The organism is Roseateles asaccharophilus, assembly GCF_004362405.1.
In the GTDB taxonomy this organism is placed as follows: Bacteria; Pseudomonadota; Gammaproteobacteria; order Burkholderiales; family Burkholderiaceae_C; genus Kinneretia; species Kinneretia asaccharophila.
Genome location: NZ_SNXE01000013.1, coordinates 1 through 55,365, shown reverse-complemented (window position 1 = coordinate 55,365; position 55,365 = coordinate 1). Strand labels below are relative to the sequence as shown.

48 protein-coding genes, 2 pseudogenes and 1 riboswitch (1 of these 51 only partly in view) are annotated in these 55,365 nt (G+C 69.4%); of the genes and pseudogenes, 29 read left to right on the top strand and 21 right to left on the bottom strand.

Going from position 1 to position 55,365, the window contains the following annotated elements; genetic code table 11:
• The 4 genes in view from nirB to cobA are tightly spaced (at most 11 nt apart) and all read left to right on the top strand, a layout consistent with a single transcriptional unit that may run on beyond the window.
• Window positions 1–2,234, top strand: partial view of a nitrite reductase large subunit NirB gene (nirB, locus tag DFR39_RS19130; RefSeq protein WP_133605469.1) — the 3' portion only. 232 nt of this gene lie to the left of the window's left edge; the window shows 2,234 of its 2,466 coding nt (coding positions 233–2,466); its start codon lies beyond the left edge, outside the window; the stop codon is at window positions 2,232–2,234.
• Window positions 2,235–2,245: 11 nt separating this feature from the next.
• The gene (gene nirD / locus DFR39_RS19125) at window positions 2,246–2,626 is read left to right on the top strand and encodes a nitrite reductase small subunit NirD (protein ID WP_133605443.1); all 381 of its coding nucleotides are present in this window, start codon (window positions 2,246–2,248) and stop codon (window positions 2,624–2,626) included.
• 10 nt (window positions 2,627–2,636) lie between these two features.
• Window positions 2,637–5,456, top strand: a complete 2,820-nt coding sequence (locus DFR39_RS19120) for a nitrate reductase (protein WP_133605442.1) — start codon at window positions 2,637–2,639, stop codon at window positions 5,454–5,456.
• Complete coding sequence (gene cobA, locus DFR39_RS19115; protein WP_133605441.1) at window positions 5,453–6,229, top strand: uroporphyrinogen-III C-methyltransferase; 777 nt, start codon at window positions 5,453–5,455, stop codon at window positions 6,227–6,229. The genes DFR39_RS19120 and cobA overlap by 4 nt, the downstream gene beginning before the upstream one ends.
• Here cobA and DFR39_RS20470 read toward each other — a convergent pair.
• From DFR39_RS20470 to DFR39_RS20435, 3 genes and pseudogenes are all read right to left on the bottom strand, one after another.
• A pseudogene (locus tag DFR39_RS20470) lies at window positions 6,188–6,748 on the bottom strand (methyl-accepting chemotaxis protein); the annotation flags it as partial. The gene cobA and the pseudogene DFR39_RS20470 overlap by 42 nt on opposite strands.
• 216 nt (window positions 6,749–6,964) lie before the next feature.
• A pseudogene (locus DFR39_RS20465) lies at window positions 6,965–7,678 on the bottom strand (MCP four helix bundle domain-containing protein); the annotation flags it as partial.
• A 116-nt stretch (window positions 7,679–7,794) separates the two neighbouring features.
• Complete coding sequence (locus tag DFR39_RS20435) at window positions 7,795–9,333, bottom strand: methyl-accepting chemotaxis protein (protein ID WP_133605439.1); 1,539 nt, start codon at window positions 9,331–9,333, stop codon at window positions 7,795–7,797.
• Window positions 9,334–9,487: 154 nt separating this feature from the next.
• Here DFR39_RS20435 and DFR39_RS19100 point away from each other — a divergent pair, with 154 nt between their 5' ends.
• The gene (locus DFR39_RS19100; protein WP_133605438.1) at window positions 9,488–10,258 is read left to right on the top strand and encodes a type III pantothenate kinase; all 771 of its coding nucleotides are present in this window, start codon (window positions 9,488–9,490) and stop codon (window positions 10,256–10,258) included.
• A gap of 47 nt (window positions 10,259–10,305) precedes the next feature.
• Here the strand turns inward: DFR39_RS19100 and hslU are convergent, their stop codons facing one another.
• From hslU to DFR39_RS19075, 5 genes are all read right to left on the bottom strand, one after another.
• Window positions 10,306–11,610 carry an ATP-dependent protease ATPase subunit HslU gene (gene hslU / locus DFR39_RS19095; protein ID WP_133605437.1) on the bottom strand — a complete coding sequence of 435 codons (1,305 nt, stop codon included), beginning with the start codon at window positions 11,608–11,610 and terminating at the stop codon, window positions 10,306–10,308.
• A 5-nt stretch (window positions 11,611–11,615) separates the two neighbouring features.
• Window positions 11,616–12,179 carry an ATP-dependent protease subunit HslV gene (hslV, locus tag DFR39_RS19090; protein WP_133605436.1) on the bottom strand — a complete coding sequence of 188 codons (564 nt, stop codon included), beginning with the start codon at window positions 12,177–12,179 and terminating at the stop codon, window positions 11,616–11,618.
• Between the two features lie 134 nt (window positions 12,180–12,313).
• Window positions 12,314–14,110: an STAS domain-containing protein gene (locus DFR39_RS19085; protein WP_133605435.1), complete on the bottom strand. Its 1,797-nt coding sequence runs from the start codon at window positions 14,108–14,110 to the stop codon at window positions 12,314–12,316.
• 146 nt (window positions 14,111–14,256) lie between these two features.
• Window positions 14,257–14,955, bottom strand: coding sequence for an RNA polymerase-binding protein DksA (dksA, locus tag DFR39_RS19080; RefSeq protein ID WP_211343915.1), 699 nt, complete (start codon window positions 14,953–14,955; stop codon window positions 14,257–14,259).
• A 146-nt stretch (window positions 14,956–15,101) separates the two neighbouring features.
• The gene (locus DFR39_RS19075) at window positions 15,102–16,160 is read right to left on the bottom strand and encodes a CobW family GTP-binding protein (protein WP_133605434.1); all 1,059 of its coding nucleotides are present in this window, start codon (window positions 16,158–16,160) and stop codon (window positions 15,102–15,104) included.
• A gap of 227 nt (window positions 16,161–16,387) precedes the next feature.
• Between DFR39_RS19075 and DFR39_RS19070 the strand changes: the two genes are divergently transcribed.
• Genes DFR39_RS19070 through DFR39_RS19040 form a run of 7 tightly spaced genes read left to right on the top strand, consistent with a single transcriptional unit; the run spans window position 16,388 to window position 23,969 of the window.
• Window positions 16,388–17,182, top strand: a complete 795-nt coding sequence (locus tag DFR39_RS19070) for a CorC family transporter (RefSeq protein ID WP_409848353.1) — start codon at window positions 16,388–16,390, stop codon at window positions 17,180–17,182.
• On the top strand, window positions 17,182–18,645 hold the full coding sequence (lnt, locus tag DFR39_RS19065; RefSeq protein WP_133605432.1) for an apolipoprotein N-acyltransferase: 1,464 nt from the start codon (window positions 17,182–17,184) through the stop codon (window positions 18,643–18,645). Before DFR39_RS19070 ends, lnt begins: the two co-directional genes overlap by 1 nt.
• A 54-nt stretch (window positions 18,646–18,699) precedes the next feature.
• Window positions 18,700–19,629 carry a glycine--tRNA ligase subunit alpha gene (gene glyQ / locus DFR39_RS19060; protein WP_133605431.1) on the top strand — a complete coding sequence of 310 codons (930 nt, stop codon included), beginning with the start codon at window positions 18,700–18,702 and terminating at the stop codon, window positions 19,627–19,629.
• A 3-nt stretch (window positions 19,630–19,632) separates the two neighbouring features.
• Window positions 19,633–21,744 carry a glycine--tRNA ligase subunit beta gene (glyS, locus tag DFR39_RS19055; protein ID WP_133605430.1) on the top strand — a complete coding sequence of 704 codons (2,112 nt, stop codon included), beginning with the start codon at window positions 19,633–19,635 and terminating at the stop codon, window positions 21,742–21,744.
• A 10-nt stretch (window positions 21,745–21,754) separates the two neighbouring features.
• The gene (gene gmhB, locus DFR39_RS19050) at window positions 21,755–22,408 is read left to right on the top strand and encodes a D-glycero-beta-D-manno-heptose 1,7-bisphosphate 7-phosphatase (RefSeq protein WP_246030901.1); all 654 of its coding nucleotides are present in this window, start codon (window positions 21,755–21,757) and stop codon (window positions 22,406–22,408) included.
• A gap of 32 nt (window positions 22,409–22,440) precedes the next feature.
• Complete coding sequence (locus tag DFR39_RS19045) at window positions 22,441–23,184, top strand: lysophospholipid acyltransferase family protein (protein WP_133605466.1); 744 nt, start codon at window positions 22,441–22,443, stop codon at window positions 23,182–23,184.
• Between the two features lie 14 nt (window positions 23,185–23,198).
• Window positions 23,199–23,969, top strand: coding sequence for a M48 family metallopeptidase (locus DFR39_RS19040; RefSeq protein WP_246030900.1), 771 nt, complete (start codon window positions 23,199–23,201; stop codon window positions 23,967–23,969).
• 263 nt (window positions 23,970–24,232) lie between these two features.
• On the opposite strand, the gene DFR39_RS19035 is transcribed toward DFR39_RS19040, so the two are convergent.
• Complete coding sequence (locus DFR39_RS19035) at window positions 24,233–25,393, bottom strand: MBL fold metallo-hydrolase (protein ID WP_133605429.1); 1,161 nt, start codon at window positions 25,391–25,393, stop codon at window positions 24,233–24,235.
• Window positions 25,394–25,450: 57 nt separating this feature from the next.
• Here DFR39_RS19035 and DFR39_RS19030 point away from each other — a divergent pair, with 57 nt between their 5' ends.
• A complete protein-coding gene (locus tag DFR39_RS19030; protein WP_133605428.1) occupies window positions 25,451–25,891 on the top strand; it encodes a MerR family transcriptional regulator in 441 nt (146 codons plus the stop codon).
• 15 nt (window positions 25,892–25,906) lie between these two features.
• On the opposite strand, the gene DFR39_RS19025 is transcribed toward DFR39_RS19030, so the two are convergent.
• On the bottom strand, window positions 25,907–26,581 hold the full coding sequence (locus DFR39_RS19025) for an alpha/beta hydrolase (RefSeq protein ID WP_133605427.1): 675 nt from the start codon (window positions 26,579–26,581) through the stop codon (window positions 25,907–25,909).
• A 47-nt stretch (window positions 26,582–26,628) separates the two neighbouring features.
• On the opposite strand from DFR39_RS19025, the gene DFR39_RS19020 reads away from it, so the two are divergent.
• A complete protein-coding gene (locus tag DFR39_RS19020) occupies window positions 26,629–26,937 on the top strand; it encodes a YciI family protein (RefSeq protein WP_133605426.1) in 309 nt (102 codons plus the stop codon).
• On the opposite strand, the gene DFR39_RS19015 is transcribed toward DFR39_RS19020, so the two are convergent.
• The 6 genes from DFR39_RS19015 to thiC form a co-directional block, all read right to left on the bottom strand.
• A complete protein-coding gene (locus tag DFR39_RS19015) occupies window positions 26,934–27,257 on the bottom strand; it encodes a YkgJ family cysteine cluster protein (protein WP_133605425.1) in 324 nt (107 codons plus the stop codon). The genes DFR39_RS19020 and DFR39_RS19015 overlap by 4 nt on opposite strands.
• 110 nt (window positions 27,258–27,367) lie before the next feature.
• On the bottom strand, window positions 27,368–29,047 hold the full coding sequence (locus DFR39_RS19010; protein ID WP_133605424.1) for a bifunctional hydroxymethylpyrimidine kinase/phosphomethylpyrimidine kinase: 1,680 nt from the start codon (window positions 29,045–29,047) through the stop codon (window positions 27,368–27,370).
• Window positions 29,048–29,050: 3 nt separating this feature from the next.
• Entirely contained in the window at window positions 29,051–29,848 is a 798-nt protein-coding gene (locus DFR39_RS19005; protein WP_133605423.1) for a thiazole synthase, read from the bottom strand.
• Window position 29,849: 1 nt separating this feature from the next.
• Window positions 29,850–30,068, bottom strand: coding sequence for a sulfur carrier protein ThiS (thiS, locus tag DFR39_RS19000; protein WP_133605422.1), 219 nt, complete (start codon window positions 30,066–30,068; stop codon window positions 29,850–29,852).
• A complete protein-coding gene (locus tag DFR39_RS18995; protein WP_133605421.1) occupies window positions 30,053–31,117 on the bottom strand; it encodes an FAD-dependent oxidoreductase in 1,065 nt (354 codons plus the stop codon). The genes thiS and DFR39_RS18995 overlap by 16 nt, the downstream gene beginning before the upstream one ends.
• A 1-nt stretch (window position 31,118) precedes the next feature.
• A complete protein-coding gene (gene thiC, locus DFR39_RS18990; RefSeq protein ID WP_133605420.1) occupies window positions 31,119–32,975 on the bottom strand; it encodes a phosphomethylpyrimidine synthase ThiC in 1,857 nt (618 codons plus the stop codon).
• 183 nt (window positions 32,976–33,158) lie between these two features.
• Window positions 33,159–33,279, bottom strand: a riboswitch (TPP riboswitch).
• Window positions 33,280–33,410: 131 nt separating this feature from the next.
• Between thiC and DFR39_RS18985 the strand changes: the two genes are divergently transcribed.
• On the top strand, window positions 33,411–34,196 hold the full coding sequence (locus tag DFR39_RS18985; protein ID WP_133605419.1) for a TonB family protein: 786 nt from the start codon (window positions 33,411–33,413) through the stop codon (window positions 34,194–34,196).
• 28 nt (window positions 34,197–34,224) lie between these two features.
• Here DFR39_RS18985 and DFR39_RS18980 read toward each other — a convergent pair whose 3' ends face one another.
• A complete protein-coding gene (locus DFR39_RS18980; protein WP_133605418.1) occupies window positions 34,225–35,142 on the bottom strand; it encodes a LysR family transcriptional regulator in 918 nt (305 codons plus the stop codon).
• Window positions 35,143–35,277: 135 nt separating this feature from the next.
• On the opposite strand from DFR39_RS18980, the gene DFR39_RS18975 reads away from it, so the two are divergent.
• Together DFR39_RS18975 and DFR39_RS18970 are read left to right on the top strand one after the other, a co-directional pair.
• The gene (locus DFR39_RS18975) at window positions 35,278–35,907 is read left to right on the top strand and encodes an FMN-dependent NADH-azoreductase (RefSeq protein WP_133605417.1); all 630 of its coding nucleotides are present in this window, start codon (window positions 35,278–35,280) and stop codon (window positions 35,905–35,907) included.
• A gap of 52 nt (window positions 35,908–35,959) precedes the next feature.
• Entirely contained in the window at window positions 35,960–36,847 is an 888-nt protein-coding gene (locus tag DFR39_RS18970; RefSeq protein ID WP_133605416.1) for a pirin family protein, read from the top strand.
• Between the two features lie 33 nt (window positions 36,848–36,880).
• Here DFR39_RS18970 and DFR39_RS18965 read toward each other — a convergent pair whose 3' ends face one another.
• From DFR39_RS18965 to DFR39_RS18955, 3 genes are all read right to left on the bottom strand, one after another.
• Window positions 36,881–37,789: a pirin family protein gene (locus DFR39_RS18965; protein WP_133605415.1), complete on the bottom strand. Its 909-nt coding sequence runs from the start codon at window positions 37,787–37,789 to the stop codon at window positions 36,881–36,883.
• Between the two features lie 255 nt (window positions 37,790–38,044).
• Window positions 38,045–38,506, bottom strand: a complete 462-nt coding sequence (cueR, locus tag DFR39_RS18960) for a Cu(I)-responsive transcriptional regulator (protein WP_133605414.1) — start codon at window positions 38,504–38,506, stop codon at window positions 38,045–38,047.
• Complete coding sequence (locus DFR39_RS18955) at window positions 38,503–40,881, bottom strand: heavy metal translocating P-type ATPase (protein ID WP_133605413.1); 2,379 nt, start codon at window positions 40,879–40,881, stop codon at window positions 38,503–38,505. The genes cueR and DFR39_RS18955 overlap by 4 nt, the downstream gene beginning before the upstream one ends.
• Before the next feature lie 142 nt (window positions 40,882–41,023).
• On the opposite strand from DFR39_RS18955, the gene DFR39_RS18950 reads away from it, so the two are divergent.
• Entirely contained in the window at window positions 41,024–41,248 is a 225-nt protein-coding gene (locus DFR39_RS18950; protein ID WP_133605412.1) for a heavy-metal-associated domain-containing protein, read from the top strand.
• 32 nt (window positions 41,249–41,280) lie between these two features.
• On the opposite strand, the gene DFR39_RS18945 is transcribed toward DFR39_RS18950, so the two are convergent.
• Window positions 41,281–42,018: a TetR/AcrR family transcriptional regulator gene (locus DFR39_RS18945; RefSeq protein WP_133605411.1), complete on the bottom strand. Its 738-nt coding sequence runs from the start codon at window positions 42,016–42,018 to the stop codon at window positions 41,281–41,283.
• A 164-nt stretch (window positions 42,019–42,182) separates the two neighbouring features.
• Here DFR39_RS18945 and DFR39_RS18940 point away from each other — a divergent pair, with 164 nt between their 5' ends.
• From DFR39_RS18940 to DFR39_RS19995, 11 genes are all read left to right on the top strand, one after another.
• Window positions 42,183–43,790, top strand: coding sequence for a carboxyl transferase domain-containing protein (locus DFR39_RS18940; protein WP_133605410.1), 1,608 nt, complete (start codon window positions 42,183–42,185; stop codon window positions 43,788–43,790).
• A 59-nt stretch (window positions 43,791–43,849) separates the two neighbouring features.
• Window positions 43,850–44,647: an enoyl-CoA hydratase/isomerase family protein gene (locus tag DFR39_RS18935; protein WP_133605409.1), complete on the top strand. Its 798-nt coding sequence runs from the start codon at window positions 43,850–43,852 to the stop codon at window positions 44,645–44,647.
• A gap of 8 nt (window positions 44,648–44,655) precedes the next feature.
• Window positions 44,656–45,966, top strand: coding sequence for an adenosylmethionine--8-amino-7-oxononanoate transaminase (locus DFR39_RS18930; RefSeq protein WP_281277277.1), 1,311 nt, complete (start codon window positions 44,656–44,658; stop codon window positions 45,964–45,966).
• On the top strand, window positions 45,956–47,185 hold the full coding sequence (gene bioF / locus DFR39_RS18925; RefSeq protein ID WP_133605407.1) for an 8-amino-7-oxononanoate synthase: 1,230 nt from the start codon (window positions 45,956–45,958) through the stop codon (window positions 47,183–47,185). The genes DFR39_RS18930 and bioF overlap by 11 nt, the downstream gene beginning before the upstream one ends.
• A complete protein-coding gene (gene bioD / locus DFR39_RS18920; protein WP_133605406.1) occupies window positions 47,182–47,874 on the top strand; it encodes a dethiobiotin synthase in 693 nt (230 codons plus the stop codon). The genes bioF and bioD overlap by 4 nt, the downstream gene beginning before the upstream one ends.
• Window positions 47,875–47,876: 2 nt before the next feature.
• Complete coding sequence (bioB, locus tag DFR39_RS18915) at window positions 47,877–48,929, top strand: biotin synthase BioB (RefSeq protein ID WP_133605405.1); 1,053 nt, start codon at window positions 47,877–47,879, stop codon at window positions 48,927–48,929.
• Window positions 48,930–48,955: 26 nt separating this feature from the next.
• On the top strand, window positions 48,956–50,953 hold the full coding sequence (locus tag DFR39_RS18910; protein ID WP_133605404.1) for an acetyl/propionyl/methylcrotonyl-CoA carboxylase subunit alpha: 1,998 nt from the start codon (window positions 48,956–48,958) through the stop codon (window positions 50,951–50,953).
• Window positions 50,954–51,120: 167 nt separating this feature from the next.
• Complete coding sequence (locus DFR39_RS18905; protein WP_211343914.1) at window positions 51,121–52,029, top strand: hydroxymethylglutaryl-CoA lyase; 909 nt, start codon at window positions 51,121–51,123, stop codon at window positions 52,027–52,029.
• 104 nt (window positions 52,030–52,133) lie between these two features.
• Window positions 52,134–53,156, top strand: a complete 1,023-nt coding sequence (adhP, locus tag DFR39_RS18900; RefSeq protein ID WP_133605402.1) for an alcohol dehydrogenase AdhP — start codon at window positions 52,134–52,136, stop codon at window positions 53,154–53,156.
• A 235-nt stretch (window positions 53,157–53,391) separates the two neighbouring features.
• On the top strand, window positions 53,392–54,867 hold the full coding sequence (locus tag DFR39_RS19920) for a hypothetical protein (protein WP_162849589.1): 1,476 nt from the start codon (window positions 53,392–53,394) through the stop codon (window positions 54,865–54,867).
• A gap of 272 nt (window positions 54,868–55,139) precedes the next feature.
• The coding region (locus tag DFR39_RS19995) for a hypothetical protein (protein ID WP_211343913.1) at window positions 55,140–55,365 on the top strand (226 nt) is incomplete at its 3' end.

Sequence of the window (55,365 nt, the reverse complement as noted above, 5' to 3'; positions counted from 1 at the left end):
ACGGCATCACCCTGCACCTGGGCAAGCAGGTCGCGAAGATCGACCGCGTGCGTCGTCAAGTGGTGGCCGAGGACGGCACGACGGCGGACTACGACCGACTGCTGATCGCCACCGGCTCGAACCCCTTCATCCTGCCGGTGCCCGGCAAGGAGCTGGACGGCGTGATCGCCTACCGCGATATCGCCGACACGCAGGAGATGATTGATGCGGCCGCCAAGTACCAGCACGCGGTGGTGATCGGCGGCGGCCTGCTGGGCCTGGAGGCGGCCAACGGCCTGATGTTGCGCGGCATGCAGGTGACCGTGGTGCACCTGGGCGACTGGCTGATGGAGCGCCAGCTCGATGACCAGGCGGGTGAATTGCTGCGCAAATCGCTGCAGGCGCGCGGCCTGAAGTTCCGCCTGGCCACGCAGACCGAGGCGCTGATCGGCGACAAGGACGGTCGTGTGATGGCGGTGCGCTTCAAAGATGGCAGCGAGATCCCCGCCGATCTGGTGGTGATGGCCGCCGGCATCCGCCCCAACACCACGCTGGCCGAGAGCGCCGGCCTGCACTGCAAGCGCGGCATCGTCGTCACCGACACGCTGCAGACCGTCACCGACCCGCGCATCTACGCGGTGGGCGAATGCGCCGCGCACCGCGGCATCGCCTACGGCCTGGTGGCCCCGCTCTTCGAGCAGGGCAAGGTCTGCGCCACGCACCTGGCCGAGTTCGGCATCGGCCGCTATCAGGGCAGCCAGACCAGCACCAAGCTCAAGGTCACCGGCATCGACCTGTTCTCCGCGGGTGACTTCATGGGGGCGGCGTCGGGCGGCCCCGACGCCGACAAGTTCGAGGAGATCGTGATGAGCGATCCCTTCGCCGGCGTCTACAAAAAGCTGGTGATCAAGAACGACCAGCTGGTCGGCGCCTGCCTCTACGGCGACACGGTGGACGGCAGCTGGTACTTCAAGCTGCTGCGCGACGGGCGCAAGATCGCCGATATCCGCGACAAGCTGATGTTCGGCGAAAGCAATATCGGCGACGGCGGCCACCAGGGCCAGAACAAGGCCGCCGCGATGGCCGACAGCGACGAGGTCTGCGGCTGCAACGGCGTCACCAAGGGCAGCATCTGCAAGGCGATCAAGGAAAAAGGCCTGTTCACGCTGGACGAGGTGCGCAAGCACACCAAGGCCAGCGCATCCTGCGGCTCCTGCACCGGCCTGGTCGAGCAGCTCCTGATGTTCACCGCCGGCGGCGACTACTCGGCCGCGCCCAAGAAGAAGGCCATCTGCGGCTGCACCGAGATGAGCCACCAGGAAGTGCGCGATGCGATCGTCGACCGCCACCTCACCGCGCTGGACCAGGTCTACACGGCCCTGGACTGGAAGAGCCCCAACGGCTGCGCCACCTGCCGCCCGGCGCTGAACTACTACCTGATCTCGTCCTGGCCCAAGGAGGCGCAGGACGATCCGCAAAGCCGTGCGATCAACGAGCGCAGCCACGCCAATATCCAGAAGGACGGCAGCTACTCGGTGATTCCGCGCATGTGGGGCGGGGAGACGAACTCGTCCGAGCTGCGCCGCATCGCCGACGTGGTGGACAAGTACCAGATCCCCACGGTCAAGGTCACCGGCGGCCAGCGCATCGACCTGCTGGGCGTGAAGAAGGAAGACCTGGTCAATGTCTGGAAGGACATCGGCATGCCCTCGGGCCACGCCTATGCCAAGGCGCTGCGCACCGTGAAAACCTGCGTGGGCAGCGAGTGGTGCCGCATGGGCACGCAGGACAGCACGCAGATGGGCAAGGACCTGGAGCGCGCGCTGTGGCGCATGTATGCGCCGCACAAGGTCAAGCTTGCGGTGTCGGGCTGCCCGCGCAACTGCGCCGAATCGGGCATCAAGGACGTGGGCGTGATCGGCGTGGACTCCGGCTGGGAGCTCTATGTCGGCGGCAACGGCGGCATCAAGACCGAGGTCGCGCACTTCTTCTGCAAGGTGAAGACGCCGCAGGAGGTGCTGGAGTACTCGGGCGCCTTCCTGCAGCTCTACCGCAAGGAAGGCTGGTACCTGGAGCGGACCTGCCACTACATCAGCCGCGTGGGCCTGGATTATGTGAAGAAGAAGATCCTCGACGATCACGAGGGCCGCCAGGCCCTTTGGGCCGAGCTGCAGTACGCGCTGGACGGCGAGCCCGATCCCTGGTTCGACTTCGACAAGGCCAAGGTCGACCTGCGCCAGTTTGAAGCTTTGTGAGGAATGCGACGATGAGCGACTGGAAGACGATTTGCGCGGTCGAGGACATCCCGCTGCTGGGCTCGCGCCGCGTGCAGCGCGCCCAGGGGCCGCAGGTGGCGCTGTTTCGCACCGGCGCCAACGAGGTGTTCGCGCTGCTGGACCGCTGCCCGCACAAGGCCGGCCCGCTGAGTCAGGGCATCGTGTTCGGCGCGGCGGTGGCCTGCCCGCTGCACAACTGGACCATCGAGCTCGCCACCGGCTGTGCGCGTGAACCCGACGAGGGCAGCACGCCGCGCTTCTCGGTACGCATCGACAACGGTCAGGTGCAGCTGAACCAGCAGGAGCTGGACACCGTGGCCATTGATCTGGAGCCGGTCAAAGCCGGCCCCTGCACCCGGGCTGCTTGCTGAGGGCGACACCATGCGGGAGACGCGCTCCACCTGTCCCTACTGCGGTGTCGGCTGCGGCGTCATCATCGAGAGCGAGGGCGCGCAGATCACCGGGGTGCGCGGCGATCCGGAACATCCGGCCAACTTCGGCCGGCTGTGCAGCAAGGGTTCGACCCTGCACCTGAGCGCCACGCCGGTGGTGCTTCAGACCCGCCGCCTGCTGCAGCCCTTGCAGCGCCTGGAGCGCGGCGCCGCGCCGCAGCCGCTGGCCTGGGATGCCGCGGCCGAGCAGGTGGCCGAGCGCCTGGCGGCCGTGCGGGCCGCGCATGGGCCGGACGCGATTGGCTTCTACATCTCCGGCCAGCTGCTCACCGAGGACTATCACGCCTTCAACAAGCTGGCGCGGGCCCTGGTCGGCACCAACAATATCGACAGCAACTCGCGGCTGTGCATGAGCTCGGCGGTGTCGGGCTACAAGCAGGCGCTGGGTGCTGACGCGCCGCCGGCCAGTTATCAGGACATCGAGCAGGCCGACTGCCTGTTCATCGCCGGTGCCAACCCGGCCTGGGCGCATCCCATCCTGTTCCGCCGCATCGAGGCGGCGCGCGAGGCCCGGCCGCACAGCAAGATCATCGTCGTCGACCCGCGCCGCACCGAGACGGCCGAGCTCGCCGACCTGCATCTGCAGATCCTGCCCGGCACCGACATCGCGCTGTTCAACGGCATGCTGCACGCTTGCGTCTGGGAGGGCTGGATCGCCGCCGACTTCATCGCGCAGCACACCGAAGGCTTCGATGCGCTGAAGGCCCTGGTGCGCAGCAGCACGCCGGCCTGGGCCGCGAAGACCTGCGGCATCAAGGAAGAGCAGCTGCTCGAGGCGGCGCGGCTGTTCGCCGCCTCGCCGGCCACGCTGTCGCTGTACTGCATGGGCCTGAACCAGAGCAGCCGCGGCACCGCCAAGAACACCGCGCTGATCAATCTGCATCTGGCCACCGGCCAGATCGGCCGTGCCGGCGCCGGCCCCTTCTCGCTGACCGGCCAGCCCAATGCGATGGGCGGCCGCGAGGCCGGCGGCATGGCCACGTTGCTGCCCGGCCACCGCGACCCGGCCAGCGCCGCCGACCGCGCCGAGATCGCGCGCCTCTGGGGTGTCGAGGCCCTGCCCGAGACGCCGGGCAAGACCGCGGTGGAGCTGTTCGAGGCCGCCGCGCGCGGCGAGATCAAGGCGCTGTGGATTGCCTGCACCAACCCCGCACAGTCGATGCCCGAGCAGGCGCTGGTACGCGCGGCGCTGGCTGCTTGCGAGTTCGTCGTGCTGCAGGAGGCCTTTGCCGACACCGCCACCGCGGCCTATGCCGACCTGCTGCTGCCGGCCGCCACCTGGGGCGAGAAGGACGGCACGGTCACCAACAGCGAGCGCCGCATCAGCCGGGTGCGTGCGGCGGTGCCGCCGCCCGGCCAGGCGCGCGCAGATTGGGCGATCGTCAGCGACATCGCCCGCCGGCTGGAGCAGCGCCTGCGCCCCGGCGCGGCCACCTCGCTGTTTGCCTTTGACACGCCCGAGCAGCTCTGGCTCGAGCACCGCGAGGCGACGCGCGGCCGCGATCTGGACATCTCCGGCCTGAGCTGGGCGCTGCTCGACGCGCAGGGGCCGCAGCAATGGCCCTATCCCGAAGGCGCGGGCGCAGGTCGCCAGCGTCTCTATGAGGACGGCCGCTTTGCCACCGCCAACGGTCGCGCCCGCTTCGTCGCCAAGCCGCATGGCCCGGCGGCCGAGGGCTGCGATGCGCGCCATCCGCTGACGCTGTCCACCGGCCGCATGCGCGACCAGTGGCATGGCATGAGCCGCAGCGGCACCGTGGACCGCCTGTTCGAATCCGAGCCGCAGCCGGCGCTGCGCATGAACCCGCAGGACCTGCTGCGCCGCCATCTGAAGAGCGGCGAGCTGGTGCGCGTGCGTTCGCGCCGCGGCGAACTGCTGCTGCCGCTGCAGGCCGACGATGCGGTCGGCCCGGCCCAGGCCTGGCTGCCCATGCACTGGGGCGATGAGTTCATCGGTGGCCGTGATGCCAGGGGCGTGCCGCTGCGGGGCGTCAACGCGCTGACGCAGCCGCGCTTCTGCCCCGACTCGCGCCAGCCCGAGCTGAAGTACAGCGCGGTGAGGGTCGAGCCGGTGCAGCTGCCCTGGCGCATCGCAGCCGCCGCCTGGGTGCCTGCCGAAGAGGGCGCGGCGCTGCGTGCGCGCTTGCGCGTGCTGATGGGCGAGTTCGACTACACGCAGTGCACGCCGCTGGCGGGCCAGGGTGAGTTCTCCGGCCAGCAGGGCTGGCTCTTCGTCGCGGCGGCCGCCACGCAGCCTAGCGCCGAGCTGCAGCAGCGCATGGCCGCAGCGCTGGGCCTGGCCGGACCGGCCAAGGCCGGCACCGCGCCGGTGCTGCGCTATGCGGACATCCGTCGCGGCCGCTGCCGCCTGCTGCGCCTGGCGGGCGAGGGCGAGAACGCGCGCCTGCAGGCCGTGCTGCGCATCGGCGAAGGCGACGAAGGCGCCTGGCTGACCCAGCTCTGGCGCGAGGCCGCGCCGGTGGCGCCTTTCGGCCGCTGGCTGCTCAGCCCCGAGGCACCGCCGGCCGACCTCGCCGCCCGCGCGCCGACGGCGCGCAGCCCGCAGGTTTGCAACTGCTTCGATGTCTCGGCGGCGCGCATCCGCTCCGAGCTTCTTCACTGCCACGGTGCGCCGGCGGAGCGGCTGCGATCCCTGCAGGCGGCGCTGAAGTGCGGCACGCAGTGTGGCTCTTGCCTGCCGGCGCTGCGGCGCCTGGTGGAAACCACGTCCGCGGAGGTGACGGTATGACCCCTGTGCTCCATCCCGTGGCCCTGGTGGGCGCCGGTCCCGGCGACCCCGAGCTGCTGACCCTGCGCGCACTCCGGCGCCTGCAAGCCGCCGATGTGGTGCTCAGCGACGATCTGGTGGATGCGCGGGTGCTGGCGCTGATCGGCCCGCAGACGCGGCTGCTGCGCGTGGGCAAGCGTGGTGGCTGCATCTCCACGGACCAGCGCTTCATCGAGGAGCTGATGGTGCGCGAGGCCCGGGCCGGGCGCCGCGTCGTGCGGCTCAAGGGGGGCGATCCCTTTGTGTTCGGCCGTGGGGGCGAGGAGGCCGATGCGTTGCGTGCCGCCGGACTGGCCGTGGAGGTCGTCAGCGGCCTGACGGCCGGCATTGCCGGCCCGGCGGCGGCGGGCATTCCGGTAACGGATAGACGCTGCACGCCCGGCGTGGCCCTGGTGACGGGGCATAGCGGGGAGGGCGGGCGTGCGCCCGACTGGGCGGCCCTGGCGCGCAGCGGCCTGACCCTGGTGGTCTATATGGGCGTGGCGCGCTGCGAGCAGATCGTGGCTGCTCTGCGTGAGGGGGGCATGTGCGGCGATATGCCGGTGGCCGTGGTCGCGGCCGCCCATACCGAGCGGCAGCAGCAGGCCCTGAGCACCCTGGACGGTCTGTGCGCGCTGCTGGCGCGTGAGCCGGGCCTGGGCAGCCCGGCGGTGCTGGTGATCGGCGAGGTGGGGGCCCTGGGGGCCTGGGCCTCAGCTCAGGCGGAAGCGGCTCATCAGCTCCGACAGGCGTAGGGCCTGATCCTTGAGCGAGGCGGCCGCGGCCGCGCTCTGCTCCACCAGGGCCGCGTTCTGCTGCGTCATCTGATCCAGCTCGCCCACCGTGCCGTTGACCCGCTGGATGCCGCCGCTCTGCTCGCTGGCCGCGGCGCTGATCTCGCCAATGATGTCGGAGACGCGCTGCACGCTGGCCACGATCTCGTCCATGGTGCTGCCGGCGTTCTGCACCAGACGCGCGCCGGCCTCCACCCGCTCCACGCTGCTGCCGATCAGGGTCTTGATCTCGCGGGCGGCCTCAGCGCTGCGCTGGGCCAGGCTGCGCACCTCGCCCGCCACCACGGCAAAGCCGCGGCCCTGCTCGCCGGCCCGTGCGGCCTCCACGGCCGCGTTCAGCGCCAGGATATTGGTCTGGAAGGCGATGCCGTCGATGGTGCCGATGATGTCGGCAATCTTCTTGGAGCTGGTGTTGATCTCGTCCATGGTGCTGACCACCTGACCCACCACGGCGCCGCCGCGTTGCGCGACCTCGGCGGCGCTGCCGGCCAGCTGCTTGGCATTGCCCGCGGCGTCAGCGCTGTGGCTCACGCCCTCGGTCAGCTCGCCCATGGCGCTGGCGGCCTGTTGCAGATTGCTGGCGGTCTGCTCGGTGCGCTGGCTCAGGTCCAGATTGCCGCTAGCCACCTCGGCACTGGCGGTCTGAATGCTTTCCGAGGCCTCACGCACCTGGCCCACGATCTGGGCCAGCGAATGCTGCATCTCGCCCAGGGAGTGCAGCATTTGCGCCGCCTCATCCTGGCCCTGCACCGGGCGTGCCGGGCTGAGATCACCCTTGGCCATGCGGGCGGCGAAACCGCGGGCCTCCATCAGCGGGGCGACCACGGAGTGCGAGATGCGCCAGGCGAGCACGGCACCCAGGGCGCAGCAGACCAGAAAAGCCAGGACCAGGCCGCCGAACAGGCGGCTGACTAGGCTGTCGACTTGCGAAAAGACTTCGCTGGAGCTCTTGCTCAGCGTGGCCTCAATGCCCATCAGCATGGTCAGGGCCGGCTCGAAGGCGGCGTCCGCCTGCTTCATCTCGGCCATGGCCTCCTTGGCCTCGGGGTAGCCGTTGTCCAGCAGTGTCTTGGCGACCGGGGCCACGGCCTTGCGATAGGTCTCGATATGGCCGCGGAATTTGCGCAGATTGGCCTGCTGTTCCTCGCTTCTGGCCAGCGCGCCGAACTCGTCCATGGCCTTGTCGAGGCCTTGCTGGGCGTCGAGCCAGGCTTTCTGGTAGCGCGCCATTTCCTCGTTGTTGAAGATGGAGGCGACCAGGCCATTGCTGGCCGCGCGGCTCTCGATCAGCCGGGTGCGGGCGGCCACTGTCACATTGTTGGCCGGGATCAGCTGCTGGGTGATGCCCTGCAAGGCCTGGTGCGCCACGCGCAGGCCGAAACCGCCCAGCCCCGCCAGCAGCGCGGCCATCAGCAGGAGGATGCTGAAACCCAGCAGCAGCCGGGGGCGTATGTTCAGATCGCGCAGGCGCAGGGGCATGGAAGTTCCTCTATCTCGTTCAAGCTTTTGGTTGGTGAGCGGCGCACTCAGCCCAGCCTGAAGGTGGCGACCACCTCGGACAGGCGCTGAGCCTGATCCTTCAGAGACTCTGCCGCGGCGGCACTCTCTTCCACCAGGGCCGCATTTTGCTGGGTCATTTGGTCAAGCTGGTTAACCGCCGTGTTGATCGTGCTGATGCCCTGGCTTTGCTCGCCCGCCCCGGCGCCGATCTCGGCAATGATGTCGGCCACGCGCTGCACGCTGGCCACGATCTCGTTCATGGTGCTGCCGGCGTCCTGCACCAGACGGGTGCCGGCCTCCACCCGTTCCACGCTGTTGCCGATCAGCGCTTTGATCTCGCGCGCCGCCGAGGCCGAGCGCTGGGCCAGGCTGCGAACCTCGCCGGCCACCACGGCAAAGCCGCGACCCTGCTCGCCCGCGCGGGCGGCTTCCACGGCCGCGTTCAGGGCCAGGATATTGGTCTGGAAGGCGATGCCGTCGATGGTGCCGATGATGTCGGAGATCTTGCGCGAGCTGTCATTGATCTCGCCCATGGTGCTGACCACCTGCCCCACCACGGCGCCGCCCCGTTGCGCCACCTCGGCCGCGCTCGTGGCCAGCTGATTGGCCGTGCCGGCGGCGTCGGCGCTCTGGCGCACGGCGCCGGTGAGCTGGCTCATGGAGCTGGCGGTCTGCTGCAGATTGGAGGCGGTCTGCTCGGTGCGGGTAGAGAGGTCGGCATTGCCGCTGGCGATCTCGGCACTGGCGGTCTGTATGCTGTCGGCGCTGTGGCGCACTTGGGACAGGGCCCGGGCCAGGGCCTCGCGCATGGCGGCCAGGGCACGCTGCACCTCGCCGATCTCGTCACTGCGCTGGCTCAGGGGCGCGGCGGCCAGATCGCCCGAGCCGATGCGCTCGGCCTCACGCACCAGTTCGCGCAGCGGCATGGCAATCGACCGCACCTGATAGGCCGTCGCGACAGCCAGGGCCAGTGTGATGAGACTCATCGCGCCGGCAACCATCCACACCGTGCGCATGCGCTGTGCACCGGCCTGCTCGCGCAGTTCCCCGGAGCGCTGTTGCTGCAGTTTCACAAAGTCGGCCTGGGCTTCCAGATAGGTGGCGATGGCCGGCTGCATCTTGCTTTGCAGCAATTGCACAGAGGCCTCGGCCTGGCCCTCGCTCTTGAGCTTGCTGGCTTCGTTGCGTATGGCGATGTAGCTCTTGCGAGTCTCGGCGATGCGGGCCATGACTGCCTTCTCCGGCGCCGAGTTGGCCAGCCCTTCCAGCTCTTTTTGCATCTCCGAGATGGTGGCCGTGGTGGCTTCGATCTGCGGCTTGAGCGTCGAAGCGACGGCGGGATCGCTGCTGAGCAGCCCGGCGGTGGCTCGGGTGGCGTTCGACTCGGTCAGTCCGCGCCAGCGCAAGGCGAGCTCGAATTTGCGCTGTTGCTCGGCCTGGGTGAGCTGTGCTTCGGCTTGCAGCTTGGCGGTACGACTCGCGGAGACCGCCGTCATCAGCAAAACCATCAGGGCCAGACCAGCGATGGGCAACCAGAGCTTGGTGGTGATCGAGAGCGACTTCATGGCATGTCTCCGTTGTACTTGCTGTTGGCGGACATCGCGGACGCAGGTCGGCCGAACGTAGAGCGTCCTATCGCTCGATATCGGCGCGAAGTCTCGCTAGCTTGAGCCTCTGTTAGGCTTTGGGCAACGCTCTCGCCCCTCAATATTTCACGCCATGAGCTTTCTGGCCATCGATATCGGCAATACGCGCCTGAAGTGGGCGCTTTACGCGACCCCGCAGCCCGGTGCGGCTCTGCTTGCGCATGGGGCTGAATTTCTTGAGAACATCGAACGCTTGGCCGAGCGCGGCTGGCAGAACCTGCCTCAGCCGCCCCGCACCATGCTGGGCTGCAATGTGGCCGGAGACGCGGTGCGCCGCCGCGTGGAAGAACAGATGGAGCTCTGGGATGTGGAGCCGCGCTGGGTGGTCTCCAGCGCGCAGGCGGGTGGGGTGATCAATGGCTATGACCATCCGGGTCGGCTGGGCGCCGATCGCTTTGTGGCCCAGATCGGGGCGCGGCACCATGTGCTGGCGCGTGGCCCGGCCCGCGCCTGTCTGGTGGTGATGATTGGAACGGCCGTGACCGTGGACGCCCTAGACGCCCAGGGCCGCTTTCTCGGCGGGCTGATCCTGCCAGGGCACGGCATCATGCTGCGAGCCCTGGAGGGGGGGACGGCTGGCCTGCGGGTGCCTACGGGCGAGGTGCGCGAATTCCCGACCAATACCTCGGACGCGCTGACCAGCGGCGGCAACTACGCCATCACCGGCGCCATCGAGCGCATGCACCGCCATCTGGCCAAGCGGGCCGGACATGAGCCCCTGACCCTGATGACCGGCGGTGCCGGCTGGAAAGTCTCGCCCGCCCTGGACATTCCCCATGAGCTGATCGAGAGCCTGATCTTCGACGGCATCCTGACCCTGCAGTCGCACCGGCTGGCGCTCTGAGCGGCCTGCCCGGCACCCCCAAGCGTGGTGCCGAATGCGGCAAGCCGTCAGAGGATGAAGCGGCTCAAATCTTCGTTCTTCGCGAGCTCGCCCAGCTTGGCGTCCACGGCGGCGGCGTCCAGGGTCAGGGTCTGACCGGCATGCTTGTGGGCGTCGAAGCTGATCTCGTCCAGCAGGCGTTCCATCACCGTGGCCAGTCGGCGCGCGCCGATGTTCTCGGTACGCTCGTTCACCTCAAAGGCGATCTGGGCCAGGCGGCGTATGGCGTCGCTGCTGAGCTGCAGATCCAGGCCTTCGGTGGCCAGCAGGGCCTGGTACTGCTTGACCAGGCTGGCGTGGGTGCTGGTGAGAATGGCCTCGAAGTCTTCCACCGACAGGGAGCCGAGTTCGACACGAATCGGGAAGCGGCCCTGCAACTCGGGGATCAGATCGCTGGGCTTGCTCAGGTGGAAGGCGCCGGAGGCGATGAAGAGCATGTGATCGGTCTTGACCATGCCGTACTTGGTGTTGACCGTCGTGCCCTCCACCAGGGGCAGCAGATCGCGCTGCACGCCCTGGCGCGAGACATCGGCCGTGCTGCCGCCGTGGTCGGAGCGGCTAGCCACCTTGTCGATCTCGTCGATGAAGACGATGCCGTTCTCCTGGGCGTTGTGCAGGGCGGCGGTCTTGATCTCGTCCTCGTTGACCAGCTTGCCGGCTTCCTCGTCCACCAGCAGCTTCATCGCCTCGCCGATCTTGAGCTTGCGGCTCTTGCGCTTGGCGCCGCCCATCTGGGCGAACATGCTCTTGAGCTGCTCGGCCATTTCCTCCATGCCCTGGGGCCCCAGAATTTCCATGCTGGGCTTGGCCTCCAGCACGTCGATCTCGATCTCCTTGTCGTTCATGGTGCCCTCGCGCAGGCGCTTGCGCATGAGCTGGCGGGTGCTGTTGTCCGGCTCGCTGCCGGGCACCAGGGCGTCAAGCACGCGTTCCTCGGCGGCATCCTCGGCGCGGGTGCGCTGCAGGCGCATCTGGCGCTCGCGCTCCTGCTTGATGGCCACATCCATCAGATCGCGCACGATGGAGTCCACGTCCTTGCCCACATAGCCCACCTCGGTGAACTTGGTGGCCTCCACCTTGATGAAGGGCGCATCGGCCAGCTTGGCCAGGCGACGCGCGATCTCGGTCTTGCCCACGCCGGTGGGGCCGATCATCAGGATGTTCTTGGGCGTGATCTCGGCACGCAGCTTCTCGTCCACCTGCTGGCGGCGCCAGCGGTTGCGCAGGGCAATGGCCACGGCGCGCTTGGCGGCGTTCTGGCCGACGATATGGCGGTCGAGTTCGGAGACGATCTCCTGCGGGGTCATGCTCATAAGCCTCAGTCCAGCGTCTCGATGGTGTGGTTCAGATTGGTGTAGATGCAGATCTCGCCGGCAATGGTGAGGGACTGCTTCACGATATCGGCCGCGCCGAGCTCGCTGTGGTTGAGCAAGGCCTTGGCGGCGGCCTGGGCGTAGGCGCCGCCGGAGCCTATGGCCACGATGCCCTGCTCGGGTTCCAGCACATCGCCGTTGCCGGTGATGATGAGGGAGGCCGAGCGGTCGGCCACGGCCAGCATGGCTTCCAGACGCCGCAACACGCGGTCGGTACGCCAGTCGCGGGTCAGCTCCACGGCGGCCCGCACCAGATGGCCCTGGTGCTTCTCCAGCTTGGCCTCGAAGCGTTCGAACAGGGTGAAGGCATCGGCCGTGGCGCCGGCAAAGCCGGCCAGCACCTGCTCGCGGTAGAGCTTGCGCACCTTGCGCGCGCTGGACTTGACGACGATATGGCCCAGGGTCACCTGACCATCGCCACCGATGGCCACCTGGCCATTGCGCCGCACCGAGACGATGGTGGTGCCGTGATACACCGGCGCCTGCTGTTGGGAGGGAGAGGAATCCATAGCGACTCCATATAGGGGCCCCGCCCGCAGTTTCAACCACCGCGATTGACTTGACCGCGCGGAGCCCAAGGATCCGGCTCTGCCGGGCCTATGGGCTCGCCCCTAGAGGGGCGCGCGCAGCGCGTAGGGGTGGGTCAATTGATGCGGACTTTGATCCGCGCATGCTCATCAATGCCCATGGCACCGAAGAACAGGGAGACCAGGCGGTGCGTGTCGGTGAAGGTCACGCTGCGGTTCTCGCTGCGGCGCGCCAGCACCCAGTTGAGCAGATCGCCGGCCGCCATGAAGTCCAGGCGAATCAGGCGCGAGCAGGCAATCGTGATCTGGGTGGCCGCGCGCAACTCGCCGCTCATCAGGCGCAGGGTTTCGCTGATGTCTCCGCTGAGCTGGCCGCTGAGCTCCAGCTGCACGCTGCTGGGCAGGCCGCCGGGGTCGGTGATGCTGGACTCCAGGAAGCTGGTGGAGTGTTCGCTGCCTTGGGTCACCGTGGGCGCGGGTGGGGAACTGGTGGACAGGGTCAGGCCGCTGACGCGCACCCGGCAGCTGGTCTTTTCCCAGGAGGGGGGCGACACCTCATAGGTCACGCAGTAGTCGATGGCGGCTTCGTCGAACTGATCGGGGCGGTTCACCAGGCGCAAGGCCTCCAGGCGCAGCATCCACAGCGCCGGATCCACATCGCGGTTGCCCACCGGGGCCAGTTCCTTGAGCAGCTGCAGCAGGTGGTCGCCCGCCAGCCAGCGCATATCGACCTGCTGGCTTGCCCAGGCACGGAAGAGCTCGCGCAGCTTGGCGCCGCCTTCGGTGTCCAGCTGCTTGAGCGGCGCCCAGTCCAGGACCCAGGGCATGGGATGGTTCTGGGCGCGCTTGGCCAGCAAGGCCACGGCCTCGGCATCCAGATACTCGGGCGCGGCCCAGGCCACGCCGCCGGCGCTGCCCATGGGCGCGCGCTCCTTGCTCAGGCTCTCGGCGACGAGCTTGGGCAGGGAGAACCACTGCGGCGCCGAAAGGCCGAACAGCTGGGCGTAATCCACGGCCAGGGCCTCGAACTTGGACTGCTGGGCCGTGGCCCGGTACAAGTCGAAGAGCACCAGCCAGGTTTCCGGGTGCAGGTGGCGCGGACCGGCCTTGTCCACCAGACTCAGCAGGCCGCGCTCGCAGGACTCGTAGTCGGCATTCGCGAAGGCGATGACCATCTCGTCCAGCTCGGAGTCATGAATCAGCTCGGCCACCTCCACGGCCGCATCCTCGGCGACGCGGAAGCTCAGTGGCGCAGGGGCAGGCACTGGGACGGGTGCCGGCACCGGCGCCGGTGTGGGGCTTGGCACATGCACCGCCGTCAGCGTCGGCACGCTGGGCAGACGGCTGGGCTTGGCATCCGAGAGCGGGGGCAGACCGCCGCCCATGACCGCGGCCGCCGGGGCGGGGGGCGTATCCCGCCATTCCAGGGTGGCTCCGGGGCGCTCGGAGGCCCGCGGCTCGTCCGGCACGGTGGGTTCGAAATGCACCGGCCGGGTGCTGGTCTCGAAAAAGCCGGGGGGGTGTGAGGCGCCGGACATCTGCGTGGGCGCGAAACTCTCGCCCACCATCTGCTGCTCGATCTGATCGATCTTGGCCTTGACCCCGTGGTCGATCTTGGAATTGAGCCCGCTGTTGGCGCGCTCCATCTCGTCGATGCGCGAAGAGCTCCCCAGGGCCGCCAGCTGCTCCGGGCTCAGGCCTTCCTGGCGTATGCGGCGCAGCATGTCCAGCTCGCGCTTGCGCACGAAGTCATTGCGGCGCTTGCGCTCGACCATGGCGCGCAACTCGGCTTTGGCGAGATCCCCCTCGGGATCATCCTGGCGCGAATTGATCTCGGCCCAGTCCGTGGTCGGATTCGCGACAAAGCGCGCGACCTTGCGCAGAAAACTCTCGCCGTCTTTCGGTTCTGACATGCGCGCTGGACCTGATTAGTAAACAAGGGTCGACTAGCGACCGCCCCCCGCCGAAGTCCGCCGAGCGACGCCCCAGGATCCGGCTCTGCCGGTCCTAGGGGCGTGCCCCCTTGAGGGGGCGCGCGCAGCGCGTAGGGGCGGAGTCATCAGTCCCCGAACATTTTCTGCTTGAGTTCGCGACGCTGCTGGGCTTCGAGCGAGAGGGTGGCCGTAGGACGGGCGATCAGACGGCCCAGACCGATGGGTTCGCCGGTCTCATCGCAGTAGCCGTACTCGCCGTTGTCCAGGCGGGCCAGGGACTGCATGATCTTCTTGAGCAGCTTGCGCTCGCGGTCGCGGGTGCGCAACTCCAGGGCGTGCTCTTCCTCGATGGTGGCGCGGTCGGCCGGGTCGGGCACGATGGAGGTGTCTTCGCGCAGATGCTCGGTGGTTTCTCCGGCGTTGGACAGCAAGCCGTCCTTCAGCTCATTGAGCTTGGCGCGGAAGAACTCGATCTGCTTGTCATTCATGTACTCCGACTCGGGCATAGCCAGCACTTCGGCATCGGTCAGCTCGTGGCCGGACTTGGTTTTCCAAGCATTGGCGAGTTTCGGGTCGGCCTTGACGGCGCTTTTGGACGTTTCAATCACGGGCGTACTCATGGATCGCGTGGGCGGCTTGGGAGGGGCAAAACGGTCGGTAAAGCGGCTGCCGCCAGTGTGTGAGGACGAGGTAGCTGCCGCCTCCAGGGTGGCGACGCCGGCGCTTTCCGCCTCCGGGGCCGGGGCCTCGGACTTGGCAGCGCCCTTGGCCGCCTTGAGGGCCGTCTTGGCCGGGGCGGGTTTGGGGGCCGGTGTCTTGCTCACGTCGGAGTCTCCTCGCGTTACCTCGAAAGAGGTCTTATACCTGCGTCGGACGGGCCGGATGCCGGGGCATGCCGACCCTCGGGGTGGCTTGGGCGGGGCGGATTGTAGCCATGCTCACCTCTCACGGTGCTGACGCCGCCCCGGACTCAGGCCAGGCAGCCTTCCAGCCCCTGCAGCAGGATGTCCTTGGGCAGGTCGATCCCGATGAAAACCATTTTGCTCTGCTTTTTCTCGTTTGGCAGCCACTTCGGCCCCAGGTCGGAGCCCATCAGCTGGTGCACGCCCTGGAAGATCACCTTTTTGTCCGTGCCCTTCATGTGCAGCACGCCCTTGTAGCGCAGCATCTTGGGGCCGTAGACCTGCACGATGGCGCCCAGGAAGTCTTCCAGCTTGGCCGGGTTGAAGGGCTTGTCGGAGCGGAAGACGAAGGACTTCACATCATCGTCATGGTGGTGATGGTGCGGGTGGTCGCAGTGCTCGCCATGCTCATGGTCGTGATCATGGTCATGGTGGTGATGGTCGTGCGCGTCCGCATTCAGGAAATCGGGGTCGATCTCCAGCTTGGCGTTGAGGTTGAAGCCGCGCAGGTCGAAGACGCTGGCAATGTCCACATTCCCGAAGTGGACGCGCTGCTGGGGCGCGCGCGGGTTCATGTGCTTGATGCGGTGGGCCAGTTCGTCCGCCGCCGCGGCGTCCACCAGATCGGTCTTGCTGATGAAGATCTGGTCAGCAAAGCCGATCTGACGGCGCGCTTCCTGGCGGGTGTTGAGCTGCTCCTCGGCATGCTTGGCGTCCACCAGGGTCAGGATGGAGTCCAGCAGATAGCTCTCGGCGATCTCGTCATCCATGAAAAAGGTCTGGGCCACGGGGCCGGGGTCGGCCAGGCCGGTGGTCTCGATCACCACGCGCTCGAAATCCAGCTCGCCGCGGCGGCGCTTGGCGGCCAGCTCGCTGAGCGTGGTGCGCAGGTCTTCGCGGATGGTGCAGCAGACGCAGCCATTGCTCATCTGGATGATCTGCTCATTGGTATCGGCCACCAGGATGTCGTTGTCGATGTTCTCCTCGCCGAACTCGTTCTCGATCACGGCGATCTTCTGGCCATGGGCTTCGGAGAGCACGCGCTTGAGCAGGGTGGTCTTGCCCGAGCCCAGGAAGCCGGTGAGGATGGTGGCGGGAATCAGGCCCGGGGAGTTGGTCGATGACATGGTGATCTAGAGGCTTACTGCTGTGACGAATCCGCCGCCCGAGACCCGGCTCAGGGGGCGGCTGACTGTGGTGCAACAGGGTCGCACTGTCAATGGGTTATTCTGTGGGGCTACCCAACTACGACACCCATTCCGTGTCCGAACCTCAGCCTAGTAGGCCCCGCGGGGGCCACAAAAGTGCCGCCGCCGAAGGCCGCGGCCCAGCGCCGCGCAAACTCCTGGACCGCATGCTGGACTTCCTGCATCCGGGTCCGGACTCCACCAGCGAGCTGATCGAAACCCTGGCCGAGGCCGAGCAGCGCGAGCTGATCGCGCCCGAGTCGCGGCAGATGCTGGAAGGCGTGCTCCACATGGCCGGGCTCTCGGCCGGCGATGTGATGGTGGCCGCGCCGCGCATGGATTTGCTGGACATCGAGTCGCCCTACGAGGAGCTGCTCGCCCAGGTCATACGCGCCGGCCATTCGCGTTTCCCGGTTTTCGAGGGCCAGCGCGAGAACATCATCGGCATTCTGCTGGCCAAGGACCTGCTCAAGCTGCAGCGCGCGCCCGAGCTCAATCTGCGTGCGCTGCTGCGGCCCATCGTCTTTGTGCCGGAAAGCAAGAACCTTAACGAGCTGCTGCGCGACTTCCGCTCCAACCGCAATCACCTGGCCATCGTGATCGACGAGTTCGGCAATACCGCCGGCCTGGTCACCATCGAGGATGTGCTGGAAGAGATCGTCGGTGAGATCGAGGATGAGTTCGACGACAAGGACGGCGTGTCCGGCATCTACACCCTGGCCGATGGCAGCCAGCGCGTGGCCGGCGATGCGCAGATCGCCGCCGTCAACCTGTCTTTTGGCACCAGCCTGCCCGAGGACGAGTTCGACACCATCGGCGGTCTGGTGGCCCATGAGCATGGTCGGGTGCCGCGCCGCGGCGAGACCCTGGAGGTGGGCGGCCTGCAGTTCTCGGTGATGCTCACGCGTGGTGGCGCGGTGCGCTGGTTCAAGGTCACGCGCGCGGTGCAAGAAGAGAATTGATGCTGCGTTTTCCCCATGCTCTGCTGGCGGCCCTGGTCGCCGGCGTGTTGCACACCGCCTCCTTTGCGCCGCTGGAATACTGGTGGCTTCAGATCCTGGCCCTGGCCTGGCTGGCCCATCTGAGCTGGAATGCCGGCCCGCGCCGGGCTGCCTGGCTGGGCGGTGCCTTCGGCTTCGGCTGGCTGGCCTCGGGCCTGTGGTGGCTGCACATCAGCATGCACCAGTTCGGCGGCCTGCCCTGGCCGGTGGCAGCCCTGGCCGTGGCCTTGCTGGCGGCATTTCTCAGCCTGTACTACGCCGGGGCCTTGGCCCTGGCGGCGCGCCTGCGCCAGCGCAACCCCGCCTGGCATGCCCTGACCTGGTCCGCCTGCTGGCTCTTGGCCGAGCTGGCGCGTGCCACCTTGCTGACAGGCTTCCCCTGGCTGGCCAGCGGCTATGCCCATACCGAAGGTCTGCTGGCGCCCTGGGCGCCCTGGATCGGCGTCTATGGCATCAGCGCCCTGGCGGCCGGTTGCGCCGCGGCCTTTGCGGCCCTGGGGCGCCATGCCTGGCAGCCAGCGGCGGTGGCCATCGGCCTGCTGGCCCTGGGCCAGCTGCTGCCGCAGAACTTCACCCGCGAGACCGGTGTTCTGCGCGTCTCCCTGGTGCAGCCGGCCGTTGCCCAGGACCAGAAGTTCGACCCGGAGCGCATGCACAGCCATCTGGAGCAGCTGACCCGCCAGGTCGAGCGCGCCCAGGGGCAGGTGGTGGTGACGCCGGAGTCCGTGGTGCCCATTCCCGCGGCCTTCCTGGACCCTGGCTATGTGCAGCGCCTGGAGGCTGTGGGGGCGCAGCGGCCGGTGCTGCTGGGCACCTTTCTGGGCAACAGCCAGGACGGCTATGTGAACTCCCTGCTGGCCTTTGGCGGTGCGGCACCCTACGCCTACGGCAAGCGCCACCTGCTGCCCTTCGGCGAGTTCATTCCGCCGGGTTTTGGCTGGTTTGTGCGCGCCATGGCCATTCCCATGGACGACCAGGCCCGTGGTCAGCACCAGCAGTCCTTTGCCGTGGCGGGGCAGCGCCTGCGCCCCCTGATCTGCTACGAGGACTTGTTTGGCGAGGATTTCGTGGACAGCGTGCGCGGGCCCGATGCCGCCACGGTGCTGGTGAATGTGAGCAATCTCGCCTGGTTCGGCACCGTGATGGTGCTGGACCAGCATCTGCAGTTCTCCCGCATGCGGGCCCTGGAGTTCCAGCGCCCGGTGGTGCGCGCCACCAACACCGGGGCGACCGCCGTGGTGGATCATCGGGGCCGTACCCTGGCGCTGCTGCCGCCGGCCCAAGCCGCCACGCTGGAGGCTCCGGTGCAGGGCCGCCTGGGCGAGACGCCCTATGCCCGCTGGCTGGGCATGCTGGGACTGCTGCCACTCTTCATCGCCGCCCTGGCCCCCCTGGGGCTGGCGGCCTGGATGCGCCGACGGTAAGTGCGCGTCCCATAAAATAAAAACTGTAAACCTCTCACCAAACGGCCTTTATCCATGCTGAGCTTCCAGCAAATCATCCTGACCCTGCAGGACTATTGGTCCAAGCAGGGCTGCGCGCTCCTCCAACCCTATGACATGGAGGTGGGGGCCGGTACCAGCCACACCGCCACCTTCCTGCGCGCCCTGGGTCCGGAGCCCTGGAAGGCCGCCTATGTGCAGCCCAGCCGCCGCCCCAAGGACGGCCGCTATGGCGAGAACCCCAACCGCCTGCAGCACTACTACCAGTTCCAGGTGGTGCTCAAGCCCGCACCGGCCAATATCCTCGAGCTGTATCTGGGCTCGCTGGAGGCCCTGGGCTTCGACCTCAAGAAGAACGATGTGCGCTTCGTCGAGGACGACTGGGAGAACCCGACCCTGGGCTGCTGGGGTCTGGGCTGGGAGGTCTGGCTCAATGGCATGGAAGTGACCCAGTTCACCTACTTCCAGCAGGTGGGCGGCATCGACTGCAAGCCCATCACCGGCGAGATCACCTATGGCCTGGAACGCCTGGCCATGTATCTGCAGGGCAAGGAATCGGTCTACGACCTGGTCTATACCGACGGCCTCACTTATGGCGACGTGTTCCACCAGAACGAGGTGGAGCAGAGCACCTACAACTTCGAGCACAGCGATGTGGACTTCCTGCTGCAGGCCTTTGCCGCGCACGAGAAGCAGAGCCAGCTCCTGATGGGCGAGCAGCTCGCCCTGCCGGCCTATGAGCAGCTGCTCAAGGCCGGCCACACCTTCAATCTGCTGGACGCCCGCGGCGCCATCTCGGTGACCGAGCGCGCCGCCTATATCGGCCGCATCCGCAATCTGGCCCGCGCCGTGGCCCAGAGCTATGTGGACAGCCGCGCGCGCCTGGGCTTCCCCATGGCGCCCAAGGCCTGGGCCGATGAAGTCACCGCCCAGATTGCAAAGAAGAACGAGAAGAAGGCCGCCTGAGTCATGACCAGCGACACCCACAACCTGCTCGTCGAACTCTTCGTCGAGGAACTGCCCCCCAAGGCCCTGAAGAAGCTGGGCGACAGCTTTGCCGGCGTGCTGGCCGAGAGCCTGCGCGCCCAGGGCCTGGCCACGGCCGAGTCCCAGGCCACGGCCTATGCCTCGCCGCGCCGCCTGGCCCTGCATCTGAGCGGGGTGGCCGCCAAGGCCGCCGACCGCAGCGAGACCAAGAAGCTGGTGCCCGTGAGCGTGGGCCTGGACGCCAGCGGCCAGCCCACCCAGGCCCTGATCAAGAAGCTGGCCTCCCTGGGCCTGGGTGCCGAGCAGGCCGCCCAGGCTTACCGCGAGATGGACGGCAAGGCCGAGGCCCTGTTCATCCAGACCACGGTGGCCGGCGCCACCCTGGCCGAGGGCCTGCAGAAGGCCCTGGAGGAGAGCCTGGCCAAGCTGCCCATTCCCAAGGTCATGAGCTACCAGCTGGCCGACGGCTGGAGCGATGTGAAGTTCGTGCGCCCGGCCCATGGCCTGGTGGCCCTGCATGGCCGCGAAATCGTGCCCGTGGGCGTGCTGGGCCTGAGCGCCGGCCGCGAGACCCGCGGCCACCGCTTCGAGGCCGCCGTGGAGCGCCTGGTGATCGAGTCGGCCGACAGCTACGCCGCCCAGCTGCGTGAGCAGGGCGCCGTCATCGCCAGCTTTGCCGAGCGCCGCGCCGAGATCGTGGCCCAGCTCAACGCGGCCGCGGCCCAGCAAGGCCTCAGGCCCATCGAGGACGAGGCCCTGCTGGAGGAGGTCTGCGCCCTGGTGGAGCGGCCCAATGTGCTGAGCTGCCAGTTCGAGCCCGAGTTCCTGGCCGTGCCGCAGGAATGCCTCATCCTCACGATGAAGGCTAACCAGAAGTACTTCCCCCTGCTGGACGCGGCCGGCAAGCTCACCAACCAGTTCCTGGTGGTCTCCAACATCCGCCCGGCCGACGCCAGCGCGGTGACCGGCGGCAATGAGCGCGTGGTGCGCCCGCGCCTGTCGGATGCCAAGTTCTTCTTCGACCAGGACCGCAAGAAGGGCCTGGCCGATCGCGTGGGCGGTCTGGCCAAGGTGGTCTACCACGGCAAGCTGGGCAGCCAGGGGGAGCGGGTGGAGCGCGTGCGCGCCATCGCCACCGCCATCGTGGCGCAGCTGGGTGGTTCGGCCACCCTGGCGGCCGAGGTGGACAGCGCGGCCCGCCTGGCCAAGGCCGATCTGCTCACCGATATGGTGGGCGAGTTCCCCGAGCTGCAGGGCATCATGGGGGGCTACTACGCCCGCCACGACGGCCTAAGCGAGGCCGTGGCCTTCGCCATCGAAGACCATTACAAGCCCCGCTTCGCCGGCGACGAGCTGCCGCGCAACGAGGCCGGCCTGGTCGTGGCCCTGGCCGACAAGCTGGAAACCCTGGTGGGTCTGTTTGGCATTGGCCAGCTGCCCACCGGCGATAAGGACCCCTTTGCCCTGCGCCGTCACGCCCTGGGCGTGGTGCGCATGCTCTCGGAGCGCGCCCCCGGCCTGGCCCTGGACGCCCTGATCCGCGCCGCCCTGCCGGCCTTCGGCCCCCTGATCCAGGATCCGAGCGCACCCCTGGCCGATTTCGTCTTCGACCGCCTGGCCGGTTCCCTGCGCGAGCAGGGCTACAGCGCCCAGGAGGTGGATGCCGTGCTGGCCCTGCGCCCGCAGCGCCTGGCCGAGGTGGGCCAGCGTCTGTCGGCGGTGCGCGCCTTCGCGGCCCTGCCCGAGGCGGCCTCCCTGGCGGCCGCCAACAAGCGCATCGGCAATATCCTCAAGAAGGTCGAAACCCCGGTCGAGGCCAAGGTGGACGAGGCCCTGTTGCAGGAAGCCGCCGAGCAGCATCTGGCCACGGCCCTGCGCAATGTGCAGCCCCTGGCGGACGGCCTCTTCCACACGGGGGAGTACGCCGCCTCGCTGCGCGAGCTGGCCGCGCTCAAGGGCCCGGTGGACGCCTTCTTCGACGGTGTGATGGTCAATGCCGAGGACCCGGCCCTGCGCGCCAATCGCCTGGGCCTGCTCAAAACCTTGCACGAGGCCATGAACCGGGTGGCCGATCTGGCCCGCCTGGCCGCCTGAGGACGCCACCATGCCCACTCGCGCCGAGCATCACGGTCACAGCATGAAGCTGGTCATCCTCGGCCGGGACGGCACCATCAACCAGTATCGCGACGACCATGTGAAGTCCACCGACGAGCTCCAGCCCCTGCCCGGGGCGCTGGAGGCGGTGGCCCGGCTCAACCATGCCGGCTGGCACACGGTGATGGCCACCAACCAGCCCGGCATCGGCCGCGGCCTGCTGGACATGGCCTCGCTCAACGCGGTGCATATGCGCCTGGCTCAGCTGCTGGCCGAGAAGGGCGGGCGGCTGGATGCCGTCTTCTTCTGCCCGCACACGCCCGAGGATGGCTGCACCTGCCGCAAGCCCCTGCCGGGTTTGATCGTTCAGATCGGTGAGCGCTTTGGCGTGGATCTGGCGGGCGTGCACATGGTGGGCGCGAGTCTTAGAGACTTGCAGACCGCCCAGGCCGCGGGCTGCATCCCGCATCTGGTGCGCAGCGATCGCCTGGGCAAGCTGGACGAAGAACAGCTGAAGGCCCTGGTGGCCCAGGTGCCCGGCTCTCGCGTGCATGCCAATCTGGCGGCCTTTGCCGAGCATCTGATCCAGGAGGAGCGCCGCGCCCGTGCCGAGGCCCGCGGTGAGGCGCTGACCCCCGACACCCGTCCCGGAGATCTGACTTGACCCTGGTCTACGCGCTGCGCTCGGCGCTGTTCATGCTCTGGATGCTGTTGACCGTGGTGCCGGTCGCGATCGCGGCGCTGCTGCTCTCGATCTTTGTGCGCGGCAATCCGGTCTACTGGACCTGCATCTTCTGGCTGCGGCTGGCCATCCATGGTGCTCGCATCCTCTGCGGCGTGCGTTGGCGTATCCAGGGCATGGAGAACCTGCCCACGGCCGCCGAACGGACCTCGGCGGTGATTCTTCTGTCCAAGCATCAGAGCACCTGGGAGACCTTTGCCTACCCGACCCTGATGACGCACCCGCTGGCCTATGTGTTCAAGCGCGAACTGCTCTACATCCCCTTTTTCGGCTGGGCCATGGCGCGCATGGACATGATCCATATCGATCGCAGCAAGCGCAGCGAGGCCTGGGCCAAGGTGGCTGCCCAGGGCAAGCGTCTGGCCGCCCAGGGGCATTGGGTCATCATGTTCCCCGAGGGCACACGCACCGCCCGCGGCCAGGTGGGTGAGTACAAGACCGGCGGCACCCGGCTGGCGGTGGAAACCGGCGTGCCCGTGGTGCCCATTGCGGCCACCTCGGCGCGCTGCTGGCCGCGCCGGAGCTTTCTGCTGCGCCCCGGGGTGGTGGACATCTCCATCGGCAAACCGATCTCGCCCGTGGGCCGGGAGCCGGGTGAGCTGATGCGTGAGGTCCAGGGCTGGATCGAGTCTGAGATGCAGCGGCTCGATCCCGAGGCCTATGGCCACACGCTCGAACCGAGTCCGCTGCGCGCCTGAGGCGGTCCTCGGCCATGTCCCTGACGCGCCGTCTGCGTTCCCTGCTCAGGCCCGAGGCCCCCGCGGCCGGCACACCGATGCGGCGCGAGTTGCTGCTGCCGGCGGGGCCGCTGCATTACGAGCTGAGGCATGCGCCGCGCCGCTCCATCGGTTTCACCATCAGCCCCTCAGGGCTCAAGGTCACAGCGCCGCGCTGGGTGGCGCAGGCCGAGATCGAGGCAGCTCTGCGAGGCAAGCAGGACTGGATACTGCGCAAGCTCGATGAACAGCGCGACCGCAGCCACCGCCAGCATGCGGCGCGTGTGCACTGGGGCGAAGGGGGGCAGATGCCCTATCTGGGCCAGCCCCTGAGTCTCAAGTTGGGCGGCCTGGCTCGCTATGAGCCGCAAGCCCGCGAGCTGCATCTGGGTTTGCCCCAAGATGCCGGCCCCGCCCAGGTGCGCGAGGCCGCCCTGGCCTGGTTGGCCGGTCGGGCCAGAGCGCTGTTCGAGCAGCGTTGTCGACACTACGCGGCGGCCTTGTCGGTGCGCTACACCCGGCTGTCCCTGAGCCAAGCCCAGACCCGCTGGGGTAGCGCCAGCGCCAATGGATCGATACGCCTGAGCTGGCGCTTGATTCACCTGGATCCCGACTTGATCGACTATGTGGTGGTGCATGAGCTGGCCCATCTGCACGAGATGAACCACAGCCCGCGCTTCTGGGCCGTGGTGGCCTCGGTCCTGCCGGACTACGAGTCCGCGCGCCGACGCCTGCGCGAGGCGGCCCTGCCGACGCTGGAGCTCTGAGCGCCCCTGGGTGGCGCGGCTTCCTACTTCTGGGGGGATTGCCCTGGATCCCTGGGGCAAGCACACTCCCGGCCACGTGCTGTCATCACGACGCATCTGAGGCAGGCGCTGAGAGCGCCACCTCCCGGTAGCCCGCCAGCCCTTGAGGCCAGCAACACGGCGCCGCAAAGCTGATGCGCGAAGGCTCAGCCCGCCGCTGCCGGTGTTGCCGGCGGCGGCGGTCGCTGACTTCTCAATCCCAGCCCTGATTTCCAGCCCGGCGCTCAGGCGACGCTGAAGCGGTAGATGCCGTCTTCGCCGCGCTCGCGCCGCAGCCTTCCCTCCAGCCACAGCGCGTTGAGATGCGCCACCGACTCGCCCATGGCGAAGGTGGTCTGGTGCAGATCCAGCTTGCGCTTGAACAGCAGCGCCAACAGCTCGGCCGCGTGGCAGGGCTTGGCGCGGCAGGCGGCCAGCACCTCCTCCAGACGCTCGGCATGGTGCTCGCGCAGCTGATCGATGCGGGCATGCAGTCCCCGGAAGGGCTTGCCATGGGCCGGCAGCACCAGGGTGCTGTCGGGCAGGGCCAGCAGGCGCTCCAGCGAGTCCAGGTACAGGCGCAGGGGATCGGCCTCGGGCTCCACATCCACCACCGAGACATTGGTGGAGATGCGCGGCAGCACCATATCGCCCGAGATCAGCACGCCCAGGCTCTCGCTGTACAGGCTGATGTGCTCCGGCGCATGGCCGTAGCCCACCAGGCAGCGCCACTCATGCGCGCCGATGCGCAGACGCATGCCGTCCATCAGGCGGCGGTAGGCGGCGGGCACCCGGGGCACCATGCTGGGGTAGTAGCTGGCGCGGCCACGGATCTTGGCCAGCGAGTCCGGGTCCGTCAGGCCATGGCTGCCGAAGAAGGCGGCCGCGGCCTCGCCGCCCATGCCCACGGTGGAGCCGCTGGCCACGCGGGCCAGGTTGTAGTCGGTGGCGCTGATCCACAAGCGGCACTCATGGTTGGCCCCCACGCTCGCGGCTGCGCCGCTGCGCTGCCCCCCGAGGGGGCTGGCCGCGCCTTGGGACGGCCCGGCGGCGCGTCCGCTCCACTTCTCGGTCAGCCAATGCGCCAGGCCCATGTGATCGGGGTGGAAGTGCGTGACGATCACGCGCAGCACCGGCAGGCCGTCCAGATGGTGGGCGAAGATCTGTTCCCACTGGGCCTGGCTGGCCTCGTTGTGGATGCCGCAGTCCACGATGGTCCAGCCCTGGACCTTGCCGTTCGGGCCCTCGATCTCGTCGCGCAGCAGCCAGAGGTTGATGTGGTCCAGGGCGAAGGGCAGGGCCATGCGCACCCAGCGCAGGCCCGGGGCCAGCTCCAGCACCTCGCCCGGCGCGGGCAGGGCCTCGCCCAGGGGATAGCTCAGTTCGGATTCGCGCGGATTGGCCATGGCGTCGGCTGCCTTAGACTTACGTTTACGTTAACGTCATATTACAAGCCTGCCGCCATGTCCCCTGACACCGATGCGACTGCCAGCACCACCCCGGCCGGCGAGGGGCGTCTCTACACCATCACCGAGCTGGCCGCGGAGTTCGACATCACGCCCCGCGCCATCCGCTTCTACGAGGACATGGGCCTGCTGGAGCCCGGGCGCGCCGGCCGCAACCGTGTCTACACCCAGCGCGACCGCACCCGGCTCAAGCTCACCCTGCGCGGCAAGCGCCTGGGCCTGAGCCTGCAGGAGGTCAAGCAGCTGATCGATATGTACGACTCGGCCTCCGACACCGTGCCCCAGCTCAAGGCCTTTCTGGAGGTGCTGGGCCAGCACCGCCGCCAGCTGGAGCAGCAGTTCGACGATCTGCAGATCACCCTGGCCGAGATCGCCCAGCACGAAGAGCGCTGCCAGCTCCTGCTGGCCGAGGCCCAGTCCGGACGCAAGCCGGCCTGAGCGCGGCGCCCGCCCTCAGCCCAGCACGCGCAGCAGCCAGGCCTGCAGGGCCTCGATCTCGTCCGGGTGCACCTCGTGCCCCATGGCGTAGTCCTGCCACTGCACCGTGTAGCCCAGGCGCAGCAGCTCATCATGGGCGGCCTGTGCCCGGGCCAGGGGCACGACGGCGTCGTTGCGGCCATGGGCCAGGAAGATGGGCGTGGCCTCATTGGCCAGGTGACGCTCGGCCTCGGTCGTGGCCAGCAGGGGCAGATAGCCCGACAGCCCGACCAGACCGGCCAGGCGCTTTCCGTAGCGCAGACCCGTGAGCAGGCTCATCGCGCAGCCCTGGGAAAAGCCCATCAGCACGATGCGCTCGGGCGCCACGCCGCGTTCGATCTCGCGCTCGATGAGCGCCTCCACCGCGGCCTGGGAGCGGCGCAGGCCCACGGGGTCTTCGCGCTGGTCCAGCGCGGCGTCGCGGATGTCGTACCAGGCCCGCATGGGGTAGCCGCCGTTGATGCTGACCGGGATTACCGGCGCATGCGGCAGCACAAAGCGCAGGCCGGCGCCGCCGGCGAGCAGGGGGCGCAGATCCAGGGCCTGGCAGACCGGCTCGAAGTCGTGGCCATCGGCCCCCAGGCCGTGCAGCACGATGATGCTGGCCGTCGGGTTTGCCTCGGTTTGCAATTCCAGGGTTTCGAGTGTCATGCTGGGGCCTTCGTGATGAAGCCCTCATCCTAGCGAGGCTGCCCGCCATGCCGCACTTCCTGCTCCGTCTTGATCCGGTCCGGCCCGATTTGCCGGCCACCGGACCCACCCAGGCCGAAGCCGAGGCCATTGTGGCCCATCTGGGCTATGTGCAGCGCCTGCTGGAGCAGGGCGCCCTGCTGATGGCCGGCCGCAGCCAGGTGCTGGAGCGCGAGGCCTTTGCCCTGATGCTTCTGCAGGCCGATACCGAAACGCAGGCCCGCGCCCTGATGCAGGCGGATCCCGCCGTGGCGCAGGGCGTGCTCAGCGGGGACTTGCACCCCTTCCAGATCACCCAGTGGCGGCCCCTGTCCTAGGGGCGGAGCTCCAGCGCTGGCAGACCATGCCGGGCGCGGGCGCGCTGGCATTGGGGCTGACCGGGCTTGAGCTCGTCGCAGGGGGGCGGGCGGTGGGCGTAGACACCGCAACTCACCGCGCGGCCGATCTCGCCTTGCAGCGCAACGCAGCGCGGCGCGCCGTAGGCGGTGCCGCTCATGCACAGCTGCTGCGGGCCCAGGCGCTGCAGCAGGGACTCGTCCAGGCCTGGGGGTGTCTCGGCCCAGTGAAAGCTGACGCGGTAGCTGGCGCAGCAGGCGCCGCAGCTGAGGCAGGGATTGCTGGATTCAGACTCGGACATGGCAGGCAGGCCGAGCGGGCCGGTGTGCCGCGGACCCGAGGCGGAGCGCTCGCCCGGCGGCCCTCGGCCGCGCTCGCGGCTGGAAGGACTGGAATTTGCGGGGGCGGACTTTAGCCCAGTCCGGTTTTCCCTGCCTCCAGCCGGCCTTGCGCGAAGGCCTGGGCATGCTGCCGCCAGGAGTCCGGCCCCTCGGCCAGGGCGCGCACCACGCAGCTGGCGCTGGCGCCCTGGGCGGCGGTGGCCTGCGTCTGGGCAGGGCTCAGCAGGCCGCCAATGGCCACCACCGGTCGCCCCGCCATGCGGCACCACCAGCCCAGCTGGGCCAGACCTTGCGGATGCCAGGGCATGTCCTTGGTCCGGGTCGGCCAGACCGGGCCGCAGGCGATGTAGCTCGGCGCCAGGGCCCGGGCACGCGCCAGCTCCCAGAGGCTGTGGCTGGACAGACCCAGCCCCAGCTCGCCGGTCGCCACCCCCGCCAGCAGCTGCTCGCGCTCCTGCGGCAGCAGGGCGGCCCAGTCTTCCTGGCCCAGATGCAGATGGCGAGCGCCCTCGGCCAGGGCGAGCCGCCAATGGTCATTGATCCAGAGTCGGCAAGCCCCCGCTTGACGCAGCGCCAGGCGCAGGGCGGCGGGCAGGGCCGCGTCATCGCTGCGGGTCTTGATGCGCAGCTGCAGATGGGCGAACTGCCCCGAGGCGGCCAGGGCCTGGATCTGCGAGGCCTCTTCGGTGATGCCGTACAGACCCGGCGCGAAGTCCGCGCCGGGCGCGGCCGAGCCGCGCAAGACCTGGACCCAGCGGCCGAGGCTGCTGCGCTCCAGCGCCTCCTCATCGCCCTGGCTCATCACAGGCATGGCTTGCGAGTTGGCGATGAAGTCGGCCGTGGCGCGCACCGGCCCGGCCCCGGCCCCGGCGGCATGGCCCGCGCGCACCGCCTGCCAGGTCAACATCTTGGCCAGGATCAGGGCGTCCGGCAGCACAAAGCCCCGCGCCAGGGCGGCGGCGGCGGCGCTGGCGAAGCTGCAGCCGCTGCCATGGTGGTGCAGGGAGGGCAGGCGCGGCAGGGCCAGCCAGCCGCACACCGGCTGGCCGCCCTGGGGCAGCCGCGTCTGCACCCAGTCCAGGGCCAGCTCGCCCGAGCCGGGCAGGGCCCGCTCGTCGCCCCCGGTGATGCACACGGCCTGGGCGCCCCGCTGCTGCAGGCCGCGCGCCAGGGCCGGGATGGACAGGCTGTCTGCCGGCACGCCCAGCAGGCGCTCGGCCTCGGCGCGGTTGGGGGTGAGCAGGGTGCAGCGGGGCAGCAGCCGCTCCCGGTAGGCCTGCAGCAGGGCCTCATCGGCAAAGGCTGCGCCGCCGGCCGTGGCGCCCAGCACGGGGTCCACCACCAGGGCCACCTCGGCCTGAGCCCGCAGTCGGTCCAGCACCTCGACCAGGGCCTCGATGGCCGCCACGCTGGCCAGCAGGCCCGTCTTGATGACGCGTGGCGGCATGTCGGCTTCCAGGGCCTGCAGCTGGGCCCGGATCTGCGCGGCAGGCAGGGGGTAGACGGCTTGCACGGCGCAGGAGTGCTGGGCCGTCACGGCGGCCACCACGGGGCACAGGTGCACGCCCAGGGCCGCGGCGGCGCGCGTGTCGGCGCTGAGCCCGGCGCCACCGCCGCTGTCGGTGCCCGCCAGGCTCCAGATCAGCGGCGGGCAGGGGTCCAGCGTCCAGTCGGGCAGCTGGGTCAGGCTTGCCTCGGGCGCCTGGGCCCAGGGCGTGGGCAGGCTGGGGTGGGGGGGGCTGAGTCTCATGGTTCAGCCCAGCACAAAAGCATGGCCCGAGACCGGGGTGGAGGCCACGGCAAAGTCCTGCGGCGCCATCAGGCCGGCGCGATATGCCTGGCGGCCGGCCTGCACCGCGTCGCGGAAGGCTGCGGCCATGGCCACGGGGTCGCGGGCCTGGGACACGGCGCTGTTGAGCAGCACGGCATCAAAACCCAGCTCCAGGGCCTGGGCGGCTTGCGAGGGCGCGCCCAGGCCGGCGTCGATGACCAGGGGCACATCGGGCAGGCGCTCGCGCAGGCGGCGCAGGCCGGCCAGATTCTGCAGGCCCTGGCCCGAGCCTATGGGCGCGCCCCAGGGCATCAGCAGGGGGCAGCCGGCGTCTTCCAGCAGGCGGCGGCACAGGATCAGATCCTCGGTGCAGTAGGGGAAGACGGTGAAGCCCTCCTTGACCAGGGTGCTGGCCGCGGCGAGCAGCTCGAAGGGGTCGGGCTGCAGGGTGTGATCGTCGCCGATCACCTCCAGCTTGATCCAGCGCGTGCCGTAGAGCTCGCGTGCCATCTGGGCCAGGGTGATGGCGTCGCGTGCGCTGCGGCAGCCGGCCGTGTTGGGCAGCAGGCGCGCGCCCTGGGCCTGGGCGGTGGCCAGGGCCTGGGCCACAAAGCCGTTGTCCCCGGCCTGCAGGGTGCGCTTGAGGCCCACGGTCAGCACCTGGGTGCCGGAGGCGCGGATCGCGTCCTGCAGCACTTGGGGGCTGGGGTAGCCGGCGCTGCCCAGGAAGAAGCGGCTGGACAGGGCCTGGCCATCGATGATGAGGGGATCCGGGCTCATCTCAGCCTCCGACAATGGGTTTGAAGAGCAGGACCTGGTCGCCATGACCCAGCACGGTGCCAGTTCTTGCCTCGCGCGGCACGAACAGGCCGTTCAGGGCCGTGGCCACGCTCTCGGGCGCGCGTTGTTGCAGCGCCAGCAGGGCGGCCAGGGTGGTGCCGGCCGGCAGCTCCAGGGGCCGCTCGTCCAGATGGATGGTGATGCTCAAAGGGCGCTGCATGAAGACTCCAGCGTGGCCAGGCCGCTGGCGGCCAGCAGGCCCTGCACCAGGGCGGGCGCCAGCAGCCAACCATGGCGGTACAGGCCGTTCAGGCGTATCAAACCGCCGTCTGGGCCGGACTCGTGGTGGGTAAAGGGCAGGTTGTCGGGCAAGGCAGGGCGCAGATTGCGGTCCAGCCGCGTGATGCGCGCCTCGGCCAGGGCCGGCAGCACACTGTGGGCCGCGGCCATCAGCTCCACGGCGGTCTGCAGGCTCACGGGGCTGCGGTCCTCGCTCTCGATCTCGCTGGCGCCCAGCAGCAGCTCGTGCTCGCTGCGCGGCACCAGGTAGACGCCGCGGTAGCGCGGGTGCAGCAGGCGCAGCGGCCGGCGCAGGCCGTGGCCGGCCAGCTGCAGCCAGACCGTCTCGCCGCGCACACCGCGCAGGGGCAGGGGCGGGCGGGAGCCCAGACCACGGGTGTCCAGGCACCAGTCGGCTTGCACGCGCGCGCCGTCGCGCAGATGCAGCAGGCCCGGCAGCACCTGGTCCACCTTCTGCTCCCAGTGCCAGCGCACGCCGGCGGCGCCCGTGTGCAGGGCGGCCATGGCCTGCACGGGGTTGATCAGGCCCTCGCCCGGCAGCAGCCAGGCCAGCAGGCCGGCGGGCGCCAGGGCGGGCTCCAGCGCGCGCAGCTGCTCGGGGGCCAGGGCTTGCGCCCCGGGCATGCGGGCCAGGGCGCGGGCGGCGGCGCCGCGGTCCGCACCATGGGCCAGCAGCAGGCTGCCCTCCACGCACAGGCGCGGTGGCTGCGGGCCCAGGCGGGCCACGATCTGCGGCCACAGGGCCAGGCTTTGCCAGCCCAGGGCCGCCACCTCGGGGCCGCCGCATTCCTGCTCGGCCAGGGGGCTGAGCATGCCGGCGGCGGTGAAGGCGGCCGCGCCCTGGCCGTCGAACAGCGGCGCGGGGCCGGGCGCGGGGTCGAAGACCTCGACCTCATGCCCGGCCCGGGCCAGCGCCCAGGCGAACAGGCGCCCGGCCAAGCCGGCGCCGGCGATGGCGATGCGGGCCATCTCAGCTCTTGGCGATGGGGATGTAGAGCTCGCCGCCCTGGGCCTTGAACTCGGCGCTCTTGTCGGCCATGCCCTGCTGGGCGGCGGCGTAGTCGCGCACCTCCTGCGTGATCTTCATGGAGCAGAACTTGGGGCCGCACATGGAGCAGAAATGGGCGACCTTGGCGCTGTCCTTGGGCAGGGTCTCGTCGTGGAACTCGCGTGCGGTCTCGGGGTCCAGGCCGAGGTTGAACTGGTCGGTCCAGCGGAACTCGAAGCGGGCCTTGGACAGCGCGTCGTCGCGGGCACGGGCGCCCGGATGACCCTTGGCCACATCGGCCGCGTGGGCCGCGATCTTGTAGGCCATCAGGCCGGCCTTCACATCGTCGCGGTCGGGCAGGCCCAGATGCTCCTTGGGCGTCACATAGCAGAGCATGGCGCAGCCGGACCAGCCGATCATGGCCGCGCCGATGCCGCTGGTGATGTGGTCATAGCCCGGCGCGATATCGGTGGTGAGCGGGCCCAGGGTGTAGAAGGGCGCCTCGTCGCAGTGCTTGAGCTGCTCGTCCATATTGGCCTGGATCAGGTGCATGGGCACATGGCCGGGGCCTTCGATCATGGTCTGCACATCGTGCTTCCAGGCGATCTTGGTCAGCTCGCCCAGGGTGCGCAGCTCGGCGAACTGGGCCTCGTCATTGGCGTCGGCGAGCGACCCGGGGCGCAGGCCGTCGCCCAGGGAGAAGCTCACGTCATAGGCCTTCATGATTTCGCAGATCTCTTCGAAGTGCGTGTACAGGAAGTTCTCCTGGTGGTGGGCGATGCACCACTTGGCCAGGATGGAGCCGCCGCGCGAGACGATGCCGGTGCGGCGCTTGACCGTCAGGGGCACGAAGGGCAGACGCAGGCCGGCGTGGATGGTGAAGTAGTCCACGCCCTGCTCGGCCTGCTCGATCAGGGTGTCGCGGAACAGGGCCCATGTCAGGTCCTCGGCCACGCCGCCGACCTTTTCGAGCGCCTGGTAGATGGGCACGGTGCCGATGGGCACGGCGCTGTTGCGGATGATCCAGTCGCGGGTGGTGTGGATATTGCGGCCGGTGCTCAGGTCCATCACCGTGTCCGCGCCCCAGCGCGTGGCCCAGACCATCTTCTCCACCTCTTCCTCGATGCTGGAGGTGACGGCCGAGTTGCCGATATTGGCGTTCACCTTGACCAGGAAGTTGCGGCCTATGGCCATGGGTTCCAGCTCGGGGTGATTGATATTGGCCGGGATGATGGCGCGGCCGCGCGCCACCTCCTCGCGAACGAACTCGGGCGTGATCTGCGCGGGGATGTGGGCGCCCATGGGCTTGCCGCGCAGGCGGGCCTCGCGCTCGGCGTCGGCCTCGTACTCGCGCATCCAGTCCAGGCGCTGGTTCTCGCGGATGGCGACGAACTCCATCTCGGGCGTGATGATGCCGCGACGCGCGTAGTGCAGCTGGGTGACGTTATGGCCTGCCTTGGCGCGGCGCGGTGTGCGCTGCAGGCCGGCGCTGAGCTCGCGCAGCTTGAGCTGCTGCTCCTGGTCGCGCAGGCCGTCGTCGATGAGCTGGATGCGGCGGCCCTCGTAGGCCTCGGTGTCCTGCCGGGCCTCCACCCAGGCGGCGCGCGGTGCGGGCAGGCCGCGTCGCACATCGATCTGGGCGGCGGGGTCGGTGTAGGGGCCCGAGGCGTCGTAGACCGTGACCGTCTCGCCATTGGTCAGCGAGATGGCGCGCATGGGCACGCGCAGCTCGGGGTGCAGGCTGCCGGCCACATGGGTCTTGCGGGAGGCGGGCAGGGGCTCGCGGCTGAGCGCGATGCTCTGGGCCAGCTGGGCTTCTTGGGGGATGCGGTCGTTCATGGCTTGACGGTCTCCGGAAAGTAGGACTCCGGAGGTCGAGGCATGAGCCGGGCAGGCGGGCGCGCGAGGGTGCTCGGGCGGCGCGGGGTGTGAGGGAGCCCGGGAGCTTGGCAGGGGAGGCGCGGCGGGCCCGGCAAGGGCTGTCGCGCACTCGGCCCTGGAGCATCCAGGGCCCGCACCCAGGGCGTGGGAGCAGGCTCTTCTTACGCCGGTACAAACCGGATCAAGTTCGGCGGGTCCGTGGCTTCCACCACATCTCAGCCCGACGTCTGAAAGACGCATCAGGGCTCCCCGGAGCAGGCACGCAGTATAGGGCGAGAGGCCGACGCTTGCGTGAAATCTCTGACAGCTTGTGCGCGCAAACCCGCTTGTCGCGCCCTGGACTGTTGCCCACACTGCGCGGCGTCATCGTCGTCGCAACCTGGGAGGGATGGGATGGAATCCGAACGTTGCCGTCGCGGTCTGAAGCCGCGACACAGCCTGGTCCTGGCCATAAGCCTGGCACTGGGCATGCTGGCCCCGGGGGCCGGGGCACAGGAGCTGGGTGATCTGGCCGGCAAGGCCAAGCTCAGCGATGCCGAGCGCGCCAAGCGCGATGCGGACAAGGTGATGCAGTGGATTCGCTTCCACGCGGACAAGGCCGACCGACCGGTGCGGCCCACACCCGCGCGCGAGGCCCCGCCCGCCGCGGCTCGGGAGCCGGCCGCCAGGGAGTCGGCCCGGGATGTGGCGGCAGCCCGTGAGGCGGCCCAGCGCGCTGCCGCGGTGCGTGCGGCGGCGGGTGCTGCGGCGCCGGCAGGTCGTCCGGCGCCGGAGGCCTCGGCGCCGTCGGATGCCCTGGCCACTGCGGCGCCCACGGTGGCCCCCCAGGCGCCGCCGCAGCTGGTGGCCGCCGCCAGCCCCAGTGCCCAGCCGGTGCTGCCGCCACCCGCGGCCCAGGCCGCGCGTGCGCCGGAGCCGCCTGCGGAAGAGGTGCCGCTGCGGCTGCTGGAGCGGGTGGAGCCCGATTTTCCGGTGCGTCTGCTCCGGGAGCGCGCCGGGGGTTCGGTCACGGTGCGATTCACCGTGCAGCCCGATGGCTCGGTGCGGGCGGCGGAAGCCGTCAACGCCAGCAACAAGCGCCTGGTCCCTGCCGTGCTGGAGGCCGTGGGCCGCTGGCGCTTTGCGCCGATTCCCGAGACGCGCGTGGCCGTGGTCGAGGTGGGCTTCCGGGCCGAGTAACGCCCGGGCTTGACACCCCCGGGGCGCGCTACTGCCCCGGGCAGGCGGCCAGCTGGGCCGCCATGGCCTCGATGAAGAGCCGGCTGCGCAGCGGCATCAGGCGGCGCTCGGGGAAGACGGCCCAGCAGGCCACCGGGCTGAGGCACCAGTCGGGCAGCACGCGCTGCAGCTCGCCGCCCGCCACCAGCTGGCGGGCGAAATGATCGGCCACCGCGGTGATGCCCACGCCGGCGCGGGCCAGCTGCAGCAGCAGATCGGGCGAATTCACCAGGCTGCGCTTCTCGGGCGCGCCGCTCCAGGTTTCGCGCGCCTCGCCTTCGCCGCGCCAGAGCTGCCAGGGCAGGGCGTCGCCGTTGCGCGAGAGGATCATCAGCCCATGCATGCTGCTCAGGCCCTGGGGCAGCTGGGGCTCGCCCTCGCGGGCCAGATAGGCCGGGGCGGCGTAGAGCCCGCTGGTGAAGAGGGCCAGGCGGCGCGCGGCCAGCTGGCTGTCCTCGGGCAGCTCGCCCATGCGCAGGGCCAGGTCGAAGCCCTCGGCGATCAGGTCCACCCGGCGCGGCGAGAGGTCGATCTCCAGCTGCACCTCCGGATAGTCCAGGGCGAACTGGCTGATCACGCCCTGCAGGGCCGTGGTGGCCATATCGTGCGGCATGGACACGCGCAGCCGCCCCCTGGGGCGCTGCTGGCGGTGCAGGGCCAGGGCCAGGGCGCTGTCCACCTCGCCCGCCACGGCGCGTGCATGCTCCAGCACGCCCTCGCCGAACTCGGTCAGGCTCAGGCGCCGGGTGCTGCGCAGCAGCAGCTTCTCGCCCAGGCGCGACTCCAGGGCCGAGAGCCGGCGCGAGAGCGTGGATTTGGGCAGCTGCAGGCGCTCGGCGGCACGGCTGAAGCTGCCGGCCTCCATCACGCGGGCAAAGAGCAGCAGATCGTCGGCGTCCAGGCTCATGGCGGGCTTTGATTGTTCTGTTGTTGGAACAATCTTATCCATTTGAGCGTCTTCTATGCCGGATTGATCGTCAATACAGTGTGGCTCATGGTGATCGAGCGCCGATGACCGCAACACCCCCACCGGAGATCCCGCATGAACATCCTGCAACTGAATTCCAGCGCCCGCCGTGTCCAGGACGGTCAGGGTTCCGTGTCCACCCGTCTGGCCCAGGAGTTGGTCGCCGCCCTGCGCGAGCGCCAGGCCGGCGCCGCCCTGACGGTGCGCGATCTGGGCCTGGACCCGGTGGCGCCCCTGGACGAAGCCGCCCTGGGCGCGCTCTTCACCCCGGCCGAGCAGCGCTCGCCCGAGCAGGCCGCCCGCGTGGCCGCGGCTGACGCCCTGGTGGCCGAGCTGATGGCCCAGGACGTGATCGTGATGGCGGTGCCCATGATCAACTTCGGCGTGCCCACCCAGCTCAAGAACTGGATCGATGCCGTGGCCCGTGCCGGCGTCACCTTCCGCTACACCGCGACCGGTCCCGAAGGTCTGGTCAAGGGCAAGAAGGTCTATGTGGTGGTCGCCAGCGGCGGCATGCACCGTGGCCAGCCCACCGACGGCATCACGCCCTATCTGCGCACCGTGCTGGGCTTCATGGGCATGAGCGATGTGGAGTTCATCTATGCCGAAGGCATGGGCATGGGCCCGGAAGCCGTGGAGGCCGGCATGGCCTCGGCCCGCCAGCAGATCGCGGCGCTGACCGGCAAGACCGTCGCCGCGGTGTAATCCATCAGGACCTGGGGGCATCGCCCCCCGAGACAAAACAGGAATCACGACCATGAGCACGAACACCCTGAACAGCCCGGCTCGCGCCCTGAGCCAGCCCCGGGCGGTGGAACGCCTGGTCGCCGGCCAGGCGACCCGCGATGGCGCCGGGGTCAAGCTGACCCGGGTGCTGACCCAGAATCTGCAGCGCCGCCTGGACCCCTTCCTGATGCTGGACGCCTTTGGTTCGGACCAGGCCGACGACTACATCGCCGGCTTCCCCGACCATCCGCACCGCGGCTTCGAGACCGTGACCTATATGCTGGAAGGCCGCATGCGCCACCGTGATTCGGCCGGCCACGAGGGTCTGCTGGGCAATGGCGGCGTGCAGTGGATGACCGCCGGCCGCGGCGTGATCCACAGCGAGCTGCCCGAGCAGGAAGAGGGCCGCATGGAAGGCTTCCAGCTCTGGCTCAATCTGCCGGCGCGCGACAAGATGCGCGAGCCCTGGTACCGCGATATCCAGAGCCAGGAGATTCCCGAGTTCCGCACCGAGGCGGGCGTGAACGTGCGCGTGATCGCAGGGCAGAGCCATGGCGTGGTCGGCGCGGTGCAGCGCGAGCATACCGAGCCGCTGTACCTGGACATCCATCTGCCGGCGGGCGCCCGTTTCGAGCAGGCGCTGCCGGAGGCGCACAACGCCTTTGTCTATGTGTACCGCGGCGCCCTGCGCTTCGAGAGCGGCTGCACCGTGCCCCAGCAGCGCATGGCCATCTTCGCCAACCAGGTGGGCAGCGACGGCGTGCGGCTGCAGGCGGGTGACGAGCCCACCCGCGTGATCCTGATCGCCGGCCAGCCCCTGGGCGAGCCCATCGCCCAGTACGGCCCCTTCGTGATGAACAACGAGGCCGAGCTGGTGCAGGCGGTGCGCGATTTTCAGGCGGGGCGCTTTGCGGGCTGACGGCGGGGCGGCTGGCCTACCCCGGCTGAGCGCTCAGCGCGGCGCGCGCAGCTGCGGCACGGGGGGCGCCAGCAGACGCTCACCGTCGAAGCCCTGCACGGTGCCGAAGTCGCCGGCGCCGGCATTCCAGTCGGCCGCGTACTGATGGATCTCCTCCGAGCTGCGGCCCACGAAGTTCCACCACAGCAGGGGCTTCTCTTCGTCCGCCAGCGGGGCGCCGCCCAGCAACAGGGCGCGTGCACGGCCGCGCGCGCTCAGCGTGGCGCGGGCCGCGCCTGGTGCCAGATAGAGCAGGCCGCCGGGCTGCAGCGGCTCGGCCGGGCCGCCCTCGGGCGCCAGCAGGCACTCGCCCTCGGTGACCATCAGGCCATATTCATAGGCCGGGTTCAGATCCAGGCTGATCTCGGCTGAGCCCTCGCTCTGGCTCAGCAGGTCCAGCCCCAGCAGGGGCGAGTAGACCGTGCAGGGCGAGCGCAGGCCGTCCAGCTCGCCCACTAGCAGGGTGGCCGCGAAGCCGCCGCGCTCGAAGCGCGGCAGCAGCGGGTGATGCTCGAAGGCTGCAGGGCCATGGCGGCGGCTGTTGGGCAGGGCGATCCAGAGCTGGGCCAGGTGCATCTCGGGCGTCTGCGCTTCCTCGGAGTGGCAGATGCCGCTGCCGGCCGTCATCAGATTCACCTGGCCGGGCTGCAGCAGTTGCGTCGTGCCCAGGCTGTCGCGATGCAGCACCTCGCCCTCCATCATCCAGCTGAAGGTCTGCAGGCCGGTGTGGGGATGCGGCGCCACGCGCATGCCCTGGCCCGGCGCGCTGCGGGCGGGGCCGGCATGGTCCAGAAAGCACCAGGCGCCGATGGTGCGGCGCTGCGGCACGGGCAGGGCCCGGGCAATGGGCAGGCCGCCTACCTCGCCGCGGTGGGCGCTGAGTCTCTCAATCTTGATGGTCATGGCGGGCCCTTCAGCGGCTGGGGTGTGGCGATCATGCCCGAAGCCTACGGCAGCTCGGCTTCGCTTCCGCCGTGGACTTTGCAGTGCATACGGCTTGGCTTGCAGTTTGTCGCGAGGCCGTGGCAGCGGCTTGCGGGCTTGCGCACACTGACATCACTGACACGAAAACCGCACTGCCCAGGAGCCCCCCTGAACGCCGCCCATCGCCACCCGGAGCCTCTCGCCGCTTGCTGATGGCCGCGCGGTCAATCGTGCTCAGTCTCCGGCTCCGCTGCGCAAGCCGGCCTTGGCCGGGTTTTCTTTTGGGGCCTCGCCCGAGAGCTGTTCGAGGATGGGGCAGTCCGGCCGCTCGTCGCCATGGCAGCAGCTCACCAGCTGCTCCAGCGTCTGCTTCATGGCCTGCATCTCGGCCAGGCGACGGTCCAGGTCGGCGATGTGCGCGCGGGCAATGCGCTTGACCTCGCTGCTGGCGCGTCGGCGGTTCTGCCAGAGCTTGAGCAGCTCGGTGATCTCGGCGATGGAAAACCCCAGATCGCGTGCCCGGCGTATGAAGCGCAGGGTGTGGACCTCACGCTCGCCGTAGAGCCTGTAGCCGGCCTCGGTGCGCGCCACCCGCGGCAGCAGGCCCAGGGACTCGTAGTGCCGTAGCATCTTGGCCGACACGCCGGAGCGTGCGGCCGCCTCGCCAATGGTGAGCCTGGCATCCTCAGTGTTCATGGCTTCCAGCGCTTGAGAAGGAGTGCGTTGCCGACCACCGAGACGCTGGAGAAGGCCATCGCGGCGCCGGCGATCACGGGGTTGAGATAGCCCAGCGCCGCCAGGGGGATGCCCACCACGTTGTAGGCAAAGGCCCAGAACAGGTTCTGGCGGATCTTGGCGAGCGTGCGGCGCGACAGCGCGATGGCCTGGGCCACCAGGGCCGGGTCGCCGCGCATCAGCGTGATGCCGGCCGCATGCATGGCCACATCGGTGCCGGTGGACATGGCCATGCCCACATCGGCGGCGGCCAGGGCCGGCGCGTCGTTGATGCCATCTCCGACCATGGCCACGCGGCGGCCGCCGGCCTTGAGCTCGCCGACGATGCGCGCCTTGTCCTCGGGCAGGATCTCGGCGCGCAGCTCGTCGATGCCCAGCTCACGGCCTATGGCCTCGGCCGCGCCGCGGTTGTCGCCGCTGAGCATCACGCTCTTCACGCCCAGGCGGCTGAGCGCGTGGATGGCCTCGGCGGCGCTGGGCTTGAGCGTGTCGCCAAAGGCCAGCAGGGCCCGCACGCGGGGCATGGGGCCCAGGCTGGCCAGCCAGGACACGGTGCGGCCCTGGTTCTGCAGCGCCTGCGCCTGCGGCTGCAGCGCGCTCAGGTCCACGCCCAGCTCGGCCATGAAGCGGCTGCTGCCCAGGCGCAGCTCGGTACCGTCCAGCTGTGCGGCCACGCCGCGGCCAGCCACGGCGCGCAGCTCGCGCACGGCGGGTGGGCTCAGGGATCGCGCCGCCGCCGCAGCCTGCACCGCGCGTGCCAGCGGATGCTCGCTGCCCGACTGCAGCGCAGCGGCCAGCGCCAGCTGCAGCGCCTCATCCTCGCCCGGGGCCGCCTGCAGCAGCACCAGCTCGGGCTTGCCCACCGTCAGCGTGCCGGTCTTGTCGAAGGCGACCACATCGAGCCGGGCGGCCAGCTCCAAGGCCTCGGCATCCTTGATCAGCAGGCCGTGGCGCGCGGCCACGCCGGTGCCGGCCATGATGGCGGTGGGCGTGGCCAGGCCCAGGGCGCAGGGGCAGGCGATCACCAGCACCGCCACCGCGTTGAGCAGCGCATGCTCCCAGTCGCCGTTGTAGAAGCCCCAGCCCAGCAGCGTGAGCAGGGCGATGCCCACCACCACCGGCACGAAGACCGCGCTGACCTGATCCACCAGACGCTGGATCGGCGCCTTGGCGGCCTGGGCCGACTCGACCAGACGCACGATGCGCGAGAGCGTCGATTCCGCGCCCAGCGCCGTGGCCTTGAGCCGCAGCAGGCCTTCGCCGTTGACCGCGCCGCCGACGACGCTGTCCCCCGCATGCTTGGCCACGGGCAGGCTCTCGCCGGTGATCAGCGATTCATCCACCTGGCTGGCGCCTTCCAGGACCTCGCCGTCCACCGGGATGCGCTCGCCCGGCCGCACGATCACCTCGTCGCCGCGGACCAGCTGCGCGAGCGGCAGTTCCAGCTCCTTGCCGTCGCGGCGCACGCGCGCAGTCTCAGGCCGCAGGGCCTTGAGCGCGCGGATCGCCTCGGTGGTCTGTCGCTTGGCGCGGGCTTCCAGCCACTTGCCCAGCAGCACCAGGGTGATCACCACGCTGGCCGACTCAAAGTACAGCGCATGCCCGGCGTGCTCGCCATGGCGCAGCAGCTGGTAGACGCTCAGCCCGAAGGCGGCGCTGGTGCCCAGGGCCACCAGCAGGTCCATATTGCCGCTGCCGCTGCGCAGCGCGGCCCAGCCGGCCTTGTAGAAGCGCGCGCCCAGCCAGAACTGCACCGGCGCACTCAGTGCCAGCTGCCACCAGCCCGGCAGCATCCATTCGATGCCCACCAGCAGACCCAGCATGGGCAAGACCAGCGGCGCCGACAGCAGCGTGGCCATCAGCACCGGCCAGCCGGTGTGCTGCCAGGGCGTGGGCGCGGGGGCGTCGCTGTCGGCGCTCAGCCGGGCTTCGTAGCCGGCCTTGGCGACGGCGGCGATCAGGGTCTGCAGGTCCACGCCGTCCAGCAGTCGCAGCGTGGCGGTCTCGCTGGCGAGGTTGACACCGGCGTCCAGCACGCCCGGGACCTTCAGCAAGGCGCGTTCGACCCGACTGACGCAGGAGGCGCAGGTCATGCCGACGATCTGCAGGCTCAGCGACTTCTCGCGCAGACTGAAGCCGGCCTTCTCGACCGCGGCGCGAAGCGCCTTCAACGGCGCCTGGCCTTGGGCCTGCACGGTGGCGGTCTCGGTGGCCAGGTTGACCGTGGCCTCGTCGACGCCGGGAACCTGGCGCAAGGCCTTCTCCACCCGCTTGACGCAGGAGGCGCAGGTCATGCCGGAGATGGGGAGCTGCAGGGGTGAGGGTACGGTGTTCATGCGCTCAGTCTGGACCTTGCCATGGTGTCAAGCTCAAGCCCCTTTTGCGCACCTTGGAGAGCGTTGCGCGGGGGCTTGACCTTGCCATCATGGCAAGGATTAAGCTGCCCCCATTGTTCCACCACAGCTCTGGAGACATGAGATGAGCAGCAGCCCCGCGAATTACCAGTTCCATCTGCCCGATATGAGCTGCGGCCACTGTGTGGCCGCCATCACCAGCGCCGTGAGCGAGATCGACCCCGGCGCCCTGCTGAGCTTTGACCGCCCGGCGCGCCGCCTGGAGGTGCAGGCCTCCAGCCTCGGCCGCGAGCAGCTGGCCGCAGCCCTGGCCGAAGCCGGCTATCCGGAGGCGCCGGCCGCGGCCTGAAGCTGAGTCTCAATTTGCTGGCGGCGCCGACCTCAGTCCGGGCTGCCCAGGCTGCCCTGCAGCAGATGCAGCATGGCCTCCTGGGTGCGGCGCAGCTTCAGCAGTTCCTGGTCGGGGCATTGCAGGGCGGGCCAGAGCAGGGCCACCAGGTCGCGGGCGCTTTGCTCCACCTCGATCTGGCGGCCGGTGATCACCACCTCCCAGAGCATGTGCTCCATGGGGCCGAAGACCAGGGAGCGCAGCAGGCGCAGCGGGATGTCGCGGCGCAGCTCGCCGCTGGCCTGGCCGCGGGCCAGCAGGTCCATCAGGGGCTGGGTGTAGCGCCGCTGCAGCTCCACAAAGCCCTCGCCCAGCTCCTGCTGGCCCTTGCTGCGGCCCTCGCTGAGCACCAGGGCGCACAGGCCCGTGCCCTGGATCAGAAAGAGGCGCAGATGGGTGTGGACGATGAATTCCAGCTGCTCGCGGATGGGACGCTCGCGCGGCAGGCCGTCTTCGATGGCGCCGATGATCTCGTCATACCAGTCGCCGATCACCCGCATGCAGAGCTCGCGCTTGCCGCGGAAATAGGTGAAGACCGTGGCCTCGGAAATGCCCAGGCGCTGGGCGATCTCGGTGGTGGTGGCGCGCTCGTAACCCAGGGCGGCAAAGACCTCGCGGCCCACGCGCAGGATGTCGCGCACCCGCTGCTCGGACTTGGCGCTCACCGGCGCGCGGCGCTGGGCCGGCAGCACGGAGGCCGAGGTGGGGGCGGAGCGGGGTGTGCGGGGCATGGGGCGGATTCTGGATAAATTTTGAGGAAAGCTCAAGAATTGTTTGATGCCTGTCGCCGTCTGATTTATGCTGCACGGCTCTGGCATCCTGGCCCTGCTTGGATCGGGATGCGTGCGAAGCAAATTGAGCCAGTCTCAGGCTGGCTGATCCAGGAGACAAGACGATGGCTGTTCTCGCCACCAAGCTCAATGCCCGCTCGGCCGATTTCAAGGCCAATGCCGACGCGATGCGGGCGGTCATCGACGATCTGAACGCCAAGCTTGCCAAGATCGCCGAGGGCGGCGGCGAGGCGGCGCGCGCCAAGCATGTGGCCCGCGGCAAGCTGCTGCCGCGCGAGCGTGTGGAGATGCTGCTGGACCCGGGCACGCCGTTCCTGGAGATCGCGCCCCTGGCCGGCCTGAATATGTATGACAACGCGGCGCCGGGCGGCGGGGTGATCGCCGGCATCGGCCGGGTGGCCGGCGTGGAATGCGTGATCGTCTGCAATGACGCCACGGTCAAGGGCGGCACCTACTACCCCATCACGGTGAAGAAGCATCTGCGCGCGCAGGAAGTCGCGCAGCAGAACCGCCTGCCCTGCATCTATTTGGTGGACAGCGGCGGCGCCAATCTGCCCAACCAGGACGAGGTCTTCCCGGACCGCGACCACTTCGGCCGCATCTTCTACAACCAGGCCAATCTCAGCGCCCAGGGCGTGCCCCAGATCGCGGTGGTGATGGGCTCCTGCACCGCGGGCGGCGCCTATGTGCCGGCCATGAGTGACGAGACCATCATCGTCAAGAACCAGGGCACCATCTTCCTGGGCGGCCCGCCCCTGGTGAAGGCCGCCACCGGCGAGGTGGTGACGGCCGAGGACCTGGGCGGCGGCGATGTGCACACCCGTCTCTCCGGCGTGGCCGACCATCTGGCCGAGAACGACACCCACGCCCTGGCCCTGGCCCGCCAGTCCGTGGCCAGCCTGAACTGGCGCAAAGAGGGTGAGCTGCTGCAGCGCGAGCCGCGTGCGCCGCTGTTCGACGCCGCCGAGCTGCACGGCGTGATCCCCACCGACACGCGCAAGCCCTTCGATGTGCGCGAGGTCATCGCCCGCATCGTGGACGGCTCGGAGTTCGACGAGTTCAAGGCCCGCTATGGGGCAACCCTGGTCTGCGGCTTCGCCCATATCGAGGGCATGCCGGTGGGCATCGTGGCCAACAACGGCATCCTGTTTGCCGAGAGCGCCAACAAGGGGGCGCACTTCATCGAGCTCTGCTGCCAGCGCAAGATCCCCCTGGTCTTCCTGCAGAACATCACCGGCTTCATGGTGGGCCGCAAGTACGAGAACGAGGGCATTGCCCGCGCCGGCGCCAAGATGGTGACGGCCGTGGCCTGCGCCCAGGTGCCCAAGTTCACCGTCATCATCGGCGGCTCGTTCGGCGCTGGAAACTACGGCATGTGCGGTCGCGCCTACTCGCCGCGCTTCCTGTGGATGTGGCCCAACGCGCGCATCAGCGTGATGGGTGGCGAGCAGGCCGCCAGCGTGCTGGCCACGGTCAAGCGCGACGGCATCGAGGCCAAGGGCGGCGCCTGGAGCGCGGAGGAAGAGGAAGCCTTCAAGGCGCCCATCCGCCAGCAGTACGAGGACCAGGGACACCCCTATTACGCCAGCGCCCGCCTCTGGGACGACGGCGTGATCGACCCCGCCGACACCCGCCGCGTGCTGGCCCTGGGCCTGTCCGCCGCGCTCAATGCCGAGATCCCCGAGACCAAGTTCGGCGTCTTCCGCATGTAAGACCGCGCCCGGGTGCGTGCGCCCGGGCCGTCTCCTCGCTCCACATTTGCCGCTCCGCCATGACTGACACCGCGCTCAAGATCGAACGCCTGGGGGCCGACGCCCGCATTGCCCGCGTGACCCTGAACCGCCCCGAGGTGCGCAATGCCTTCAACGAGGCCCTGATTGCCGAGCTGACACAGACCTTCAAGACCCTGGGGCAAGACCCGGCCCTGCGGGCCATCGTGCTGGCCGCGGAGGGCAAGGCCTTTTGCGCCGGGGCCGATCTCAACTGGATGAAGGCCATGGCAGGCTACAGCTGGGACGAGAACCATGCCGACGCCGGCCGCCTGGCCGAGATGCTGTGGACCATCTACAGCTGCCCGGTGCCCGTGATCGCGCGGGTGCAGGGCGATGTCTATGCCGGCGGCGTGGGCCTGGTGTCGGTCTGCGATATGGTGGTCTCGCTGGAGTCGGCGGGCTTTTGCCTCAGCGAGGCCAAGCTGGGCCTGCTGCCGGCCACCATCGCGCCCTATGTGGTGCGGGCCCTGGGCGAGCAGGCGTCGCGCCGCTACTTCGTGACCGCCGAGCGTTTCGGCGCCGCCGAGGCGCACCGCCTGGGTCTGGTGCACAAGCTGGCGGCGGATGAAGAGCAGCTGGATCACAAGGTGGAGCTGCTGCTGAGCGCCGTGCTGGCCAATGGTCCGGCCGCCGTGCGCGCCTGCAAGAAGCTGGTGCAGGACGTGGCGCACGCCCCCATCACGCCCGCGCTGCGCGACGACACCGCGCGCCGCATTGCCGACATCCGCGCCAGTGCCGAAGGCCGCGAGGGCGTGCAGAGCTTTCTGAACAAGAGCAAGCCCTCCTGGTTGGGATGAATCCGGTGTTGAGCAAGGTCGATCTGCAAAGCCGCAGCCTGGATGCCGTGTGGCATCCCTGCACCCAGATGGCACGCGCGCAGAAGCTGCCACCGCTGCCCATCGTGCGCGGAGAGGGGGCCTGGCTCTACGACGAGCAGGGGCGCCGCTACTTTGATGCCTGCTCATCCTGGTGGGTCAATCTCTTCGGCCATTCGGACCCCGGGCTGAACGGCGCCATCAAGCAGCAGCTCGACACCCTGCCACATGTGATGCTGGCCGGCTGCACCCATGAGCCGGCCGTGCGCCTGGCCGAGCGGCTCTCGGCCCGGACCGGTGGCGCCCTGGGCCACTGCTTCTTCGCCAGCGACGGGGCCAGCGCCGTGGAGATCGCGCTCAAGCAGAGCTTCCACAGCTGGCGCAACCGCGGCCGCGGCGAGAAGCGCGAGTTTGTCTGCCTGCGAAACGGCTACCACGGCGAGACCATAGGCGCCCTGGCCGTCACCGATGTGGCGGTGTTCCGCGACGCCTACGACCCGCTGCTGATGCGCGCCCATATCGTGGACTCGCCCGACAGCCGCCTGGGCAACGAGGCCCAGGCCCTGGCCGCGATGCGCACCCTGCTGGAACAGCGCCACGTCCAGATCGCGGCCCTGATCGTCGAGCCCCTGATCCAGGGCGCGGCCGGCATGGTGATGCACAGCCCCGACTACCTGCGCGGCCTGCGCCAGCTCTGCAGCGAGTTCGAGGTGCATCTGATCGCCGACGAGATCGCCGTGGGCTGCGGCCGCACCGGGACCTTCTTTGCTTGGGAGCAAGCGGATGCGCCGCAGTGGCCTGACTTCCTGCTGCTCTCCAAAGGCATCACGGGTGGCACCCTGCCGCTGTCCCTGGTGCTGACGACGGATGCCGTGTTCCAGGCCTTCTGGGACGAGCAGGAGGTGGCGCGCGGCTTTCTGCACTCGCACTCCTACACCGGCAATGCCCTGGCCTGCGCGGCGGCGAATGCGGTGCTGGACCGCTTTGAGCTGCAGGATCAGCTGCAGGCCAATCGGGCGCAGGCGGCCCTGCTCGCCCAGGTCTTCGCGCCGCTGGCCGAGGATGCGCGCCTGGCTCATCTGCGTCAGCGCGGCATGGTGCTGGCCTTTGATGTGAAGGATCCGGGTCCGCGCTTCGCCGAGCGCTTCCATCTGGCCGCGCGCGCGCACGAGCTGCTGATCCGGCCCATAGGCGCCACCGTCTACCTGATGCCGCCCTATCTGATCGATGCCGGGGCGGCGCAATTCCTGTTCAAGGCCGTGCGGGCCACGCTGGACGAGGTGCTGAGTCATGCTGCTTGAGCATCTGGACCGCAAGCTGCAGGCCTTGCGCGCGCAAGACCTCAGCCGCTTCACCCGCATTGCCGAGACCGGTACCGCGCCGCGCCAGACCGTGGTGGGTGCGGATGGCGTGGCGCGCGAGCTGCTGATGTTCTGCAGCAATGACTATCTGGGCCTGGCCGCCCATCCCGAGCTGGCCCAGGCCCTGGCCGAGGGCGCGCGCCGCTGGGGCGGCGGCTCCGGTGCCTCGCCCCTGGTGAGCGGGCATTCGCGCGCCCATCACGAGGTGGAGGCCGAGCTGGCCCGCTGGTTTGCGCCCCATATCCCCCAGGCCCGCGCCATCGGTTTTTGCACCGGCTATATGGCCAATCTGGCGGTGCTGGGCGCCCTGGGTGATGCCGAGGCCGAGATCTTCAGCGAGGCGCTCAACCACGCCTCCCTGATCGACGGGGCCCGCCTGGCCAAGGCGCGGGTCAGCCGCTACGGCCATTGCGATGTGGCGGGCCTGCGCGCGGTGCTGGCCGCCAGCACCGCGCGCATCAAGCTCATCGTGACCGATGCCGTGTTCAGCATGGACGGCGATATCGCGCCCCTGCCCGAGCTGCTGGCCCTGGCCCAGGAGTTCGATGCCTGGCTGATCGTGGACGATGCCCATGGCCTGGGCGTGCTGGGCGAGAGCGGCGTGGGTACGCTGGAGCATTTCGGTCTGCGCAGCGAGCGCCTGATCCTGGTGGGCACCCTGGGCAAAGCCGCCGGCCTGGCCGGCGCCTTTGTGGTGGCCCATGAGACCGTGAGCCACTACCTGCTGCAGGCGGCGCGCAACTACATCTTCTCCACCGCCTCGCCGCCCGCGGTGGAGCAGGCCCTGCTGCACAGCCTGGCCCTGATCCGCGGCGAGACCGGCCGCGAGCGCCGCGCCCGGCTGCAGACCCTGCAGACGCAGCTGCGCGCGGGCATGCAGGCCCTGCTGGCGCGGCACGCCCATCTGGGCTGGCGCCTGGCCGAGTCGCACACCCCGCTGCAGCCGCTCATCGTGGGTGGCAATGCCGAGGTCATGCAGCTGGCCGCCGCCCTGGAAGCCCAAGGCCTGCGCGTGCCGGGCATACGCCCGCCCACGGTGCCGGCGGGCCAGGCCCGTCTGCGCATCACCCTGTGTGCCACCCATACCGAGGCCGATGTGGACCGCCTGCTGGCGGGCCTGGAGGCCTGCATTCCCACGCTGAGCGAGGTCGCCGCATGAAAGGCTTCTTCATCACCGGCACCGACACCGAGATCGGCAAGACCTGCATCACCGCGGGCCTCACGCACGCCCTGCAGCAGCAGGGCTGGCGCGTGGCGCCCATCAAGCCGCTGTCGGCGGGCCAGTTCCAGAATGCGGCCGGCGAGTGGCTCAACGAGGACGTGATGCAGCTGCACGCGGCCCAGAGCCTGGGCCTGAGTCCGGGGCAGATCGGCCCCCTGCAGTTCCGTGCCGCCTGCGCGCCGCATATCGCGGCCCGCCTGGAGGGGTGCGAGATCGAACGCGAGCCCCTGCTGGCCGCTATCCGCGGGACGGCCGCCCTGGCCGATCTGGCCCTGGTGGAAGGGGTGGGCGGATTCCGGGTTCCTCTGATCCCCGGCTGGGACACGGCCGATCTGGCCGTGGACCTGGGCCTGCCCGTGGTCCTGGTCGTGGGCCTGCGCCTGGGCTGCATCAACCACGCCCTGCTCACGGCCGAGGCCCTGCGCGCCCGCGGCCTGCGCCTGGCCGCCTGGGTGGCCAATACCGTGGACGCCCAGCAGCCCCATGTGGCCGAGAATCTTGAGGCCCTCCAGGCCGGTCTGGATGCGCCTTGCTGGGGCCATGTGCCCCGGCTCACCACTCCCTCCCCGGCGGCCGTGGCCGCCCATTTGCAGCAGGCCCTGCTGCAGCAAGCCTTGAAAGCCTGACGATGAACCAGACCGTCAACCAGATCCAGACCCTGACGCCCACCACCGACGCCGAGCGCCGCAATGCCAAGCCCTGGACGGTGGACGAGGTGGCGGCCCTGTTCGAGCTGCCCTTCAACGATCTGCTCTTCCGCGCCCAGCAGGTGCATCGCGAGCATTTCGACGCCAATGCGGTGCAGCTCTCCACCCTGCTGTCCATCAAGACCGGCGGCTGCGAGGAAGACTGCAAGTACTGCCCGCAGTCGGCCCATTTCGACACCGGCCTCAAGGCCGAGAAGCTGATTCCGCTGGAGGAGGTGATGGAAGCCGCCCGCGCCGCCAAGGCCAATGGCGCCACGCGCTTTTGCATGGGTGCGGCCTGGCGCGCGCCCAAGGAGCGGCATCTGGAGGCCATCGGCGAGATGATCTCCGGCGTCAAGGCCCTGGGCCTGGAGACCTGCCTGACCGCCGGCATGCTGGCCGAGGGTCAGGCCGAGCAGCTCAAGGAGGCGGGCCTGGACTACTACAACCACAACCTGGACACCGCGCCCGAGTTCTACGGCCAGATCATCACCACCCGCACCTATCAGGACCGCCTGGACACCCTGGAGCGCGTGCGCGCCCAGGGGCTCAAGGTCTGCTCGGGCGGCATCGTGGGCATGGGCGAGACCCGCCGCCAGCGCGCCGGCCTGGTGGTGCAGCTGGCCAATCTGAACCCCTACCCGGAGTCGGTGCCCATCAACAATCTGGTGCAGGTGGAAGGCACGCCCCTGGCCGGCACGGCGGCGCTGGACCCCTTCGAGTTCGTGCGCACTATTGCCGTGGCGCGCATCACCATGCCGCGCGCCATGGTGCGGCTCTCGGCCGGCCGCGAGGAAATGCCGGAGAGCCTGCAGGCCCTGTGCTTTCTGGCCGGCGCCAACAGCATGTTCTACGGCGACAAGCTGCTCACCACCAGCAACCCCCAGGCCGAGAAGGACCGCCAGCTGATCCAGCGCCTGGGCATGCACTGCGCCAGCGAGGCCGAGCTGAGCGCCGCGGAGGCCGGCGAGGCCTGCGGCGGCCACTGCCACTGAACGATTCAAAGCACGGAGACATTGCCATGTTCAAGAAGATCCTCATTGCCAATCGAGGCGAGATCGCCTGCCGCGTGGCCGCTACCGCGCGGCGCATGGGCATTCAGACCGTGGCGGTGTATTCCGAGGCGGATGCCCGGGCCAAGCATGTGCAGGCCTGCGACGAGGCGGTGCTGATCGGCGGCCCGGCGCCCAAGGACTCTTACCTGCAGTGGCAGCGCATCCTGGCGGCCGCCCGCGCCACCGGCGCCCAGGCCGTGCACCCGGGCTATGGCTTTCTGTCGGAGAACGAGGACTTTGCCCAGGCCTGCGCCGAGGCGGGGCTGGTCTTCATCGGCCCGCCGCCCTCGGCCATCAAGGCCATGGGCCTGAAGGCCGAGTCCAAGCGCCTGATGGAAGCGGCCGGCGTTCCTCTGGTGCCGGGCTATCACGGCGCCGACCAGGACCCGGCCCTGCTCAAGCGCGAGGCCGAGCGCATCGGCTATCCGGTGCTGATCAAGGCCAGCGCCGGTGGCGGTGGCAAGGGCATGCGGGCGGTGTTCGCGGCCGAGGAGTTCGAGGCCGCGCTGGCCTCCTGCCAGCGCGAGGCCATCAACAGCTTCGGCGACGACGCGGTGCTGATCGAGCGCTATGTGCAGCGCCCGCGCCATATCGAGATCCAGGTCTTTGGCGACAGCCAGGGCGACTGCGTCTACCTCTTCGAGCGCGACTGCTCGGTGCAGCGCCGCCACCAGAAGGTGCTGGAAGAGGCGCCGGCCCCGGGCATGACGCCCGAGCGCCGCCGCGAGATGGGCGAGGCCGCCGTGGCCGCCGCCAAGGCCGTGGGCTACCAGGGCGCGGGCACGGTGGAGTTCATCGCCGAGCAGGACGGTCGCTTCTACTTCATGGAGATGAACACCCGCCTGCAGGTGGAGCATCCGGTGACCGAGGCCATCACCGGCCAGGACCTGGTGGAGTGGCAGCTGCGCGTGGCCGCCGGTCAGCCCCTGCCGCTCAAGCAGGAGCAGCTGCGCATGCACGGCCATGCCATCGAGGCGCGCATCTGCGCCGAGAACCCGGAGGCCGGCTTCCTGCCCGCCACCGGCACGCTGAGTGTGGCGCGCTGGCCGGCGCATGTCAGCTTCGAGCGCGGCGATGTGCGCATCGACTCAGGCGTGGGCGAGGGCGATGCCATCAGCCCCTTCTACGACTCCATGGTGGCCAAGCTCATCGTCTGGGGCGAGACCCGCGAGCAGGCCCTGGCCCGCCTGGATGCCGCCCTGCGCGACACGCATATCGTGGGCCTGCAGACCAATGTGGCCTTTCTGCGCCGCTGCGCGGCCACGGCCTCGTTCGCCGGGGCTGATCTGGACACGGCCCTGATCGAGCGCGAGCGCGCCGCCCTCTTCGAGCAGCCCGGTCTGCCCCTGGATATCGCGGCCGCGGCCGTGGTGGCCCACACCCTGGCGGCCGAGGCGGCCGCCCAGCGCGCGGGCGACCCCTGGAGCCAGCGCGATGGCTGGCGCCTCTTTGGCGCCGCCACCCGCCGCTTCGAGCTGGACATTGCGGGCAACCACCATCAGGTGCTGCTTTCCCGCCACCACCGCGGCGGCATGAGCCTGAGCGTGGCGGGTCAGGTCTTGCCCTTTGCCGTGAACAGCCAGGGCTTGGAGCGCCATGAGCTGCTGCTGGGCGAGGGCATGGCCCAGCGCCGGGTGATGGCCACGGTCTATGGCCTGGGTGAGAAGGTGGCGGTGTTCACCGCCCAGGGTTCGGCCCTGGTCACCGAGGTGGATGTGATTGCCCATGCCGGCGAGGGCTCCTCCGAGGCCGGCCGTCTGACCGCGCCCATGCCGGGCAAGATGGTGTCCTTCCTGGCCCAGCCGGGCGACAAGGTGAGCAAGGGCCAGGCCCTGGCCGTGATGGAGGCGATGAAGATGGAACACCAGATCCATGCCCCGCGCGACGGCGTGGTGGCCGAGCTGCTCTACGCCGTGGGCGACCAAGTGGCCGAAGGTTCCGAACTGATCCGCATGGAGGCCTGAGATGAGGCCCCTCGCCCAGCCATGCCGCGCTGAACGCGGGCCTGTCTGGGCGGTCCCCCGGGGGGACGATGGCGCTTGCGGCGTCGAGCCGCAGGCGCCAACCTGGCGGGCCGGCTTGGGGCGGCCCGGCGCTCGGCCCGTGGCCTGAACGAAGAAGAGGAATGATCATGGCACTACCAACTCATGTCACCCTGGTCGATGTGGGCCCGCGCGACGGCCTGCAGAACGAGAAGCAGCCGGTATCCACCGCCCACAAGGCCCAGCTGGTGGCCCTGCTGCAGGAGGCCGGCCTCAAGGAGATCGAGGTCACCAGCTTCGTCAGCCCCAAGTGGGTGCCGCAGATGGCCGACAACGCGGACGTGATGGCCGCCATCGCGCGCCGCCCCGGCGTGCGCTACTCGGTGCTCACGCCGAACATGAAAGGCTTCGAGGCGGCGCTGCCGACCCAACCGGACGAGATCGTGGTGTTCGCCGCCGCGAGCGAGGCCTTCAGCCAGAAGAACATCAACTGCTCCATTGCCGAGAGCATCGAGCGCTTCGCCCCCGTGGTGGCCGCGGCGCATGAGGCCGGCATCAAGGTGCGCGGCGCCCTGTCCTGCGCCCTGGGCTGCCCCTACCAGGGCGAGGTCAGCGCCGACGAGGTGGAACGCGTGGTGCAGTTGATGAAGAGCATCGGCGTGGACCATATGGGCGTGGCCGATACCATTGGCGTGGGCACGCCGCGCAAGGTGCAGGCCGCCATGGAGCGCGCGCTCAAGCACTACCCCCTGGTGGAGGTGAGCGGCCATTTCCATGACACCTATGGCCAGGCCCTGAGCAATATCTACGCCTGTCTGGAGCTGGGCGTGCACACCTTTGACGCCAGCGTGGCCGGCCTGGGCGGCTGCCCCTATGCCAAGGGCGCCACCGGCAATGTGGCCACCGAGGACGTGGTCTTCATGCTCAACGGCCTGGGCATAGACACCGGCATCGATCTGGACCGCCTGGTCGATGCTGGCGCTTTCATCTCCGGCGTGCTGGAGCGTGCGCCGGTCTCGCGCGTGGCCCGGGCCATTCTGGCCAAGCGCGCGGGCTGAACGCGGGCAGGGCGCGCGCGCTTGATTCAGCTCAAGCTGGCCGTCACAAAGTCTCTGCACAGTCCCGGTGTTCGTGAACTTCACTGACCCACTGGGAGCAAGACATGGCAGAGCTGATGAAGGCGGCGGTGGTGCGGGCGTTTGGCCAGCCCCTGGAGATTGATGAGCTGGCGGTGCCCGAGGTGCCGCCGGGGCAGGTGCTGGTCAAGGTCATGGCCAGCGGCGTGTGCCACACGGATCTGCACGCGGCCGAGGGCGACTGGCCCGTCAAGCCCAGCCTGCCCTTCATTCCCGGCCATGAAGGCACGGGCTATGTGGCGCGGGTGGGCGCGGGCGTCAAGCATCTGAAGGAGGGCGACCGCGTGGGCGTGCCCTGGTTGCACACGGCCTGCGGCCACTGCGAGCACTGCATGGGCGGTTGGGAAACCCTGTGCGACCACCAGCAGATGACGGGCTACACCGTCAACGGCGGCTATGCCGAGTATGTGCTGGCCGACCCCGGCTATGTGGGCCATCTGCCGGCGGCCCTGGACTTCGCACCGGCCGCACCCGTGCTCTGCGCCGGGGTCACGGTCTACAAGGGGCTCAAGGTGCTGGACTGCAAGCCCGGCGACTGGGTGGCCATCTCGGGCATCGGCGGTCTGGGCCATATGGCGGTGCAGTACGCCAAGGCCATGGGCTTTCATGTGATTGCGGTGGACGTGGCCGAGGACAAGCTCAAGCTGGCCCGCGAGCTGGGCGCCGAGCTGTGCCTGAATGCCGCCACCCAGGACCCGGTGGCCGAGGTGCAAAAGCATCTGCGCGGCGCCCATGGCGTGCTGGTCACGGCGGTTTCGCGCAGCGCCTTTGCCCAGGGTCTGGGCATGCTGCACAAGCGCGGCACCATGTCGCTCGTGGGTCTGCCGCCGGGCAGCTTTGACCTGCCCATCTTCGATGTGGTGCTCAATGCCAAGACGGTGCGCGGTTCCATCGTGGGCACGCGGCTGGACCTGATGGAGGCCCTGCAGTTTGCCGGCGAGGGCAAGGTGCGCTCGCACTACAGCACCGACAAGCTGGACAACATCAACAATATCTTCGCTGCCATGAAGCGCGGCGCCATCGACGGCCGCGTGGTGCTGGAGCTCTGAGACCGCTTCGCACCGCCCCTCTCACCCCGATGGGGGTGTGAGGCTCCGCGTATCGCACGGCCATGACCCTGCTGCGCGCAGGCTTCATGCCAGCCTCATCGGGATCTGCTCGAATCGCGGCAGATTTGCAGGGACCGGACAGGCTTGACCTTCACGGCGGCTGCAAGCGGCCGGGGAGGGCGGAGCGATGTGTGTACGGGAACAGGGCTTGGTTGTTCGAAAAGGGGCGGGGGCCTTGCTACTGTTCTTGGTGGCGGCCTGCGGTGGTGGCGGTGGCGCCGACCCAGCGCCCCAGCCCACGCCGCCCATCACCCCCCAGCCTCCGCTCGCGGATCCGCCAGGCATCGACAAGGCCTTGCTGCGTCAGCAGGTCGATGCTTTTGTTGCCGAGCAGCGGGCCAAGATCGCGGCGATCGATTGCAGCCAGAGTCAGACCGGCTCTTGCGAGCCGATCAAGAACATCCGCTTCTCAGAGGGTCAGGCCTTGCCCGCCAGGCTGCGTGCCGACCAGACCATTCTGCTGATCGACAGCGGCATCACGCATGCCGCCACGCTGCGCTATCGCTCGCGCATGCTGGCCTACTACCGCCTGAGCGAAAGCAGTGGCTTGGTGGAGCCCTACGACCCGGTGATCGCCAGCACGCCGCGCTGGGGTGCCGAGTTGCTGCGCGCGATCGATGGCTTTCAGTACCGCGATGCCGCGGGGCAGATGCGACCCAGCCATGTGCCCGCCGCCTGGCTGGAGCCACTGCGGCCCCTGCTCAAGGGCGCGCGCGACTTTGCCGCCCTGGATCGCATTCCGCACGGCAATATGGTGCTGAGCCAGCTGGTCGAGGCCAGCCCGCAGGCCGGCTTCGTGGTGCTGGATCCTTTCCCCTTCCAGTCCCTGCTCAAGGCCCAGCGCGCCAGTGTCTGTGCCAAGGATGCGGCGAGCCTGGAGCAGGCCGCCCAGCGTGCGGCGCAGAGCCTGGGTCTGGTGATGCAGCGCCATGGCGTGGACTATGTGAACCTGTCGGGCGGCTGGTTTGCTGAGGACCTTGCCATCAGCTGGGCGGCGCTGAACTGCAGCGGCAGCCTGTCGCCCGAGGAGGCGAGCCGTCTGATGCTGGCCCTGCGGCCCTTGTTCGCCCAGCTCTTCGAATCACCCACGGTCTTGGGTGTGCAATCCGCGGGCGGCGCCATGTCCCCACTGACGCATCCGCTCGATGTGATGGAGCTGCCACAGCGCCTGCGGGTCGGCTACTACCACCCGCTGCAGGCGGCGCCCTTGCCGGCCGATGGCGTGGTCGGCGCACAGCGACCAGCGGTGGACGAGCCCAGCGCGGCGGATCGGCGCTGGATCGACGTCTTCGTCGGCACCGGCATGACGCGCTCGGGGTTCAGGCCGGAGTTCAATACCGCACCGCCCTTGCGAACCGACTCGGTTTACGGCCTGGGCCTGTGGCCCGTGGACAGCTCCACCACCTCCTGGTCCGCCCCGCAGGCCCTGAACCGCCTGATCCATCTGAAGCAGCAGCTCGCGCCCACGATGGCGCCCGAGGCGCCGCTGGACGCGGCCCTGATCCAGCGCATGAAGACCGCGCTGACGCCCATGGGCTGCAGCTGGGCGCCCGAGGACGGCGGCCGCTGCAAGCTGCAGGACCCCGCCTGGCACCGCCAGCAGGAGCTGTTCCGCCAGGGCTGGCTGCCGGCTGACTGGCGCTGGGAGTAGCTCCGCAGCGCAGGCGCCGGCCGCAGTCTCGTGCTGGCGCCAGGGGTCAGGTCTTGCCAAAGACATGTCATCGCGAGCTCGCCATAGCTCCTGGCGTTTGTAAGTGTCGGTAATCGCAGTCGGCTCTCTCGGTGGCGCTTGCGTTGCCTTGAAGGCCGGGCGCTTGCGATGAGCGCCTGCGTGGCAGAGAAGCAGAAACATCAGGGAGAAGCTGAATGATGAAGAGGTACGGAGATATCCGTGGAACCAGAGGCGTGCGCGCCGGATGCTGTGTGGCGGCCACCTTGGCGCTCTTGCTGGCTGGCTGCGGAGGCGGTGGCGGCGGTGGTGAAACGCCTGCCACCACGCCCGTGGGGGCGCCTGCACCCGAACCCGCGCCTACGCCTACGCCTGCGCCCACGCCCGCACCCACACCCACACCCACACCCACACCCACACCCACGCCCACGCCCACGCCCACGCCCACGCCCACGCCCACGCCCACGCCCACGCCCACGC

What these genes read in the sequence shown, in the direction of transcription:
- DFR39_RS19070 (WP_409848353.1), top strand. Translation starts at nt 16,388, where the DNA reads ATGCTGGACTTCCTGCATCCGGGTCCGGACTCCACCAGCGAGCTGATC.
- DFR39_RS19005 (WP_133605423.1), bottom strand. Translation starts at nt 29,848, where the DNA reads ATGAGCCCGGATCCCCTCATCATCGATGGCCAGGCCCTGTCCAGCCGC.
- DFR39_RS18985 (WP_133605419.1), top strand. Translation starts at nt 33,411, where the DNA reads ATGGAATCCGAACGTTGCCGTCGCGGTCTGAAGCCGCGACACAGCCTG.
- bioB (WP_133605405.1), top strand. Translation starts at nt 47,877, where the DNA reads ATGAACCAGACCGTCAACCAGATCCAGACCCTGACGCCCACCACCGAC.
- DFR39_RS18945 (WP_133605411.1), bottom strand. Translation starts at nt 42,018, where the DNA reads ATGCCCCGCACACCCCGCTCCGCCCCCACCTCGGCCTCCGTGCTGCCG.
- adhP (WP_133605402.1), top strand. Translation starts at nt 52,134, where the DNA reads ATGGCAGAGCTGATGAAGGCGGCGGTGGTGCGGGCGTTTGGCCAGCCC.
- cobA (WP_133605441.1), top strand. Translation starts at nt 5,453, where the DNA reads ATGACCCCTGTGCTCCATCCCGTGGCCCTGGTGGGCGCCGGTCCCGGC.
- DFR39_RS19120 (WP_133605442.1), top strand. Translation starts at nt 2,637, where the DNA reads ATGCGGGAGACGCGCTCCACCTGTCCCTACTGCGGTGTCGGCTGCGGC.
- DFR39_RS19015 (WP_133605425.1), bottom strand. Translation starts at nt 27,257, where the DNA reads ATGTCCGAGTCTGAATCCAGCAATCCCTGCCTCAGCTGCGGCGCCTGC.
- thiS (WP_133605422.1), bottom strand. Translation starts at nt 30,068, where the DNA reads ATGCAGCGCCCTTTGAGCATCACCATCCATCTGGACGAGCGGCCCCTG.
- DFR39_RS19040 (WP_246030900.1), top strand. Translation starts at nt 23,199, where the DNA reads ATGTCCCTGACGCGCCGTCTGCGTTCCCTGCTCAGGCCCGAGGCCCCC.
- DFR39_RS19025 (WP_133605427.1), bottom strand. Translation starts at nt 26,581, where the DNA reads ATGACACTCGAAACCCTGGAATTGCAAACCGAGGCAAACCCGACGGCC.
- DFR39_RS19035 (WP_133605429.1), bottom strand. Translation starts at nt 25,393, where the DNA reads ATGGCCAATCCGCGCGAATCCGAACTGAGCTATCCCCTGGGCGAGGCC.
- hslV (WP_133605436.1), bottom strand. Translation starts at nt 12,179, where the DNA reads ATGGATTCCTCTCCCTCCCAACAGCAGGCGCCGGTGTATCACGGCACC.
- DFR39_RS19030 (WP_133605428.1), top strand. Translation starts at nt 25,451, where the DNA reads ATGTCCCCTGACACCGATGCGACTGCCAGCACCACCCCGGCCGGCGAG.
- DFR39_RS19075 (WP_133605434.1), bottom strand. Translation starts at nt 16,160, where the DNA reads ATGTCATCGACCAACTCCCCGGGCCTGATTCCCGCCACCATCCTCACC.
- hslU (WP_133605437.1), bottom strand. Translation starts at nt 11,610, where the DNA reads ATGAGCATGACCCCGCAGGAGATCGTCTCCGAACTCGACCGCCATATC.
- DFR39_RS18910 (WP_133605404.1), top strand. Translation starts at nt 48,956, where the DNA reads ATGTTCAAGAAGATCCTCATTGCCAATCGAGGCGAGATCGCCTGCCGC.
- DFR39_RS20435 (WP_133605439.1), bottom strand. Translation starts at nt 9,333, where the DNA reads ATGAAGTCGCTCTCGATCACCACCAAGCTCTGGTTGCCCATCGCTGGT.
- DFR39_RS18950 (WP_133605412.1), top strand. Translation starts at nt 41,024, where the DNA reads ATGAGCAGCAGCCCCGCGAATTACCAGTTCCATCTGCCCGATATGAGC.
- glyS (WP_133605430.1), top strand. Translation starts at nt 19,633, where the DNA reads ATGACCAGCGACACCCACAACCTGCTCGTCGAACTCTTCGTCGAGGAA.
- DFR39_RS18935 (WP_133605409.1), top strand. Translation starts at nt 43,850, where the DNA reads ATGACTGACACCGCGCTCAAGATCGAACGCCTGGGGGCCGACGCCCGC.
- DFR39_RS18905 (WP_211343914.1), top strand. Translation starts at nt 51,121, where the DNA reads ATGGCACTACCAACTCATGTCACCCTGGTCGATGTGGGCCCGCGCGAC.
- gmhB (WP_246030901.1), top strand. Translation starts at nt 21,755, where the DNA reads ATGCCCACTCGCGCCGAGCATCACGGTCACAGCATGAAGCTGGTCATC.
- nirD (WP_133605443.1), top strand. Translation starts at nt 2,246, where the DNA reads ATGAGCGACTGGAAGACGATTTGCGCGGTCGAGGACATCCCGCTGCTG.
- bioF (WP_133605407.1), top strand. Translation starts at nt 45,956, where the DNA reads ATGCTGCTTGAGCATCTGGACCGCAAGCTGCAGGCCTTGCGCGCGCAA.
- DFR39_RS18965 (WP_133605415.1), bottom strand. Translation starts at nt 37,789, where the DNA reads ATGACCATCAAGATTGAGAGACTCAGCGCCCACCGCGGCGAGGTAGGC.
- DFR39_RS19010 (WP_133605424.1), bottom strand. Translation starts at nt 29,047, where the DNA reads ATGAGACTCAGCCCCCCCCACCCCAGCCTGCCCACGCCCTGGGCCCAG.
- thiC (WP_133605420.1), bottom strand. Translation starts at nt 32,975, where the DNA reads ATGAACGACCGCATCCCCCAAGAAGCCCAGCTGGCCCAGAGCATCGCG.
- DFR39_RS18975 (WP_133605417.1), top strand. Translation starts at nt 35,278, where the DNA reads ATGAACATCCTGCAACTGAATTCCAGCGCCCGCCGTGTCCAGGACGGT.
- DFR39_RS18940 (WP_133605410.1), top strand. Translation starts at nt 42,183, where the DNA reads ATGGCTGTTCTCGCCACCAAGCTCAATGCCCGCTCGGCCGATTTCAAG.
- DFR39_RS19045 (WP_133605466.1), top strand. Translation starts at nt 22,441, where the DNA reads ATGCTCTGGATGCTGTTGACCGTGGTGCCGGTCGCGATCGCGGCGCTG.
- cueR (WP_133605414.1), bottom strand. Translation starts at nt 38,506, where the DNA reads ATGAACACTGAGGATGCCAGGCTCACCATTGGCGAGGCGGCCGCACGC.
- lnt (WP_133605432.1), top strand. Translation starts at nt 17,182, where the DNA reads ATGCTGCGTTTTCCCCATGCTCTGCTGGCGGCCCTGGTCGCCGGCGTG.
- DFR39_RS19100 (WP_133605438.1), top strand. Translation starts at nt 9,488, where the DNA reads ATGAGCTTTCTGGCCATCGATATCGGCAATACGCGCCTGAAGTGGGCG.
- DFR39_RS18980 (WP_133605418.1), bottom strand. Translation starts at nt 35,142, where the DNA reads ATGAGCCTGGACGCCGACGATCTGCTGCTCTTTGCCCGCGTGATGGAG.
- DFR39_RS19020 (WP_133605426.1), top strand. Translation starts at nt 26,629, where the DNA reads ATGCCGCACTTCCTGCTCCGTCTTGATCCGGTCCGGCCCGATTTGCCG.
- DFR39_RS18995 (WP_133605421.1), bottom strand. Translation starts at nt 31,117, where the DNA reads ATGGCCCGCATCGCCATCGCCGGCGCCGGCTTGGCCGGGCGCCTGTTC.
- DFR39_RS18955 (WP_133605413.1), bottom strand. Translation starts at nt 40,881, where the DNA reads ATGAACACCGTACCCTCACCCCTGCAGCTCCCCATCTCCGGCATGACC.
- glyQ (WP_133605431.1), top strand. Translation starts at nt 18,700, where the DNA reads ATGCTGAGCTTCCAGCAAATCATCCTGACCCTGCAGGACTATTGGTCC.
- bioD (WP_133605406.1), top strand. Translation starts at nt 47,182, where the DNA reads ATGAAAGGCTTCTTCATCACCGGCACCGACACCGAGATCGGCAAGACC.
- DFR39_RS19085 (WP_133605435.1), bottom strand. Translation starts at nt 14,110, where the DNA reads ATGTCAGAACCGAAAGACGGCGAGAGTTTTCTGCGCAAGGTCGCGCGC.
- DFR39_RS18970 (WP_133605416.1), top strand. Translation starts at nt 35,960, where the DNA reads ATGAGCACGAACACCCTGAACAGCCCGGCTCGCGCCCTGAGCCAGCCC.